Origin of the sequence: Roseovarius salincola (assembly GCF_026891095.1) — a bacterium.
In the GTDB taxonomy this organism is placed as follows: Bacteria; Pseudomonadota; Alphaproteobacteria; order Rhodobacterales; family Rhodobacteraceae; genus Roseovarius; species Roseovarius salincola.
The window spans coordinates 391,213-446,059 of record NZ_JAPTNL010000001.1; the positions used below are offsets into that span (position 1 = coordinate 391,213).

Annotated in this window: 57 protein-coding genes (2 of these 57 running past the window's edge); 41 read left to right on the top strand and 16 right to left on the bottom strand. The window is 63.6% G+C overall.

The window, feature by feature from the left end; translation table 11 throughout:
* A protein-coding gene (locus tag N5A93_RS01920) for a glutamate-5-semialdehyde dehydrogenase (RefSeq protein WP_268953356.1) crosses the window boundary here: on the top strand, positions 1-945 show its 3' portion. It extends 321 nt beyond the left edge of the window; the window shows 945 of its 1,266 coding nt (coding positions 322-1,266); the start codon falls outside the window, past its left edge; the stop codon is at positions 943-945.
* A 3-nt stretch (positions 946-948) separates the two neighbouring features.
* Here N5A93_RS01920 and N5A93_RS01925 read toward each other — a convergent pair whose 3' ends face one another.
* A complete protein-coding gene (locus N5A93_RS01925; protein ID WP_268953357.1) occupies positions 949-1,554 on the bottom strand; it encodes a histidine phosphotransferase family protein in 606 nt (201 codons plus the stop codon).
* 25 nt (positions 1,555-1,579) lie between these two features.
* Between N5A93_RS01925 and N5A93_RS01930 the strand changes: the two genes are divergently transcribed.
* From N5A93_RS01930 to olsA, 3 genes are all read left to right on the top strand, one after another.
* Positions 1,580-1,765: a DUF3553 domain-containing protein gene (locus N5A93_RS01930; RefSeq protein ID WP_268953358.1), complete on the top strand. Its 186-nt coding sequence runs from the start codon at positions 1,580-1,582 to the stop codon at positions 1,763-1,765.
* Between the two features lie 115 nt (positions 1,766-1,880).
* Positions 1,881-2,651 (top strand): L-ornithine N(alpha)-acyltransferase, encoded by a 771-nt coding sequence (gene olsB / locus N5A93_RS01935; protein WP_268953359.1) that lies wholly within the window; start codon positions 1,881-1,883, stop codon positions 2,649-2,651.
* Entirely contained in the window at positions 2,648-3,484 is an 837-nt protein-coding gene (olsA, locus tag N5A93_RS01940) for a lyso-ornithine lipid O-acyltransferase (RefSeq protein WP_502263976.1), read from the top strand. The genes olsB and olsA overlap by 4 nt, the downstream gene beginning before the upstream one ends.
* A 4-nt stretch (positions 3,485-3,488) precedes the next feature.
* Here the strand turns inward: olsA and N5A93_RS01945 are convergent, their stop codons facing one another.
* The gene (locus tag N5A93_RS01945) at positions 3,489-4,109 is read right to left on the bottom strand and encodes a thiamine phosphate synthase (protein ID WP_268953360.1); all 621 of its coding nucleotides are present in this window, start codon (positions 4,107-4,109) and stop codon (positions 3,489-3,491) included.
* Between the two features lie 272 nt (positions 4,110-4,381).
* Between N5A93_RS01945 and guaB the strand changes: the two genes are divergently transcribed.
* From guaB to N5A93_RS01960, 3 genes are all read left to right on the top strand, one after another.
* Complete coding sequence (guaB, locus tag N5A93_RS01950; RefSeq protein WP_268953361.1) at positions 4,382-5,830, top strand: IMP dehydrogenase; 1,449 nt, start codon at positions 4,382-4,384, stop codon at positions 5,828-5,830.
* A gap of 18 nt (positions 5,831-5,848) precedes the next feature.
* Positions 5,849-7,009 (top strand): RsmB/NOP family class I SAM-dependent RNA methyltransferase, encoded by a 1,161-nt coding sequence (locus N5A93_RS01955; RefSeq protein ID WP_268953362.1) that lies wholly within the window; start codon positions 5,849-5,851, stop codon positions 7,007-7,009.
* A gap of 130 nt (positions 7,010-7,139) precedes the next feature.
* Positions 7,140-9,413 (top strand): ATP-binding protein, encoded by a 2,274-nt coding sequence (locus tag N5A93_RS01960; RefSeq protein WP_268953502.1) that lies wholly within the window; start codon positions 7,140-7,142, stop codon positions 9,411-9,413.
* A gap of 14 nt (positions 9,414-9,427) precedes the next feature.
* On the opposite strand, the gene N5A93_RS01965 is transcribed toward N5A93_RS01960, so the two are convergent.
* The gene (locus tag N5A93_RS01965; protein WP_268953363.1) at positions 9,428-10,054 is read right to left on the bottom strand and encodes a gamma-glutamyl kinase; all 627 of its coding nucleotides are present in this window, start codon (positions 10,052-10,054) and stop codon (positions 9,428-9,430) included.
* A gap of 194 nt (positions 10,055-10,248) precedes the next feature.
* Here N5A93_RS01965 and recA point away from each other — a divergent pair, with 194 nt between their 5' ends.
* From recA to N5A93_RS02000, 7 genes are all read left to right on the top strand, one after another.
* Positions 10,249-11,340 (top strand): recombinase RecA, encoded by a 1,092-nt coding sequence (recA, locus tag N5A93_RS01970; protein ID WP_268953364.1) that lies wholly within the window; start codon positions 10,249-10,251, stop codon positions 11,338-11,340.
* Positions 11,341-11,483: 143 nt separating this feature from the next.
* Positions 11,484-14,162 (top strand): alanine--tRNA ligase, encoded by a 2,679-nt coding sequence (gene alaS / locus N5A93_RS01975; protein WP_268953365.1) that lies wholly within the window; start codon positions 11,484-11,486, stop codon positions 14,160-14,162.
* Positions 14,159-14,443 (top strand): DUF1330 domain-containing protein, encoded by a 285-nt coding sequence (locus N5A93_RS01980; RefSeq protein ID WP_268953366.1) that lies wholly within the window; start codon positions 14,159-14,161, stop codon positions 14,441-14,443. The genes alaS and N5A93_RS01980 overlap by 4 nt, the downstream gene beginning before the upstream one ends.
* A 2-nt stretch (positions 14,444-14,445) precedes the next feature.
* On the top strand, positions 14,446-14,733 hold the full coding sequence (locus tag N5A93_RS01985; RefSeq protein ID WP_268953367.1) for a DUF1330 domain-containing protein: 288 nt from the start codon (positions 14,446-14,448) through the stop codon (positions 14,731-14,733).
* Positions 14,734-15,011: 278 nt separating this feature from the next.
* A complete protein-coding gene (locus N5A93_RS01990) occupies positions 15,012-15,299 on the top strand; it encodes a hypothetical protein (RefSeq protein WP_268953368.1) in 288 nt (95 codons plus the stop codon).
* 181 nt (positions 15,300-15,480) lie between these two features.
* Positions 15,481-15,744 (top strand): hypothetical protein, encoded by a 264-nt coding sequence (locus N5A93_RS01995; RefSeq protein ID WP_268953369.1) that lies wholly within the window; start codon positions 15,481-15,483, stop codon positions 15,742-15,744.
* Between the two features lie 83 nt (positions 15,745-15,827).
* Positions 15,828-16,376 carry a histidine phosphatase family protein gene (locus tag N5A93_RS02000; protein WP_268953370.1) on the top strand — a complete coding sequence of 183 codons (549 nt, stop codon included), beginning with the start codon at positions 15,828-15,830 and terminating at the stop codon, positions 16,374-16,376.
* Here N5A93_RS02000 and typA read toward each other — a convergent pair.
* Both typA and N5A93_RS02010 read right to left on the bottom strand, forming a co-directional pair.
* On the bottom strand, positions 16,373-18,193 hold the full coding sequence (typA, locus tag N5A93_RS02005) for a translational GTPase TypA (RefSeq protein WP_268953371.1): 1,821 nt from the start codon (positions 18,191-18,193) through the stop codon (positions 16,373-16,375). The two genes, N5A93_RS02000 and typA, sit on opposite strands and share 4 nt — an antisense overlap.
* A 33-nt stretch (positions 18,194-18,226) precedes the next feature.
* Positions 18,227-19,192: a lipid II:glycine glycyltransferase FemX gene (locus tag N5A93_RS02010; RefSeq protein WP_268953372.1), complete on the bottom strand. Its 966-nt coding sequence runs from the start codon at positions 19,190-19,192 to the stop codon at positions 18,227-18,229.
* A 45-nt stretch (positions 19,193-19,237) separates the two neighbouring features.
* Between N5A93_RS02010 and N5A93_RS02015 the strand changes: the two genes are divergently transcribed.
* Entirely contained in the window at positions 19,238-19,378 is a 141-nt protein-coding gene (locus N5A93_RS02015) for a hypothetical protein (protein ID WP_268953373.1), read from the top strand.
* A 52-nt stretch (positions 19,379-19,430) separates the two neighbouring features.
* Here the strand turns inward: N5A93_RS02015 and ssb are convergent, their stop codons facing one another.
* Positions 19,431-19,925, bottom strand: a complete 495-nt coding sequence (gene ssb, locus N5A93_RS02020) for a single-stranded DNA-binding protein (RefSeq protein ID WP_268953374.1) — start codon at positions 19,923-19,925, stop codon at positions 19,431-19,433.
* 216 nt (positions 19,926-20,141) lie between these two features.
* Between ssb and N5A93_RS02025 the strand changes: the two genes are divergently transcribed.
* Entirely contained in the window at positions 20,142-20,735 is a 594-nt protein-coding gene (locus N5A93_RS02025) for a lytic transglycosylase domain-containing protein (RefSeq protein ID WP_268953375.1), read from the top strand.
* Between the two features lie 31 nt (positions 20,736-20,766).
* Here N5A93_RS02025 and N5A93_RS02030 read toward each other — a convergent pair whose 3' ends face one another.
* From N5A93_RS02030 to miaA, 3 genes are all read right to left on the bottom strand, one after another.
* Positions 20,767-22,416 (bottom strand): ABC transporter substrate-binding protein, encoded by a 1,650-nt coding sequence (locus N5A93_RS02030; RefSeq protein ID WP_268953376.1) that lies wholly within the window; start codon positions 22,414-22,416, stop codon positions 20,767-20,769.
* 78 nt (positions 22,417-22,494) lie between these two features.
* Positions 22,495-23,310, bottom strand: coding sequence for an AraC family transcriptional regulator (locus tag N5A93_RS02035; protein ID WP_268953377.1), 816 nt, complete (start codon positions 23,308-23,310; stop codon positions 22,495-22,497).
* A 105-nt stretch (positions 23,311-23,415) separates the two neighbouring features.
* Positions 23,416-24,297 (bottom strand): tRNA (adenosine(37)-N6)-dimethylallyltransferase MiaA, encoded by an 882-nt coding sequence (gene miaA, locus N5A93_RS02040; protein ID WP_268953378.1) that lies wholly within the window; start codon positions 24,295-24,297, stop codon positions 23,416-23,418.
* Positions 24,298-24,438: 141 nt separating this feature from the next.
* Between miaA and pyrH the strand changes: the two genes are divergently transcribed.
* The 14 genes from pyrH to N5A93_RS02110 all read left to right on the top strand — a co-directional run bounded on the left by pyrH (position 24,439) and on the right by N5A93_RS02110 (position 37,500).
* A complete protein-coding gene (gene pyrH / locus N5A93_RS02045) occupies positions 24,439-25,170 on the top strand; it encodes a UMP kinase (protein WP_268953379.1) in 732 nt (243 codons plus the stop codon).
* Positions 25,171-25,219: 49 nt separating this feature from the next.
* Entirely contained in the window at positions 25,220-25,783 is a 564-nt protein-coding gene (frr, locus tag N5A93_RS02050; protein WP_268953380.1) for a ribosome recycling factor, read from the top strand.
* 17 nt (positions 25,784-25,800) lie between these two features.
* Positions 25,801-26,526, top strand: a complete 726-nt coding sequence (gene uppS, locus N5A93_RS02055) for an undecaprenyl pyrophosphate synthase (protein WP_268953381.1) — start codon at positions 25,801-25,803, stop codon at positions 26,524-26,526.
* Positions 26,523-27,302, top strand: coding sequence for a phosphatidate cytidylyltransferase (locus N5A93_RS02060; protein ID WP_268953382.1), 780 nt, complete (start codon positions 26,523-26,525; stop codon positions 27,300-27,302). The genes uppS and N5A93_RS02060 overlap by 4 nt, the downstream gene beginning before the upstream one ends.
* Complete coding sequence (gene dxr, locus N5A93_RS02065) at positions 27,299-28,471, top strand: 1-deoxy-D-xylulose-5-phosphate reductoisomerase (protein ID WP_268953383.1); 1,173 nt, start codon at positions 27,299-27,301, stop codon at positions 28,469-28,471. The genes N5A93_RS02060 and dxr overlap by 4 nt, the downstream gene beginning before the upstream one ends.
* A 10-nt stretch (positions 28,472-28,481) precedes the next feature.
* Positions 28,482-29,828 carry an RIP metalloprotease RseP gene (gene rseP, locus N5A93_RS02070; protein WP_268953384.1) on the top strand — a complete coding sequence of 449 codons (1,347 nt, stop codon included), beginning with the start codon at positions 28,482-28,484 and terminating at the stop codon, positions 29,826-29,828.
* 160 nt (positions 29,829-29,988) lie between these two features.
* Entirely contained in the window at positions 29,989-30,114 is a 126-nt protein-coding gene (locus N5A93_RS02075; protein WP_268953385.1) for a hypothetical protein, read from the top strand.
* A gap of 127 nt (positions 30,115-30,241) precedes the next feature.
* Positions 30,242-32,569: an outer membrane protein assembly factor BamA gene (gene bamA, locus N5A93_RS02080; RefSeq protein ID WP_268953386.1), complete on the top strand. Its 2,328-nt coding sequence runs from the start codon at positions 30,242-30,244 to the stop codon at positions 32,567-32,569.
* Positions 32,570-32,609: 40 nt separating this feature from the next.
* Entirely contained in the window at positions 32,610-33,188 is a 579-nt protein-coding gene (locus tag N5A93_RS02085) for an OmpH/Skp family outer membrane protein (protein WP_268953387.1), read from the top strand.
* Between the two features lie 69 nt (positions 33,189-33,257).
* Positions 33,258-33,722: a 3-hydroxyacyl-ACP dehydratase FabZ gene (gene fabZ / locus N5A93_RS02090; RefSeq protein WP_268953388.1), complete on the top strand. Its 465-nt coding sequence runs from the start codon at positions 33,258-33,260 to the stop codon at positions 33,720-33,722.
* A gap of 5 nt (positions 33,723-33,727) precedes the next feature.
* Positions 33,728-34,531 (top strand): acyl-ACP--UDP-N-acetylglucosamine O-acyltransferase, encoded by an 804-nt coding sequence (gene lpxA, locus N5A93_RS02095; protein ID WP_268953389.1) that lies wholly within the window; start codon positions 33,728-33,730, stop codon positions 34,529-34,531.
* A 2-nt stretch (positions 34,532-34,533) separates the two neighbouring features.
* Positions 34,534-35,340 (top strand): LpxI family protein, encoded by an 807-nt coding sequence (locus N5A93_RS02100; RefSeq protein ID WP_268953390.1) that lies wholly within the window; start codon positions 34,534-34,536, stop codon positions 35,338-35,340.
* Positions 35,340-36,500, top strand: coding sequence for a lipid-A-disaccharide synthase (gene lpxB / locus N5A93_RS02105; RefSeq protein WP_268953391.1), 1,161 nt, complete (start codon positions 35,340-35,342; stop codon positions 36,498-36,500). Before N5A93_RS02100 ends, lpxB begins: the two co-directional genes overlap by 1 nt.
* A gap of 193 nt (positions 36,501-36,693) precedes the next feature.
* A complete protein-coding gene (locus N5A93_RS02110; RefSeq protein WP_268953392.1) occupies positions 36,694-37,500 on the top strand; it encodes a sulfite exporter TauE/SafE family protein in 807 nt (268 codons plus the stop codon).
* 73 nt (positions 37,501-37,573) lie between these two features.
* Here N5A93_RS02110 and mnmA read toward each other — a convergent pair whose 3' ends face one another.
* The gene (gene mnmA / locus N5A93_RS02115; protein WP_268953393.1) at positions 37,574-38,713 is read right to left on the bottom strand and encodes a tRNA 2-thiouridine(34) synthase MnmA; all 1,140 of its coding nucleotides are present in this window, start codon (positions 38,711-38,713) and stop codon (positions 37,574-37,576) included.
* A gap of 123 nt (positions 38,714-38,836) precedes the next feature.
* Here mnmA and N5A93_RS02120 point away from each other — a divergent pair, with 123 nt between their 5' ends.
* The 6 genes from N5A93_RS02120 to N5A93_RS02145 all read left to right on the top strand — a co-directional run bounded on the left by N5A93_RS02120 (position 38,837) and on the right by N5A93_RS02145 (position 45,788).
* Entirely contained in the window at positions 38,837-39,121 is a 285-nt protein-coding gene (locus N5A93_RS02120; RefSeq protein ID WP_268953394.1) for a DUF1153 domain-containing protein, read from the top strand.
* A 92-nt stretch (positions 39,122-39,213) separates the two neighbouring features.
* A complete protein-coding gene (ctrA, locus tag N5A93_RS02125; RefSeq protein WP_268953395.1) occupies positions 39,214-39,930 on the top strand; it encodes a response regulator transcription factor CtrA in 717 nt (238 codons plus the stop codon).
* Positions 39,931-40,079: 149 nt separating this feature from the next.
* Positions 40,080-42,635 (top strand): NAD-dependent DNA ligase LigA, encoded by a 2,556-nt coding sequence (ligA, locus tag N5A93_RS02130; protein WP_268953396.1) that lies wholly within the window; start codon positions 40,080-40,082, stop codon positions 42,633-42,635.
* A complete protein-coding gene (gene recG, locus N5A93_RS02135; RefSeq protein WP_268953397.1) occupies positions 42,632-44,722 on the top strand; it encodes an ATP-dependent DNA helicase RecG in 2,091 nt (696 codons plus the stop codon). Before ligA ends, recG begins: the two co-directional genes overlap by 4 nt.
* A gap of 144 nt (positions 44,723-44,866) precedes the next feature.
* The gene (locus N5A93_RS02140) at positions 44,867-44,989 is read left to right on the top strand and encodes a hypothetical protein (protein WP_268953398.1); all 123 of its coding nucleotides are present in this window, start codon (positions 44,867-44,869) and stop codon (positions 44,987-44,989) included.
* Between the two features lie 367 nt (positions 44,990-45,356).
* Entirely contained in the window at positions 45,357-45,788 is a 432-nt protein-coding gene (locus N5A93_RS02145; RefSeq protein ID WP_268953399.1) for a hypothetical protein, read from the top strand.
* Between the two features lie 6 nt (positions 45,789-45,794).
* Here the strand turns inward: N5A93_RS02145 and N5A93_RS02150 are convergent, their stop codons facing one another.
* Complete coding sequence (locus N5A93_RS02150) at positions 45,795-46,250, bottom strand: iron-sulfur cluster assembly scaffold protein (protein ID WP_268953400.1); 456 nt, start codon at positions 46,248-46,250, stop codon at positions 45,795-45,797.
* A 67-nt stretch (positions 46,251-46,317) separates the two neighbouring features.
* Here N5A93_RS02150 and hisI point away from each other — a divergent pair, with 67 nt between their 5' ends.
* Positions 46,318-46,680: a phosphoribosyl-AMP cyclohydrolase gene (gene hisI, locus N5A93_RS02155; RefSeq protein ID WP_268953401.1), complete on the top strand. Its 363-nt coding sequence runs from the start codon at positions 46,318-46,320 to the stop codon at positions 46,678-46,680.
* Positions 46,681-46,742: 62 nt separating this feature from the next.
* Here hisI and gluQRS read toward each other — a convergent pair whose 3' ends face one another.
* The 3 genes from gluQRS to N5A93_RS02170 all read right to left on the bottom strand — a co-directional run bounded on the left by gluQRS (position 46,743) and on the right by N5A93_RS02170 (position 50,191).
* Positions 46,743-47,597 (bottom strand): tRNA glutamyl-Q(34) synthetase GluQRS, encoded by an 855-nt coding sequence (gene gluQRS, locus N5A93_RS02160; RefSeq protein ID WP_268953402.1) that lies wholly within the window; start codon positions 47,595-47,597, stop codon positions 46,743-46,745.
* Positions 47,594-48,952: a methylenetetrahydrofolate--tRNA-(uracil(54)-C(5))-methyltransferase (FADH(2)-oxidizing) TrmFO gene (trmFO, locus tag N5A93_RS02165; protein ID WP_268953403.1), complete on the bottom strand. Its 1,359-nt coding sequence runs from the start codon at positions 48,950-48,952 to the stop codon at positions 47,594-47,596. Before trmFO ends, gluQRS begins: the two co-directional genes overlap by 4 nt.
* Before the next feature lie 450 nt (positions 48,953-49,402).
* The gene (locus N5A93_RS02170) at positions 49,403-50,191 is read right to left on the bottom strand and encodes an enoyl-CoA hydratase (RefSeq protein WP_268953404.1); all 789 of its coding nucleotides are present in this window, start codon (positions 50,189-50,191) and stop codon (positions 49,403-49,405) included.
* Between the two features lie 60 nt (positions 50,192-50,251).
* Between N5A93_RS02170 and N5A93_RS02175 the strand changes: the two genes are divergently transcribed.
* From N5A93_RS02175 to N5A93_RS02190, 4 genes are all read left to right on the top strand, one after another.
* A complete protein-coding gene (locus tag N5A93_RS02175) occupies positions 50,252-50,677 on the top strand; it encodes a PaaI family thioesterase (protein ID WP_268953405.1) in 426 nt (141 codons plus the stop codon).
* A gap of 470 nt (positions 50,678-51,147) precedes the next feature.
* Positions 51,148-51,612, top strand: coding sequence for a 50S ribosomal protein L13 (gene rplM, locus N5A93_RS02180; RefSeq protein ID WP_268953406.1), 465 nt, complete (start codon positions 51,148-51,150; stop codon positions 51,610-51,612).
* The gene (rpsI, locus tag N5A93_RS02185) at positions 51,612-52,100 is read left to right on the top strand and encodes a 30S ribosomal protein S9 (protein WP_268953407.1); all 489 of its coding nucleotides are present in this window, start codon (positions 51,612-51,614) and stop codon (positions 52,098-52,100) included. The genes rplM and rpsI overlap by 1 nt, the downstream gene beginning before the upstream one ends.
* 117 nt (positions 52,101-52,217) lie before the next feature.
* Positions 52,218-54,215 carry an acyltransferase family protein gene (locus N5A93_RS02190; RefSeq protein WP_268953408.1) on the top strand — a complete coding sequence of 666 codons (1,998 nt, stop codon included), beginning with the start codon at positions 52,218-52,220 and terminating at the stop codon, positions 54,213-54,215.
* A gap of 7 nt (positions 54,216-54,222) precedes the next feature.
* On the opposite strand, the gene N5A93_RS02195 is transcribed toward N5A93_RS02190, so the two are convergent.
* A complete protein-coding gene (locus tag N5A93_RS02195; protein WP_268953409.1) occupies positions 54,223-54,840 on the bottom strand; it encodes a TetR/AcrR family transcriptional regulator in 618 nt (205 codons plus the stop codon).
* Positions 54,833-54,847, bottom strand: partial view of a polyphosphate kinase 2 gene (gene ppk2 / locus N5A93_RS02200; protein WP_268953410.1) — the 3' end only. Its footprint extends 855 nt past the window's final position; only the last 15 of its 870 coding nucleotides appear in the window; the start codon falls outside the window, past its right edge; its stop codon occupies positions 54,833-54,835. Before ppk2 ends, N5A93_RS02195 begins: the two co-directional genes overlap by 8 nt.

A 54,847-nucleotide genomic window follows, 5' to 3' on the forward strand; every position in this document is an offset into this window, starting at 1 on the left:
ATGGAGTCGGGTCTGCATATCCGCCGGGTGCGCACCCCCATCGGCGTGATCGGCGTGATCTACGAAAGCCGCCCCAACGTGACCGCTGATGCCGGTGCGCTGTGCCTCAAGGCGGGGAATGCGGTGATCCTTCGGGGTGGATCCGAGAGCTTCCATTCATCCGCCGCGATCCACACCTGTCTTGTCGAGGGACTGCGCGGTGCCGGGCTGCCCGAGGACGCGATTCAACTCGTGCCGACACGCGACCGCGCCGCCGTGCAGGCGATGCTGACCATGGTCGACGATATCGATGTGATCGTGCCCCGCGGCGGCAAGGGGCTTGTCGCACTGGTGCAAAGCGAGGCGCGGGTGCCGGTCTTTGCGCATCTCGAAGGCATCGTGCATATCTTCATCGACCGCGAGGCCGACCCGGAGAAGGCCCTGAAAGTGGTGCTGAACGCCAAGACCCGGCGCACCGGGATATGCGGCGCGCTGGAATGTCTGCTCATTCATCGCGACGTGCTGGACACGATCGGGCAGGGCGTGGTGCGCGCGCTGATGGATGCCGGTGTCGAAGTGCGCGCCGATGAGACGTTACAGGCCATTCCGGGCACCGAAGCCGCCAATGAGACGGATTGGGGGCGCGAATACCTCGACAGTATCGTGGCCGCGCGCGTGGTCGATGATCTGGACGCGGCAATCGCGCATATCCGCCGCTATGGCTCGCAGCATACCGATTGCATCATCACCGAAGATGATGCCGCCGCCACCGCGTTCTTCGAGCGGCTCGACTCCGCGATCCTGATGCGCAACGCCTCGACCCAGTTCGCAGATGGCGGCGAGTTCGGCATGGGTGCCGAGATCGGCATCGCGACGGGCAAGCTACATGCGCGCGGGCCGGTGGGGGCCGCGCAGCTGACCAGTTTCAAATACCTCGTCGAAGGTGATGGCGCGACGCGCCGCTAGGGATCAGGACCCGATGGTGATTTCAACACTGTCGGGGCCGGCTTCAAACGAACAGCGGCGATCCATCGACGCCATATGGAGCGGCAAGAGCAGGAACTGGACCGCCGCCGGGGGCACGTCCTCATGCTGTGGTTCGCCGCGCAACAGCCCCCATAAGCCCGGATCGACCCGCAGCCGCTTGCCCGTCGCGCGGATACGGAATGCACTATCGCAATCCCGGATCGAGATCGCACCCCCATAGGGCAGGGCATGTTCGCAACAGAGCGTTGCCAGCAAGACCAGCTGCGCCATGCGCCGGGCCATATGGGCCTCCGGGTTCCAGTCGAGGGTGATGCGGCCGCCGTCATGGATCGCAGCAAGGATGCGGCGGATTTCGTCAGCGCTGACCGCCTGCGCATCCGAGGCGATGCCGAAAGCCAGCCGGAACAGGCGGATCCGGGCATTGGCATGGGCGGCGCTGTCACTGACCAGCGCCATTTCGGGGCGTTCCTCGGCACCGGAAAGCTGCAACAGTTCGAGCCCGTTGGCGACGGCCCCGATGGGGCTGATCAGGTCATGGCAGATCCGCGACCCTATCAGCGCGGCCAGTGTTTCGTTATGGTGAGGCATGTCAATCTCCGAAAGGCACGCGCATATGTCGGACCTCAATTCACTTCTTGAACCCGGCATGCTGGTGCAGCATCCGGACCAGCCCGATTGGGGCGTCGGGCAGGTGCAATCCAATATCGGCGGGCGCATCACGGTAAATTTCCGCGAGGCCGGAAAGATCGTGATCGACGCGAACCGCGTGGCGTTGCTGCCTGTCATAGAGGACCGATAGAGTTACCAAATGATTAACGTGGAGGCGGGCGCGTGGAGATGGTGCGCAGGCGTTGCCTTTGTGCAGCGCCTTCACTACAAACCTCGCCACATGCCGCCATGCATCCTGAGGCACGATGGATTCAGCACATGCTCCGCAGTTTCGCGTCAAGCTGGCCAGCAGCGAGGATGACCTGCGCGCGGCGCAGCGTCTGCGTTATCGTGTCTTTGTCGAGGAACTGGGTGGCGACGGGCCGCTGGTGGATCATGACGCGCGCCTTGAGCGGGACCGCTTCGATCAATGGTTCGATCACCTCATCCTGATTGACGATGCCAGGGGTGGCGATGTCGTGGGCGTGTACCGGGTGTTGCGCGACGACCAGGCGCAGCGCGCAGGGCAATTCTATTCCGAGGATGAATACGATATCGATATCCTCAAGCGTTCAGGGAGACGGCTGTTGGAGCTGGGGCGTTCCTGCCTCGACATGGATTATCGCGGCGGTGCTGCGATGTACCATCTCTGGACCGCATTGGCCGACTATGTCAGCCGGCACGGGATCGAGATCCTGTTCGGCGTCGCCAGCTTTCACGGCACCGATACGCAGGAACTTGCACAGCCCCTGTCGCTTCTTCATCACCGTCATCTGGCGCCGCCACCGCTACGGGTGCGCGCCCAGCCCGCGCATTTCGCGTCTATGGACCTGGTTCCCGAGGCCGATCTCGACCGGCGCGCGGCGATGTTGAAGGTGCCCGCATTGATCAAGGCCTATCTGCGCCTTGGTGGTCATGTCGGCGAGGGCGCCTTTGTCGACCATGATTTCAACACCACCGATATCTGCCTGGTGATGGATGCCGAACGCATGAGTGAAAGAAAGAAAAGCATATACACAAAGGGTGTTACGGGGTGAACTTCACCTGGGACCCGGGCGACACCGCGCCGATGCCCCCAATCGGCGTCGCGGGCTGGGTGCGGGTCCTGCTACGCGGTGGCGCCTTGGTCGTGCTGCTGCTCGGAGGGCTGATCGTGCTTCTTGCGCTGCGCGGTGTCGAGCGCCCCCTGCACGGGCTGCACCGTCCCTGGACCGCGCATGTGCCGCAATGGGTCAGCCGGGCGGTGTTCGCAATCCTGGGAATGCGCCTCGAGGCCAAGGGCGCGCCGATGCGCGCGCATGGTGCCGTGGTCGCAAACCACTCATCTTGGCTCGATATCTTCGCGCTCAACGCCCGCAAACGCATCTATTTCGTCTCGAAATCCGAAGTCGCCGGCTGGGCCGGTATCGGCGTCCTGGCGCGCAGTGCGGGGACCGTATTCATCAACCGGAACCCCAGGGAGGCGCGCGCCCAGACCGAGATGTTCGAGCGGCGGCTGCTGATGGGGCACAAGCTGCTGTTCTTTCCCGAGGGCACATCCACCGACGGATTCCGGGTGTTGCCCTTCAAGACGACGCTGTTTCAGGCGTTCTTCGCACCCCATCTGCTGCATGATGCGCATATCCAGCCGGTCAGCGTGATCTACAACGCCCCGGAGGGCGAGGATCCGCGGTTCTACGGCTGGTGGGGCGAGATGGATTTCGCGCCGCATCTGCTCAAGATGCTGGCGGCGCGGCGTCATGGCACGGTCAGAGTCGTCTATCACGCCCCGCTCCGGGTCGGGGAGTTTGAACACCGCAAGGCTCTGGCCGCCAGGCTCGAGCAAATCGTGCGTGACGGCATGCCGCCCGAACGCCGGGGTGCGGGCTGACCGTTCAGCCCATCGCCGCAATCAGCTTGCCGAGTTCCGCTGCGGGATCGTCGCAGGTCCAGATCTCGTCGCCGATCGCGAAAAAATCCGTGACCGGCGCAAGGCTCTGCATCAGCGTCGCATCAAGCGCGCCTTCGGCGACCACCGGCAATTCGATCATCTGCGACCACCATTCGAACAGATCGCGCCCGGCCAGCGACCCATCGCCAAGCGCCGTCGCGCCAACCGGGCCGAAGCCGACATAATCCGCGCCCGCTTCGCCGGCATTCATGCCCTCGTGCCGCGAGGCGGCGCAATAGGCCCCCACAATGGCGTCATTGCCAAGCGCCTTGCGCGCCTTGCGCACCGAACGCGCACCATCGCTCAGATGCACACCGTCCAGACCCAGCCGCTCGGCCAGGATCAGGTGACTGTCGATGACCAGCGCGATGTCACGCGCATGGGTGATCTCGCGGCAGGCATCGGCGGCGCGTGACAGCCGGTCCTCGTTCTGCGTGGCCAGCGCCAGACGCACACAGGCGACCTCATGCGCATCGATCACCGCGCCCAGCCGGTCGCAGAAATCCGAAAGCTCGAATTCGCGCGGCGTGACGAGGTAGATCTGGGGTTGCTCGGTTTCGGCCATGATTTGCGTCCTGACTTTGATTTGCGCCCCTATAGCGCGAAAGCCGGGCCAAGGCCAAGCATCCGATGCGCCCGTGCTTCATCTGGCGAGAAATACCTCGGGGGAGTCGCGCCCGCGGCGCGACGGGGGCAGCGCCCCCGAAATCCGCGATCAGCCCGGGGGCGGACCGCATGAAGCGATTCGATGCGTCCGACAAGGTCAGAATGGCCTTTCACCCGGTAGCGATCCATGCAATAGGGAAGCGCCAAACGATCTGTCCATGGAGAAACGCGATGGAGATTCGTGAGGCGCTGACCTTCGATGATGTCCTGCTTGTTCCCGCAAAGTCCAGCGTGCTGCCCAGCACGGCGGACACGCGCACGCGGGTCACCCGATCGATCGACCTCAACATACCCTTGCTCAGCTCGGCCATGGATACCGTGACCGAAAGCAGCATGGCGATCTGCATGGCGCAGACGGGCGGCATGGGCGTCATTCACCGCAACCTGACCGTCGATGAACAGGCCCGAGAAGTACGCCGGGTGAAGCGTTTCGAATCCGGTATCGTCTACAATCCGATCACCCTGACCCCCGACCAGACACTGGCCGATGCCAAGGCCCTGCAGGAGCGATACAACGTCACCGGCTTTCCGGTGGTTGATGAGGCCGGCCGCGTCGTCGGGATCGTGACCAATCGCGACATGCGCTTTGCCGACCGGGACGACACGCCCGTGCGCGTCATGATGACCTCGGACCGGCTGGCGATCCTGCAGGAGCCCGCCGACCGAGAGGAAGCCAAATCCCTCATGAAGGCACGCCGCATCGAGAAGCTGCTGGTCACCGACGGGCAGGGCAAGCTGACCGGCCTGCTGACTTTGAAAGATACCGAACAGGCGGTGCTGAACCCGACCGCCTGCAAGGACGAGTTGGGCCGGTTACGGGTCGCGGCCGCCTCGACCGTGGGCGATGCCGGGTTCGAGCGCGCGCAGGCGTTGGTCGATGCGGGTGTGGACATGATCGTGATCGACACGGCGCATGGTCATTCCGAGGGCGTCGCCCATGCCGTTGAGCGCGCCAAGGCGCTGTCGAGCGAGGTGCAGGTCGTGGCCGGCAATGTCGCCACCGCCGAGGCGGTCCGCGCGCTGATCGGTTCGGGCGCGGATGCGGTCAAGGTCGGCATCGGCCCGGGCAGCATCTGCACGACCCGGATGGTGGCGGGCGTCGGCGTGCCGCAGCTCACCGCTGTCATGGATTGCGCGCAGGCTGCGGGCGACGTGCCGGTGATCGCGGACGGGGGCATCAAGTTCTCGGGCGATTTCGCCAAGGCGATCGCGGCGGGCGCGTCCTGTGCGATGGTCGGCTCGATGCTTGCAGGCACCGATGAAAGCCCCGGCGAGACGATCCTTTACCAGGGCCGCAGCTTCAAGGCCTATCGCGGCATGGGCAGCCTTGGCGCGATGGCGCGCGGTTCGGCCGATCGCTATTTCCAGAAGGATGCCGCCAGCGACAAGCTGGTGCCCGAGGGCATCGAAGGGCAGGTGCCCTACAAGGGCGCGGCGGGCAACGTGCTGCATCAGCTGGTCGGCGGTTTGCGCGCGGCGATGGGGTATACGGGCTGCGCCACGGTCGAAGAGATGCGCCGCGACTGCAAATTCGTGCGTATCACCGGTGCCGGTCTGAAGGAAAGCCATGTGCATGACGTGCAGATCACCCGCGAAAGCCCGAACTACCGCATCGGTTAAGCCCGTCGGGGCCATGCCATGACGCCCGGCGCGCGCGTTGCCGCCGCGATCGGGGTTCTTGATGTGATCCTCGCAGGCGAGGCGGCGGAAAAGGCGCTGACAGGCTGGGCGCGCGGCGCGCGCTATGCCGGATCGAAGGACCGCGCCGCCGTGCGCGACCATGTGTTCCAGGCACTGCGTTGCAAACGCTCCTATGCCTGCCTTGGTGGCGCGATGACGGGCCGGGGGTTGATGCTGGGCGCATTGCGAGATGCGGGTGAGTCCGTGTTGCCACTGTTCTCGGGAGACGGTCATGCGCCTGCGCCCTTGAGCGTGGATGAAGCCACCGGCGGTCGTGCGCCCGAAACCGACGGCGAGCGGCTCGACCTGCCCGACTGGTTGCTGCCGCTTTTCAGGGACACGCTTGGAAAGCGGGCCGAGGCGGCAGCGCTTGCATTGCGTGGGCGCGCACCTCTCATGTTGCGGGTGAACGTGCGGCGCGCAACGCGCGACGAGGCCATCGCGCTTCTGGCCGAAGACGGGCTTGCTGCCGATCCGGTTTCAATCGCCCCGATGGCGTTGCGTCTGGATGAGGGTGCGCGCGGGGTCGCGAATTCACGCGCATTCCGCGAGGGGGTCGTCGAATTGCAGGACGGCTCGAGCCAGGCCGCGATGGCGGCGCTTGATCTGACGGGCGCGGGGCGGGTCCTGGATTACTGCGCAGGCGGTGGCGGGAAGGTGCTGGCGCTGGCTGCGCGCGCCGATGCCGCCTTTTTCGCCCATGACGCCGCGCCGCGCCGGATGGCCGATCTGCCCGCCCGCGCCGCCCGCGCCGGTGTCAGGGTCCAGCTGCTTGAGAACGCACGAGAGGCCGCACCCTATGACCTGGTGCTGTGCGACGCGCCCTGTTCGGGCAGCGGCACATGGCGCCGCAACCCGGATGCGAAATGGCGCCTGAGCGCCGAGCGCCTTGCGGAACTGGGGCGGACCCAGGGCGATATCCTTGATCAGGCGCAGGCGATGGTCGCGTCGCACGGGCGGCTGGCCTATGCGACCTGCTCGGTGTTTCACGCCGAGAACGAAGCGCAGAGCGATCATTTCATGGCCCGTCATCCCGGTTGGCGCGAGATCCTGCGACGGCGCTGGCCGATTGGCGCACAGGGCGACGGGTTCTATCTCTGGGTCGCCGAGCGGCGATGATGCGCGGCATGCAGCCTTGACGTGTGCTTCGGGCCTGCTTTAACCTTCGATAAAGGCTTTTCGGTCAAAAGGATCTGAACCGAATCGCCGACCGGGGGGCCAACAGGTGACAAAAACCGCTCAATTCCCGATGCCGCTGCGGCGGGCTGCTTCTGACATTCGGCCAAGGATCGGTGCGATCCTCGCGGCGGCGCTGATCTTTGCGGCCACTGGTGGTATTGTCGGGGCAGGACTCGCGCAAATGGTGATATGGCTGGTGGCCGGGACGCTCGCAATGACGGCGGGATGGATCGTGCTGCTTTCGCTGATCCATTCGCGCGCCGATCACATACAGCAAGCCCGGATCGCGCAACTTCTGGAACATGATCCCACACCCAGCCTTGTGGCGGCTGCGGATGGTGCGCTTGCCCATTTCAACCCCGCCGCAAAGCGGCAGCTCGACACGGGCGGCGCAAGCACGCTGGCCGGGGCGTTTCAGGGCACGCTCGCCAATCCGGGCGCCATTCTTTTCAGGCTGGAAAGCCGCGCGCGGGTGCGCGGCGCGGCGCGCGAAGCGGTGATCACGCGACAGGGGCATATGCATGTCTCGGTTCATCGCGTCGGACCGGAGACCTATCTTTGGCGGATCGAGAAGCCGCTTGGCGGGGTGCAGATTCATGCCGACCCGATGCCGTTGCCGCTGATGACGGTGGGGCGCAATGACACGATCCTGTTCATGAACGCCGCCGCGCGAAACCTGGTTGGTGAAAGGGTGCGCACTCTGGACGAGATATTCTCGCGCTTGCAGCCACGCCCCGGCCAGGTGAATGACATCATAAGCCGCACCGGGCCGATGCCCTGCCTTCTTGTCGAACTTGAAGCGTCCGCCGGGCGGCGCGAGCTTTTCCTCTTGCCGGGTATCGCCACGCCTGAGCGCCAGCCCGATGGATGGGCCTTTTTCGATGAACTGCCTGTGCCGCTCCTGAAGCTGGCACCCAGCGGCGAGATCGAACTGTCGAACCGCCCGGCGCGTGATCTGCTGGGCGTTGCCGCATGTCAGGACCGCCGCCTTGGCGACCTGCTCGAAGGTTTGGGCCGCTCGATCACCGACTGGCTCGAGGATGCCGCCGCCGGGCGCGGTGGTGGTCATTCGGAATTCATGCGGGTGCGGCGCGACGACAAGGAAGTGTTCGCGCAGGTGACGCTGAACCGCGTAAGCGAGGCGGGCAAGACCGTCCTGATCGCGGTCCTGAGCGATGCGACGAAACTCAAGTCGCTTGAGGCGCAGTTTGTCCAGAGCCAGAAAATGCAGGCGATAGGCCAGCTTGCCGGCGGCGTGGCGCATGATTTCAACAACCTGTTGACGGCGATCACGGGGCATTGCGATCTGGCGCTGCTGCGCCACGATCAGGGCGATGCAGATTATGCGGACCTCGTGCAGATCAGCCAGAATGCCAACCGGGCCGCGGCGCTGGTCAGTCAGTTGCTGGCCTATTCGCGCAAACAGACCCTGCGCCCCGAGATGATGGACATGCGCGACATGCTGGCCGATCTGACCCACCTGCTGAATCGCCTCGTGGGCGAAAAGGTGATGCTGGCACTGAGCCACGATCCGATGCTGTTCAAGATCCGCGCCGACAAGCGTCAGCTTGAACAGGTCCTGATGAATCTGGTCGTCAACGCCCGCGATGCCATGCCCGAGGGCGGCGATATCCGTATCGTCACGGAAAACCTTGATCTGGCGCAGCCCATGCGGCGCGGGCGCGCGGTGGTGCCCGTGGGGCGCTACGTGTCGGTTCGCGTGATCGACGAGGGGGTCGGCATCCCCGCCGACAAACTGCAAAAGGTGTTCGAACCGTTCGTGACCACCAAACGTCCGGGCGAGGGCACGGGACTGGGTCTCTCGACGGCCTATGGAATCATCAAGCAGACAGGTGGCTTCATCTTTGTCGACAGCGTGGTGGGCGCGGGCACGACCTTTCAATTGCTGCTGCCCGCCAATGACGCCCCCGAGGAACCGCTGGAGGTGCCCGAGACCAGCGTGGCGGGCAAGACGCGCGCCGATGGCGTCGTGCTGCTGGTCGAGGATGAAGCCCCGGTGCGCGCCTTTGCCAGCCGCGCGCTGCAACTGCGCGGCTACACCGTGCTCGAGGCGGAGTCGGGCGAGGATGCGCTCAAAATGCTGAAAGACCCCGAACTGAAGGTCGATGTCTTCGTCAGCGACGTGGTCATGCCGGGACTAGATGGCCCTGGCTGGGTTTCGCAGGCGCTCAAGCACCGCCCGGATGTGCATGTGGTCTTTGTTTCGGGTTATGCCGAAGAGACATTCGGGGATGCACAGAAGGCGATCCCGAATTCGGTTTTCCTGCCAAAGCCCTTCTCGTTGACGGAACTGACCGAGACCGTTCAGCGCCAGATGGGTTGAACAGGCCGACGGCGTCAGTCCTGTGGCAATGGGCGATAGGTCCCGCCCGCGCCGATCCCTTCCCAAAGGGCGAATTCACCCGCGCATTTGCGGCGCATCTTGTCGGCGGTCGCTTCCGAGAGTTCCAGCACCATCGCGGGCGAGGCATTCTCTTGGGGCGTTTCGAAGTCAAGTTCCAGCCGCTCGTGCAGAAACGCCTTGAGACCAGCCTGATCCTCATAGCGGAAAAGATGGGTGACCGCGGTGCCGTTCTTTTGCGGCTCGAGAAATTTCGCCTGCGAGCCAACATTGGCGAAAGAGGGTTTTTCGCCCTTGGTATAGGCATCCACGAACCCGTCGAAATCGACATCATGGGTCGCGTTGCGCTGTCCCTTCATGAAGGGCCTGCGGCGATAGCGATACCAGCTTCCCAGCCAGTCGATGGGCTCACGCATGACCGCCACCACATCGAGCGGCGCGCCGATGAACTTTTCGAGAGCGGGGCGAAAGAAGCGGTTATAGCGAAATACCGGCGCATGCTTGAGCTCGGGCGGATCGCTCACCACCATCGCCGCATGCGGCGCAAGTGCGGCCTGATAGGCGGTCGTGCCGGTCTTTGGCACCGAGAGGAACACCAGCCTGGCCTTTGAAAACACGAGCATTTGCGCACCTTTCCCAGAGCAACCGAACCAATCCGCCGTGCGTTAACGACATCTTCATCTCTGCGCGAAAAACTGGGGCGTGTGAACAATTATCTTGAAATGTTCTCCTTTTGTCTTCATACGTCAGGGAACAAGAGGTGAACACAGGCAGTGATTGCCGCCCGAAACAGGGTGTGAAATAAGGGACCGGAACAATGGCAACGGCAGATCTTTTGACCATGGACAGCAAGAAGAACGCGGACAAGCAGAAAGCGCTCGACAGCGCGCTTGCGCAGATCGAACGTCAGTTCGGCAAGGGCTCGATCATGAAGATGGGATCGGACAACCCGGTCGCCGATATCGAGGCCACGTCGACCGGCTCCCTGGGGCTGGATATCGCACTTGGGATCGGTGGCCTGCCCAATGGCCGCATCGTCGAGATTTACGGCCCCGAAAGCTCGGGCAAGACCACCCTCACGCTGCATTGCGTCGCCGAGCAGCAGAAGAAGGGGGGGGTTTGCGCCTTTGTCGATGCCGAGCATGCGCTGGATCCGATCTATGCCAGAAAACTGGGTGTGGACCTTGATGAACTGCTGATTTCTCAGCCCGACACGGGCGAACAATCGCTGGAAATCGTGGACACGCTGGTGCGCTCGGGCGCAGTCAGCATGGTGGTGGTCGACTCGGTCGCTGCCCTGACCCCGAAATCCGAACTTGAAGGCGAGATGGGTGATTCCAGCGTCGGCGTGCAGGCCCGGCTGATGAGCCAGGCGATGCGCAAGCTGACCGGTTCGATCAGCCGCAGCAAATGCACCGTGATCTTCATCAACCAGATCCGCATGAAGATCGGCGTGATGTTCGGCAGCCCCGAAACCACCACCGGCGGCAATGCGCTCAAATTCTACAGCTCGGTGCGTCTGGACATCCGCCGCATCGGTGCGGTCAAGGACCGGGACGAGGTTGTCGGCAATGCCACTCGCGTCAAGGTCGTGAAGAACAAGGTCGCGCCGCCCTTCAAGCAGGTGGAATTCGACATCATGTATGGCGAGGGTATCTCCAAGACCGGCGAATTGCTGGATCTGGGCGTCAAGGCCGGTGTGGTCGAGAAATCGGGCAGCTGGTTCAGCTATGGTGACGAGCGGATCGGCCAGGGCCGCGAGAACGTGAAACAGTTCCTCAAGGACAACACGCAGATCGCGCTCGAGATCGAGGACAAGATCCGCGCCGCGCATGGGCTGGAATTCGACATGCCCGAAGACAAGTCAGGCGACAAAGGCGAAGGCGGCGACGATATCCTGGAGGCATGAACGCTTTCGGCTGAAGGTATTGGGTGCAATCAGGCCCGGGCGCAGAGAGCGCCCGGGCCTTTTCTTGCTGTGGACACCGGCGCTGGCCGTGGATAAAGCTGCACAACGCAAGGTCAGATGCCCCGGAAAAGAACGAGACCCAGATGCCCACGCTGAACGAAATCCGCTCAACCTTTCTGAATTTCTTCGACAGGAACGGCCATCAGATCGTCGAAAGCTCGCCGCTGGTGCCGCGCAACGACCCGACGCTGATGTTCACCAATTCGGGCATGGTGCAGTTCAAGAACCTCTTCACCGGGGTCGAGCATCGCGACTACACGCGCGCCGCCACCAGCCAGAAATGCGTGCGTGCCGGTGGCAAGCATAACGATCTGGACAATGTCGGCTACACCGCGCGCCATCACACTTTCTTCGAGATGCTGGGCAATTTCAGCTTTGGCGATTACTTCAAGGAACAGGCGATCCCCTATGCTTGGGACCTGCTGACCAAGGATTTCGGGATCGACAAGTCCAAGCTGCTGGTCACGGTCTATCATACCGATGACGAGGCCGCCGATATCTGGAAGAAATACGCCGGCCTGCCCGAAGAACGTATCATCCGCATCGCCACGGATGACAATTTCTGGTCGATGGGCGCAACCGGCCCCTGCGGCCCCTGCACCGAGATCTTCTATGATCACGGGCCCCATATCTGGGGTGGCCCGCCGGGCAGTCCGGAGGAAGATGGCGATCGCTTTATCGAGATATGGAACCTCGTTTTCATGCAGAACGAGCGTTTCGAGGACGGCACGCAGCGCGATCTTGACATGCAGTCGATCGACACCGGCATGGGGCTGGAGCGGATCGGCGCGCTGCTTCAAGGCAAGCATGACAATTACGACACCGACCTGCTGCGCGCCCTGATCGAGGCCAGTGCCAACATTACCGATGGCGAACCCGACGGGCCGGGCAACGTGCATCATCGTGTGATCGCCGACCACTTGCGCTCGACCTCGTTCCTGATCGCCGACGGGGTGATGCCCTCGAACGAGGGGCGCGGCTATGTGCTGCGCCGGATCATGCGCCGCGCGATGCGCCACGCTCATCTATTGGGCGCGCAGGATCCGGTGATGTATCGCCTTGTGCCCAGCCTCGTGACCCAGATGGGGCAGGCCTTTCCGGAACTTGGCCGCGCACAGGCCCTGATCGAAGAGACGCTGAATCTGGAGGAGACGCGCTTTCGCCAGACGTTGGAGCGGGGCTTGCGGCTGCTGGATGATGAGCTTGACAAGCTGTCGGATGGGGCACCTTTGCCCGGTGAAGCTGCGTTCAAGCTATATGACACCTTCGGCTTTCCGCTGGACCTGACACAGGATGCGCTGCGCGAAATGGGTCGTGCGGTGGATGTTGCAGGCTTTGATGCGGCCATGGCCGAGCAGAAAGCCAAGGCGCGCGCCGCCTGGAGCGGATCCGGCGAGGCGGCCGACGCCACGATCTGGTATGACATCGCCGACAAGACCGGCGCGACCGATTTTCTGGGCTATGACACCGAGATCGCCGAAGGGCAGATCACCGCCTTGGTGCGCGGCGGCAAGCCTGTTGAAAAGGCAGACAGCGGCGACGAGGTTCAGATCGTGCTGAACCAGACGCCGTTCTATGCCGAATCCGGCGGCCAGGTCGGCGATACCGGCACGCTCAGGACGGATGCCGGCAGTGCGCGCATCACTGACACCAAGAAAGTGGCTGGCGTGTTCATCCATGTCGCCGAAGTGACCAGCGGGACGATCTCCACGGGCGAAGCCGCGCAGCTTGAGGTGGATCACACCCGTCGCAGCGCCATTCGCGCCAACCATTCGGCCACGCACCTGCTGCACGAGGCGCTGCGCCAGACACTTGGCGATCATGTCGCACAGCGCGGCAGCCTGAACGCACCCGACCGGCTGCGGTTCGACTTCAGCCATGCCAAGCCGCTGAGCGATGACGAACTGGCGCAGGTGGAAGGCGACGTGAACGCCTTCATTCGTCAGAACGCGCCGGTCGAAACCCGGATCATGACGCCAGACGACGCGCGTGAACTGGGCGCGCAGGCCCTGTTCGGCGAGAAATACGGCGATGAGGTGCGCGTCGTGTCGATGGGCACACAGGATGGGTCAGGCAAGGGCATGGATGGGCGGACCTATTCGATCGAACTTTGCGGCGGCACCCATGTGCGTCAGACCGGCGATATCGGGCTTTGCGTCGTGACCGGCGATCAGGCCTCGAGCGCGGGCGTACGCCGGATCGAGGCCCTGACCGGGCAGGCGGCGCTGGATCACCTGAGCGCGCAGGCCAAGCGCGTGGATGCGCTGGCCGGCGAATTGAAGACCCGGCCCGAGGATCTGGTTTCCCGCGTGAAGTCGCTGATGGACGAGCGCCGCCAACTTGCCAACGAAGTGGCGCAGCTGCGCCGCGAACTGGCGATGGCTGGGGGTGCGGGGCAGGGCGGTGGCACCGAGCCGCACGAAATTGGCGGGGTGAAGTTTCTCGCACAAGTGCTCAGGGGCGTATCGGGCAAGGATCTTCCCGCGCTCATCGACGAGCACAAGACACGGATCGGATCCGGCGCGGTCCTTTTGATTGCCGAGGCCGATGGCAAGGCGGCCGTCGCGGCGGGCGTCACCGACGACCTGAGCGACCGGATCTCGGCAGTTGACCTGGTGCGCGCGGCGACGCCCGAACTTGGCGGCAAGGGTGGGGGCGGGCGCCCCGACATGGCCCAGGGCGGCGGGCGCGACGCGAGCAATGCCGATTCCGCGATCAAGGCCGCCGAGGCGGTCCTGGAAGCCCAGGAGGGTGTGGAATGACCGTATATCTGATCGCCCGGATCGACGTGACCGACCCGGAAGATTACCAGACATATGCCAGCAAGACAGTCGAGCTGGCGGAAAAGGCGGGCGGTGAATTCCTGGTGAAGGGTGGCGCGCAGAGCTTTGTCGAGGGCGACGGGCCGGATCGCCATGTGATCATCGCCTTTCCGAGCCGGGAACAGGCGCTTGCCTGGTATGAATCACCGGAATATCAGGAGATTTTGCCTATCGCGCTGCGCAGCTCGCGGCGTGACATCGTCATCGTGGAAGGAATTTGACCATGCCAGCACTCTGGATCGCCCATGTCACCGTCACCGACGAGGAGGCCTATGGCCGCTACGCCGCGCTGGCCGGGCCTGCCATCGCCAAGCATGGCGGGCAGTTCATCGCCCGGGGCGGGCGCTATGTGCAACTTGAGGGCAAGGAACGCGCGCGTAACGTGGTGGCGCGCTTTCCAAGCGTCGAGGCCGCCGAGACATGTTATCACAGCCCCGAATACCAGGAGGCGCTGAGCCATGCGCGCGGCGCCTCGGAGCGTGAGTTGCTGATCGTCGAAACCAGCGAGTAGGCGCGGCATTTCCTTGCGTGATTCGAACCGGAAGAATTTCCAAATAAGAAACGATGGCGCCTTGTCCCAACGACTGTTTCTCATGACCCGATAGACGTCGTTGCGGCCGACTCCGGAATAGTGGCAAAACTGTGGCGAACAGGACACGAAACGCGCGGTTTTGCGATTTTTCTAATGTTTATCAGCCGTGGCGACTAAAAAATTTCGACGGTCGATGTGCGATTTTCCGCCGATGTGAGTTAACCTTATACGTGTTAATGTAACGAGTGGAGTTAACTATGAAGAGAACGCTTTTTGCTGCCGCTGCTTTCTCCGTCGCAAGCATGTTCAGTGTCCCTGCACTGGCTTGGGAGGGTCGGGTCGTGGAATGCTATGGCAAAGTCTGGAGCCCTGCCAAGTACAAGGTTACCGAAGTTGAGGTGAAGTCTTCACGCACAGCGTGGGAGCACCGGAATGGGCAGATGGTGAAGATGTACTATCCGCCGGTCTACAAGGAAGTGAAGACCAAGACGCATGATGGCCACTGGATCATGCGCAAGGAAGCGTGCGTCGCACCGACGAACTGAGACGGCGGCCTGTCCACCGTGATCAAGGAGAAGGCTCCGGATTTTCCGGGGCCTTCTTCATTTCTGCAGACTCAAGATTTTCGTCGTCACTCTTTGGGCCAAGCTGCGCCCTATTTGAGTCGAATCGTAATGCCATGGTTCTTCGCAGCACATCCTGTGACGTAACAAGTGGAGTAACGAGATGAAAAGAGTATTGTTTTTGACCTGCGCCCTGATGGCGGCGGGCACGGCCCATGCCCAGGACCCCAAGCTGATCGGATGCTTTCAGAAGGTTCACGTCCCGGCCCAGTACGATGTCAAGAAAATCAAGATCAAGGACGCCGAGCGCAAATACGTGAAACGCAACGGCCGGATCGAGCTGATCGAATACGCCCCGGTGTTCCGCGAGGAAAAGACGCTGCTCAAGGAAGCATATGAGGTGATGCAGGAGATCCCCTGCGATTGAGGGGGAGACTCTGATTTTGTGGCGCATCCGATGCCTGGACGCGGCTTGTCTCTGCACTAGGCTTTGATCCGGAAGGAGCGCCCATGCGACTGTTCTTGTTGATCCTTGTGCTTTCGCTGCCCCTCGAGACAAGGGCGCAGGACATGTCAACGCTCAACCAGCCTGGTGTGGTGGCGCTGATGCGTCATGCGCTGGCGCCGGGCACCGGCGATCCGCAGGACTTCGATCTGGATGAATGTTCAACGCAGCGCAATCTCGATGCGCGTGGCCGCGATCAGGCGCGCCGCGTCGGGCAGGCTCTACGCGAGGCCGGCGTCACCTTCGATGCGCTCTGGTCCAGTCAGTGGTGCCGCGCGCGCGATACGGCGAAACTGCTTGACCTCGCCGAAGTGACGGAGCAGCCCGCGCTCAACTCGTTCTTCGCGGGGCGCGGAGATCGCGCGACGCAGACAGCTGAAACTCTGGACTTGATCGGCGCACAATCACCAGACGCCCGGCTTCTGCTGGTATCTCATCAGGTCAATATCAGTGCGCTGACCGGCAGTTTCGCCGGATCGGGAGAGATCATCGTCGCCCGCCGCAGGGATGGCGGCGGGCTTGAGGTGATCGACCGGATCAAGATCGCGCCCTAGACGGTTTTCGCCGCGCGCTTGCGCTCGTGCGGATCAAGATGGCGTTTGCGCAGGCGGATGGCATTCGGGGTGACCTCGACCAGTTCATCGTCGTCGATATAGGCGATGGCCTCTTCAAGGCTCATGGTGACCGGCGTGGTCAGGCGGACCGCATCATCGGTGCCCGAGGCGCGCACGTTGGTCAGTTTCTTGCCCTTGAGCGGATTCACTTCGAGATCGTTTTCGCGGCTGTGCTCGCCGATGATCATGCCCTGATAGACCTTGGCCTGCGCGCCGATGAACATGCGCCCGCGCTCTTCGAGGTTCCAGAGCGCGTAGGCCACGGATTCCCCGTCCTCCATCGAAATCAACACGCCTGCGCGACGACCGGGGATCGGCCCCTTGTGTGGCGCCCAGCCATGGAAAACCCGGTTCAGGACACCGGTGCCGCGCGTATCGGTGAGGAATTCACCCTGATAGCCGATCAGACCGCGCGACGGCACAAGGGCGATGATCCGGGTTTTGCCCGCACCGGCGGGTTTCATCTCGGCCAGTTCGCCCTTGCGCGTGCCTGTGATCTTTTCGATCACCGCGCCGGAATATTCGTCATCCACGTCGATGGTGACTTCCTCGATCGGTTCCAGCCGCTTGCCGTCGGCATCCTCACGCATCAGCACCTGCGGGCGCGAAATGCTGAGCTCGAAACCTTCGCGGCGCATGTTCTCGATCAGAACGCCCATCTGGAGTTCGCCGCGGCCAGCGACCTCGAATGCCTCGCCGCCCGGCGTGTCACTCACGCGGATGGCGACATTCGATTCGGCCTCTTTCATCAGCCGGTCGCGAATGACGCGCGATTGCACCTTCTTGCCGTCGCGCCCGGCCAGCGGGCTGTCATTGATGCCGAAGGTCACAGAGATGGTGGGCGGGTCGATCGGCTGCGCCTCAAGAGGCTGGTCGACCGCGAGCGCACAGATTGTGTCGGCGACGTTGGCTTTCTGCATGCCGGCGATGCTGACGATATCGCCGGCGACGGCCTCGTCGATTTCCTGCTGGCCAAGGCCGCGGAAGGCGCGGATCTTGGTGACGCGGAACTGTTCGATCTTCTGGCCGATCCGGCTGATGGACTGCACGGTCTGGCCCACCTTGAGGCGGCCGGTTTCAACCCGTCCGGTCAGGATACGCCCGACGAACGGATCGGCGCTGAGCGTGGTGGCGAGCATACGGAAATCATCATCTGCGCGGGCCTGCTGGCGCGGCGCAGGAACATGGTTGACGATCAGTTCAAACAGCGCGGACAGGTCCTTGCGGGGGCCGTCAAGTTCCGCATCGGCCCAGCCCGAGCGCCCGGATGCGTACATATGCGGGAAGTCGAGCTGGTCTTCGCTGGCGTCGAGATTGGCGAAGAGATCGAAACACTCGTTCAGCGCGCGGTCGGGTTCGGCATCGGGCTTGTCGACCTTGTTGAGCACGACGATCGGGCGCAAGCCAAGCGCCAGCGCCTTGGATGTCACGAATTTGGTCTGCGGCATCGGACCTTCTGCGGCATCCACCAGAAGGACGACTCCGTCAACCATGCTAAGGATGCGCTCGACCTCGCCGCCGAAATCGGCGTGGCCGGGGGTGTCGACGATATTGATGCGGGTGCCCTTCCACTCGACGCTGGTAGCCTTGGCAAGAATGGTGATGCCGCGCTCGCGTTCCAGATCGTTGGAATCCATGGCGCGCTCGTCCACGGCCTGATTGGCGCGGAAGGCGCCGGATTGCTTGAGAAGTTCGTCGACCAGCGTGGTTTTGCCGTGGTCGACGTGAGCGATGATCGCGATGTTGCGCAGGTCCATGTTCGTCCGTTCCCGGGAAAGTTTCACAGCGCCCTATAGGCAGAGCGACCGAAAGGCCAGAGGCAAATCGCCAGCAGCCCAAGAGCGGCGGGGAATGCGGCGCATCGGTCCCGCAAACCTTAGCATGGCAGGGCCGAGCGGGCGAGGATTCGCCCCGCTGCCGAGCTTGAACCGGGCCAGGCCGGGGGCGGCGGATGTATCGACGAGCCCCAGGTCAAGCCGCGTGTGGCCCCGCGCCGCCAGCCAGTTGGCCGCCTCCCACAGCAACAGGTGATGGGCCGAGAGCGCGCGCCCTGCGGATCCCGTCCAGCCGATGTGATAGGTCGCGACCGGAGGGTGCAGCAGGAACAGCATGAACGCAACGGTTTGGCCGTCGCGCCGCGCAATAAACAGCCTTGTGGCATCTTGCGAGCAGGCGGCCCAGGACAGCGCGAATTCCGGCGGCAGGGCGGCGTACCCGCGCGCGCGACGCTGCGCGGCCTCGCGCTGCAACAAAGCCATGTCGCGGATTGGGTCAAGCTGGCGCGAGAGAATGTCGAGCCCGCCGGCTTGCGCGCGTCGCAGGCGATTGCGCCATTTGCCGTGCTGATGGCTCAGCCTTTGGGCTTGGGGGTAGGTCAGATCCAGCTCGGCCATGTGTTGCGGCGTCATGACTGCGCGAAAACCCGCCGAGCGATAAGGGTCTTTGTCCCGCATGGTTTCCGGCGTGGCGATCCAGAGCGCCGGGGGAAGGGCGCGGAGCAATGCATGCAGGACCAGCGCGCGGGATCTGTCGCCGGTTTCCGGCGCCCATACAGGACCGCGCGGAAGGTAACAGACCCGGAAAGGCCCGAAGCGGCGCTGCAGGATCTGAGCGCTTGCCTGAACGCGTCCTTCATCGCTGGCGTGAAAGGCGACGATCTGTGCCGCATGGCCCGCCAGAGCGCGCCCGTAGAAGGGATGCTGTTGCAAGGCGCAGGGGCCGGGGGGCTGCGGCTGGGACCCAAGGGTGAAATCCATCCTGTGATTAACGCAATCAGAACCTAAAGCCGCGTTAATCGGCGCATGAAACAGAAGCGAAAGACCGTGCTGGGGCATTTCGCACCCGGCGCGCGGCTGACCTTGTTAGGTGTGATACTCGTGTCGGGGGCCGCGTCGTTGCCGTTGCTGGCAGTGATGGCGCTGCTGTCTCTGGTCCTGAAATGAAAAGGCCGCCCCCCGTGGAGCGGCCTGACATCGCCATGCGCGTCGGATGAGATCAGAACGGAATCTCGTCGTCGATATCGCGCGAGGGCCCGCCCGAGGGTCCTTCCTGCGAGGGTCCGCCGCCGTAGTCGCCACCATAGTCGCTGCCATAGCCGCCACCCTGGCCGGAGCCGCCGCCACTACCACCGCCGTCACCGCGACCGTCAAGGAAGGTCATTTCACCCGCATAGGGACGCAGCACGACTTCGGTGCTGTAGCGATCCTGACCTGACTGGTCCTGCCATTTGCGGGTTTCAAGCTTGCCTTCGAGATAGACCTTGGACCCCTTGCGCAGATATTGCTCGGCCAGGCGCACGAGCGCCTCGTTGAAGATCGCGACACTGTGCCACTCGGTGCGTTCGCGACGTTCGCCGGTGTTGCGGTCCTTCCAGTTTTCGGATGTGGCGACGCGCAGGTTGCACACCTTGCCGCCGTTCTGGAATGTCCGGACCTCGGGGTCACGGCCAAGATTGCCGATAAGAATTACCTTGTTCACTGAGCCGGCCATCGTGACCTCCTTGCAGATGTGTTTTCGCGTTGCTGCCAGCGTTACACCATCACGGGCGGATGAAGGAAAGTTTAAAATTCTCCGAAAAGACGTTGCTTTCCCGCGAAACCACCGGCGCGCGCGCCGAGCGGGTCCGAATTTCCGTTGAATCTGGAAATCGGAATCGATTCAGGTATAGTGGACCACAACGAAAACGCTGCGGGGGACGAGGGGCGAATGCGATATTTCACGATAGCGCTTGTCGCGTCGGCACTGGTCATGCCTTTGGGCACGTCTGCCGATGTGCTATCGACCAAGAACCGAAACACGTTGTTCAAATCCCAGACCGGCGTTCTGGATAACCGTGCCAAACAGCAATACAACAACTCGGTGCGCCTGCAGCCGCAGAAAGTGCACACCCCGACCAAATGGGGCGACGGTCCTTCGCGCGGCTATACTGGCGAGTATCGCGGGCATTACCTTGAAATGGCCAAGGACGCCGCCAGCCGCCATGGCGTTCCGCAGGACCTGTTCCTGAAACTCGTGCAGCAGGAATCTGGCTGGAACGACAAGGCCCTTTCGCACAAGGGGGCAATCGGGCTGGCACAACTCATGCCGGGCACGGCGCGGCTGTTGCGGGTCAATCCGCATGATCCTTACGAAAATCTTGACGGGGGTGCGCGCTACCTGGCCGAGCAATACCGGACGTTCCGTTCCTGGCGGCTGGCTCTGGCGGCCTATAACGCGGGCCCCAAAGCCGTCGAAAAATATGGCGGCGTGCCACCATTCGAGGAGACGCGCAATTATGTGCGCATCATCTGGGGAAGCTGACCGGACCCACCACCGCGCACGGGGTTCAGCATCAGGCCGCGAATCCGATCCGATAGAGATGAATTTCATTGGCAGGGTGGCGCTCGGCATTCACCAACCGTCCATTGTGGTGATTGAAAAGCGCGCGCCAGAACGGCTGGATGATGATGCCCTCGTCACGCAGGATGGTTTCGATCCGCGCGATCACCGGACGGCGGGCCTCGGGATCGGCCAGCGCCATTGCCTGATCAAGAAGAGCATCGAATTCCGCATTCGCAAAGCCGGTTTCGTTCCAGGGCGCGCCCGAACGGTAGGCAAGGTTCAGCACCTGCACGTCCAGCGGGCGGTGATTCCACTCGGTCAGTGAGAAGGGGAAGTCCTTCCAGTTTTTCCAGAAGCTCGCTCCGGGCAGGATGGCGCGGCGCACGGACAGCCCCGCATCGCTCAGCTGCGCGGCGACCACATCGCCGGTGTTGCGTTGCCATTCGTCGTCGAGCGTGATCAGCTCCAGTTCGAAGCCATCCATTCCAAGTTCGCGGATGTCGGATATAGCCTGCGCGGGGTCAAAGGGCGCGGGGCCGATATCGGCATAGGCGGGGTGGATCGGGCTTACATGGTGATTGGCGGCAACGCTGCCCCCGGCCACATAGCCCAGTTCGAGGCAGATCTCGTTATTCACCGCCAGCGCCAGCGCGCGGCGAAACCGGGCGTCTCCATAGGGCGTCTCGCCGTTCACTTGGGCACGCACATTGGTGCGGATCACGGCGGTGGCGGCGCTTCGCGTGCGGGTACCGGTCCAGCCAATATCGTCCATCACCTCGATGAAATCGCCGACGGTTTCATAAAGCAGGTCGACTGAATCCGCCTCGGCCGCAGCCACCCAACTGGCAGGGTCGGTGCCGAAATCCATGAACTCGACCCGGTCGAGATAGGGACCGCCGAACACCTCGGTTCCCCACCAGTTGTGCTCTGGGTCGCGTTCGAGCACGCATCGCTCGCCCGGAACAAGGCTGACCGGACGAAAGGGGCCGGTGCCGATACCGTACTCGAACGGGTCGCCGCCCGTGTAGCCCGCATGCATCACCGCGGCCGGATAATCAGACATGTTGGCGATGAGCGCAATATCTGGCTGTGAGAGTTCCAGCATAACGGTCAGATCGTCGGGCGTCTCGAGCGCGCCGTCGCGCAGCTGTCCGGTATCTGGGTCACTGAGGCCGAGAAACCGGCCCGCCATGGAGTTTCCGGGCACAGAGGAGTCGCACCAGCGCGCGATATTGCGGGCGACATCGTCCGAAGTGAAGGCATCACCGTTGTTCCACTGGATACCGGGACGCAGATTGAGAACGTATCGGGTCGCGTCCTCATTCGCGGACCAGGACGACAGCAGCATGCCCCTGAATGCACCGTCCCTGCCATATTCGACGAGGTTTTCAAGGAATCCGCGTGTCAGGTTGCCCATCTCGCTCCAGTCATAGGCGCGCGGATCGTCCAGCGCCTTGACGTTCTGCTGGATGCGCAATGTGCCGCCCTGTGCAATCCGCGTCTGCGCGAGAGCAGGGGCAGGCAGCGCCCCGAGCGTCGATGCCGCCGCGACGCTCATCCCGAGGCTGGTGGCGCGCGCCATGAATTCGCGCCGATCCATGCGCCCCGCCTTGAGGGCACGGGCAAGTCCGGGAGCTGCGGGATGCAGGGCAGATGACATGTTCTGGGCTCACTTTCGGGCTGGCGGAGGTGAAAGGAAAAGGTGGCGCAGTCATTACACATAGAGCCCGACCAGAGATCAACCCACACCGCGAAAGGTTGATGTGTGCGAGGCTGGTGTCGGGGGCGCGGTCGCGCTGGCCTTGCGGCGCAGTTGCGTCGGGGTCTCCCCGGTGTGATGAAGCACGAAACGCGAGAAATAGGCGGCGCTGCGGAACCCCAGCATGGCGGCGACCAGATTGAACGGACGGTCGGATTGCTCAAGCAACATGCGTGCCGCGTGAACGATGCGCTGCGTCAGAAGCTGCGCTGCACTCATGCCTGCCGCTGCGCGGCAGGTGCGGGTCAGATGCGTCGGCGTAACCCCGAGCGCAGCGGCGTAATCGGCCATCGGCTTACCGCTGGCGTGGTCGCGCTCGATCAGGGCGGCGTAGGCGCGCACCAGCCGTTCCGATGCAGGGGGGCGGGGCGGTGTTGGCGCGTCGATCATTGTGCGCCGCAACCAGACCCCGAGAAGCGCCGCAAATGCGCTCATCGCCTCGTCGTGGAAATGGCGCCGCGCGTTGTCCTCGCGCTGCATCGACTCAAGGATCGTGGCCAGCTCCGCCTGAGGTTGCGCATCACGCACGCGCAATTGCTGTGCGGTATCGGGCATCGGGACCGCCGTGTTTGGCGGGATGGTGCAGACAAGGCCGAACCCCTGCTTGCCCAGATCGGTTGCGAAAAGCGTGCCGGCCGGAATCACCAGCGCGTTGTGAACGCCCACCCCTCGGCGCAGCCCTTCGAGCAGGCATCGCCCCTGGCCGCGTGTGATCCAGACGAAAGCGTGGTTTTCACGACTGTGGGGCAGTTCCGACTGCCAGCGCGCGGGCCCGGACCATTGGGCCAAGGTCATGATTCCGGGATAGTCTTGCACGATACACCAATACCTTGAAAACACATTATTTCTGACAGTATAGGCGAAACATTTAATTTATAACAGGCATAATTGTTGAGAATGTCAAAGCGTTTCTGCACTGATCTTTTGCCATTCCCGCATCCGCGCGCGGAACCAGGTGCGTTGGCGCTTGGCAAATTGGCGGGTGGCGATGGTGGCCGCGTCGCGGGCCTCGTCCAGCGTCATGCGACCTTGGAGATGCGCGATCAGCTCCGGCGCGCCGATCGCCTTGGAGGAAGGGCGGGCCGGGTCCCAGTCGGCCAGGTTGGCGCGCGCCTCTTCGAGCGCGCCCTCGGCCAGCATCGCATCGAACCGGCGGGCGATACGGGCAGTGAGCCAGTCCTTGTCGGCATCGACCAGCAGCGCGCTGCAATGCCGTAGCGGCAAAGCGGGGGCTGGTGTCTCGTCCTGCCACGCCGCAAGGCCGCGCCCGGTCGCGCGCTGCACCTCCCAGGCGCGCTGCACCCGCATCGGGTTGCGCGTGTCGATCCGGGCGATGGTGTCGGGGTCGAGATCCATGAGTAACGCGGGCGATCCGCCTTCACGGCGCAAGGCGTCGGCAGCGTCACGGATGTCGGGCGGTGTGGGCGGGATCGGGGCAAGCCCCTCGGTCAGGGCGGTGAAGTAAAGCCCGGTGCCGCCGATGATGATCGGGCGCGCAGGGCCTTGAAGCAGTGATACAACCTCGCGCAGCCAATGGCCTGCGGAATAGTCGCCGTACCGCGGCACATGGCCATAAAGGAGATGATCCGCCACGGCCTCGTCCTGCGGCGATGGGCGGGCGGTGAGGATGCGCCAGTTCTCATAGACCTGAATCGCATCGGCATTGACGATCACGCCGCCATCCCGCCGCGCCAGGCGCAATGCGAGGGCGGATTTGCCGGACGCGGTCGGCCCGGCGATAAGGACCGGGCGGTCGCAAGGGATATCGGGCAGGGTGCTCATCGCCCTGTGAGATAGGCGGATTCGGGCACCGATGCGAGAGGCAGGCATGCAAATCGCCCGCGCGGCTGGTTTCGGTGATTGAACACCGCCGAGTTTTACTACATTTTGCGCGCGACCCGGAACCTGCATGGAGCCCCGCCGATGTCCGACACCCCCGCCCCCGAAACCAGGTTCAATCGCGTCCTTCTGAAGATATCCGGCGAGGCGTTGATGGGGGACCAGGGCTATGGCTTGCATCCGCCGACGGTCGAACGCATCGCGCGAGAGGTGAAATCAGTGCATGATCTCGGTGTCGAGATATGCATGGTGATCGGTGGCGGCAATGTTTTCCGGGGCCTCGCGGGCAGCGCCCAGGGGATGGAGCGCACCACGGCCGATTACATGGGAATGCTGGCCACGGTGATGAATGCGCTGGCGATGCAGAGCGCGCTCGAGAAGCTGGGCGTCTTCACCCGTGTGATCAGCGCGATCCGCATGGACGAGGTAGCCGAGCCCTATATCCGCCGCCGTGCGGTGCGCCACCTTGAGAAGAAGCGTGTCTGCATCTTCGCGGCTGGCACCGGCAACCCGTATTTCACCACCGATACCGCCGCCACGCTGCGCGCCAACGAGATGGCCTGCGAAGCGATCTTCAAGGGCACCAAGGTGGATGGCGTCTATGACAAGGACCCGCTGACCAACCCCGACGCCAAGCGTTTCGAGCGCGTCACCTATGACGAGGTTCTGGCCCAGCATCTCAAGGTGATGGATGCCAGCGCCATCGCGCTTGCCCGCGACAACAACCTGCCGATCATCGTCTTCAGCCTGGATGAACCGGGGGGCTTCAAGGGGATCCTTGCCGGGAACGGTACCTATACAACCGTGCATGGCTGAGGCAAAAGAGAACGACAGAACGCAAGACCCGCGAGAAGGAAGACGGAACATGGCTGAAGAGTTCGAACTTGACGTGGCCGACCTCGAACGGCGAATGGAAGGCGCGATGAGCGCGTTGCGGACAGAATTTGCTTCGTTGCGTACCGGACGGGCCTCGGCGTCGATGCTGGAGCCGGTGATGGTCGAGGCCTATGGCCAGAAAACCCCGATCAATCAGGTGGGCACGGTGAATGTGCCCGAGCCCCGGATGGTGACGATCAATGTCTGGGACAAATCGCTGGTGAACGCCACCGAGAAGGCGATCCGCGACAGCGGCCTCGGGATCAACCCGCAGCTCAATGGCACGATCATCATGCTGCCGATCCCCGAGTTGAACGAGGAACGCCGCAAGGAATTGACCAAGGTCGCCGCGCAATATGCCGAACATGCGCGTGTCTCGGTGCGCAATGTGCGCCGCGACGGCATGGACCGGATCAAGAAGGCCAAGGCCGATGGCATGTCCGAGGATGACCAGAAGTTCTGGGAAACCGAGGTGCAGGAACTGACCGACAAGTTCATTCACCAAGTGGACGAAGCCCTGGAGGGCAAGCAGGCCGAGATCATGCAGGTCTGAAGCGCGAGGACGGAGACATGGCAAGGAACAGCCCAGACACGAGCGGACCACGCCATGTTGCGATCATCATGGACGGCAATGGCCGGTGGGCGCAGGCGCGCGGACGCCCGCGCCTGTTCGGCCACCACGCAGGCGCGCGCCGCGTGCGCGAGATCGTGAGCGCCTGTCCGGATCTCGGTGTCGACTACCTGACCATCTTCGCGTTCTCGACCGAGAACTGGAAACGCACCCAGACCGAAGTCTCTGGTTTGATGGCGCTGTTCCGGCGCTACATCGTCAAGGAAATGCGGGAATTCGTGAAAGAAAACGTGCGCGTGCGCTTCATTGGCGATCGCACCCGTCTCGACAAGCCCTTGCAGGACCTGATGGATGAAGCCGAGGCGATGACCAGCCATTGCACCCGTCTCAACCTGACGATCGCGCTGAATTACGGCGGTCGCGACGAAGTTGCCCGCGCCACAAGGCGGCTGGCGCAGGATGTGGCTGACGGCGCCCTCGACCCTGCAAAGGTCGATCAGGAAACACTGCCGCGCTATCTTGATACCTGCGTGCTGCCCGATCCCGATCTGGTCATCCGCACCAGCGGCGAGGCGCGGATTTCGAATTTCCTGCTGTGGCAGTCCGCCTATTCCGAATACGAATTCATCGATACGCTCTGGCCGGATTTCACCCGCGCTATCTTTACGGATGTGCTGCGCAGTTACGGCGCGCGCGAACGGCGGTTCGGGGCCGCATCCGCATGAGCGAGCAGGCCCGATGGTCCGATCTTGCGCCGCGCGTGCTTTCGGGGCTTGCGATGGCCGGGGTCGGCGCTGGTGCGATCTGGGTCGGGGGCTGGCCGTTCAATGGGCTGATCTGCACCCTGGCGGGGCTGATGATCTGGGAAGCCGCCCGCATGTCCGAGGCACCGAGCCCGGTGCCAGCGGGCATTCTCGGCGCCATTGCGCTTGCGCTCACACTTGTGTTGCCGGGCATCTTGGTTCTGCCCTTGCTGGCCGCTGCAGCCCTTGTTGGCGCCGGACAGGCGCCGCGCGAAAAGGGACTGCATGTGCTTTTTGCGCTGTGGATCCTGCTGGGCTGCTATGTCACGGCGCAATTGCGACAGGAGGCCGGGTTCGGCTGGATGGTCTGGCTTGTGCTGGTGGTGGTTGTCTCGGATGTGGCGGGCTATTTTGCAGGCCGCATGATGGGGGGGCCGAAATTCTGGCCGCGCGTCAGCCCCAAGAAAACATGGTCAGGCACGCTGGCGGGTTGGGTCGGTGCCGGCCTCGTGGGCATGCTCATGTCTGAACCGCTGGCGGCGGGTGCGGGGCTTGTGGTTGTATCAATGCTGGTGGGCTTTGCCGGGCAGTTGGGAGATATCGCCGAAAGCGCGATAAAGCGGCGTTGCGGGGTCAAGGACAGCTCGGACCTCATTCCCGGGCATGGCGGCGTGCTGGATCGCTTTGATGCCATGCTGGGCGCGTCCGCGATGGTGATGGTGTTGTGGCTGGCCTCGTTGATGCCGGGGCTGTCATGAGGCGGATCACGATTCTCGGTGCCACGGGATCGATCGGGCAGAGCACGCTCGACCTGATCGCAAGAGAAGCCGACCGCTTCGATGTGGTCGCGCTGACCGGCGGACGCAATATCGCGCAGCTAGCAATGGATGCGCGCGCCAGCGGTGCGCAGCTCGCCGTCACAGCCCATGACGATCTGCTGGACGATCTTCGCGCGGCGCTTGAAGGCTCGGGCGTCGAGGCCGCAGCCGGCGCGCAAGCGATCACCGAGGCCGCGGCGCGGCCTGCCGATTGGATCATGTCGGCCATCGTCGGGGCTGCGGGCCTGCCGCCAGGGCTGAAGGCACTCGAACAGGGCGCGACCCTGGCGTTGGCCAACAAGGAATCACTGGTCGCGGCGGGTCCGCTACTGATGGCGAGCGCCGCGCGCCACGGCGGACGCATCCTGCCTGTGGACAGTGAACATTCGGCGGTGTTCCAGGCCCTTGTCGGCGAGAACATGGATTCCGTGCGCCGGGTGATCATCACCGCCAGCGGCGGCGCCTTCAGAGACTGGCCGCACGACCGGCTGGCGACGGTCACGGTGGACCAGGCCTCGACCCATCCGAACTGGGCCATGGGTCAGCGGATTACCATCGATAGCGCCTCGATGTTCAACAAGGCGCTCGAGATGATTGAGGCGCGCGAGTTCTTCGGCATCGATCCAGAACGGATCGAGGTTCTGATTCACCCGGAATCCCTGGTCCATGCCCTGGTCGGCTTCTGCGACGGGGCGCTGATGGCCCATGTCGGCCCGCCGGACATGCGCCACGCGATCGGTTATGCGCTGAACTGGCCCGAGCGCCGGGCGCTCCCGGTAGCGGCGCTCGACCTTGCCGCCATCGGCTCGCTCAGCTTCAGCGCCCCCGATCCCGGTCGCTACCCGGCCCTGCGGCTGGCACGCGAGGTCATGGCAGAGCGTGGGCTTGCGGGCGCCGTTTTCAATGCCGCCAAGGAGCGCGCACTTGATCATTTCATTGCCGGACGCATCGGATTTCTGGCGATGAGCGAGGTGGTCGAAGAGGTTCTGAACCGGCTTCTCGCCGAGAAAGGCCTGACTGATGCCGGGATCAGCCTTGATAGTGTGACCCATCTTGACCATCTGTCACGGGTATGTGCCGACAGGGTCGTCAACGAGCAGGACAGATAGGACAACAGGCGTGGATACAATAGCGTTTCTGCCGCAATTCGGCAGCATTTTCATGACTTTGCTGGCCTTCGTGGTCGCTCTTTCCGCTATCGTGGCGGTGCATGAATACGGCCATTACATCGTCGGACGCTGGTCCGGGATCAAGGCAGAGGTATTCTCGCTCGGGTTCGGGCCGGTTCTGTGGTCCCGCCGGGATCGCCATGGCACGCAATGGCAGGTGGCGCTGCTGCCATTTGGCGGATACGTGAAATTCAAGGGCGATGCCGATGCCGCCAGCGCGCAACACGCAGATTCCGTGCGCGCGATGTCGCCCGAAGAACGACGCCAGACCATGTCCGGAGCGCCGCTTTGGGCACGTACGGCGACTGTCGCGGCGGGACCTGTCTTCAATTTTGTCCTGTCGATCCTGGTTTTCACCGCCGTGATGATGACCCAGGGTAAGATCGCCGAACCACTGGCCGTCGGAAGCCTGAACCCTTTGCCGGTTGAGGGCATCACACTTCAACAAGGTGATGAGTTGATCGCCATCGCCGGTGTCGAAGTGCCCGAGTTCGGCGAATCGGATCAGTTTGACCCGTTCATCGAAAAGCTTCCCGCCGACCCTCTGCTGGAGTACCGCGTCCTGCGCGATGGACGTGAAGTCTCCGCACGGGGGCCGTATCCCATGCCGCCCCTTGTGGCACAGCTGGCGCCGCAATCGGCGGCTTTCGATATCAACATGCGCGCGGGCGATGTCATCACCGCCGTGGACGGCACCCCGATTCACAGCTTCGCCGAACTCAGGGAGATCGTCGAAAGCTCGGAGGGCAGGGCGCTTGCACTCGAGGTTTGGCGCGACGGTGACATACTTGATTTCGCCCTGGTGCCACGCCGGATGGACGAACCGCAAACCGAAGGCGGCTTTAGAAGTCAGTGGCGTATCGGGATCGCGGGCGGACTGGCCTTTGAACCCGCCACCGAACGTCTTGGTCCGCTCGAGGCCATGTCACGCGGCACGGTGCAGGTGTGGCGCATCATCGAAGGGTCTATTTCGGGCCTTTACCACATGATCACGGGCGCGATCAGCAGCTGCAACATGTCAGGCCCAATCGGGATTGCCGAAGTTTCGGGCGCGATGGCCAGCCAGGGTGCGCAAAGCTTCATTTGGTTCATCGCGGTTCTCTCGACGGCGGTCGGATTGCTGAACCTGTTTCCGATCCCGGTGCTCGATGGGGGGCACCTGGCTTTCTACGCTTACGAGGCCGTGAGCGGAAAACCTCCGAGCGAGGCAGCGCTCAGGATCATGATGACTGTTGGGCTGGTTCTGGTTCTCAGCCTGATGGGGTTCGCGCTATTCAACGATATTTTCTGCCCCTGACGGGCGGGGAAACAGCGCCAGACTGGCGCGTGTCAGCGCCCGGGCCAAGGGAACAGGCGCAGGCGGGGCGTGCACGCCGCGATTTTGCCACATTTCTGCACCGAATGTTGCCACGTTGCGCCTGCATCTTTTCATAGGACAGAACCGTCAGGGACTTGTTATGCAACATATCGTAAGCGGATACCGTGGGCTCAGCCTGCTGGTTAACCTCAATTGGGACCGGATTCTCTACCTGGCCACGATTCTGGTTGCGCTTCTGGCCGGTGGCTTCATCGGGTCTTTATGATTGGTCCGATGCCTCGTCGCATCGACGCGAATTTTGTCTGAAAATCTTGCTCCCCGCGTTTTGACAAGCCTCAACATACCGGATACTGACATCTGTAACAGGGATGTTTGACTGGGGTATTTGAGACATGGGAAATGAGCAGCACCGTCGCGTCCTGCGCGCGGGTTCCTCGCAAAGCGTATTGTTCGCTGTCCGGGCGTTCTGCCTCGCTCTTCTGACGGTGGCCATCATGGGCCTTCCGGGCAATGCCAATGCCCAGTCCTATCGCTTCAACAACGTCGTCGTCGAAGGCAACCAGCGCATCGAAACGGGTACCATCCTCAATTACGCCGACATCGCCCGCGGCGAGACGGTTTCCGCCGCAAAGCTGAACGAAGCCTACCAGAGCATCCTGGGCAGCGGCCTTTTCGAAAGCGTCACCATCGAGCCGCGTGGCGGGCAGTTGTATATCCAGGTGGCAGAATATCCCACGATCAACCGCATCGCCTTCGAGGGTAACCGGCGGATGAAAGACGAAGACATGCGGGGGTTCATCGACAGCGAGCCGCGCCAGGTCTTCAGCCCGTCCAAAGCCGAACGTGACGCTGCCACCCTGACCGAGGCCCTTGCTCAAAACGGGCGAATCGCGGCGCGTGTCACCCCGAAGATCATCCGCCGCAGCGACAACCGAGTCGACCTCATCTTCGAGATTTTCGAAGGCCGAAAGATTGAGGTGAAGCGTATCGGTTTCGTCGGCAATCGCGCCTATTCGGACCGGCGTCTGCGCCGGGTGATCGACAGCAAGCAGGCCGGGCTTCTGCGCGCGATCATCGAGCGCGACACCTTCGTCGAGGACCGTATCCAGTTCGACCGCCAGCTTCTGACCGATTTCTACAACGCGCGCGGCTATGTCGATTTCCGTGTCACCGGCACCAATGCCGAACTGGCGCGCGGGCGCGACGGTTACTTCGTGACCTTCAACATCCAGGAAGGCCAACAGTTCCGCTTTGGTGAGATCACCACCGTCAGCGACCGAAACGATGTCGAGCCCGAGCCGTATCACGACGTTCTCAAGGTGCGTGAGGGCGTGGTCTATTCGCCCACGCTGGTCGAAGACTCGATCACGCGGATGGAGCGTCTCGCGATCAAGAATGGCGTCGACTTCCTGCGTGTTGAGCCACGGATCACGCGCAACGACCGTGACCTGACGCTTGACGTTGAATTCGCGCTGGTGCGTGGCCCCCGTGTCTTTGTCGAGCGGATCGATATCGAGGGCAACACGACGACACTTGACCGCGTGATCCGCCGTCAGTTCGATCTGGTCGAGGGTGACCCCTTCAACCCGCGCCAGATCCGCGAAGCGGCTGAACGGATCCGTCTTCTGCGGTATTTCTCGGACGTCGATGTGGACGCGCGCGAAGGGTCGCGGCCGGATCAGGTTGTCGTCGATGTGAATGTCGAGGAGACTACCACGGGTTCACTGTCCTTCGGCGCCAGCTATTCGACCAATTCGGGCGTGGGCGTAAGTGTGGGCTTCAGCGAACGCAACTTCATGGGACGCGGCCAGCAACTCACGGCGCAGGTCTCCGCATCTGAATCCACTGCCCAGTATAACCTCAGCTTCGTGGAACCCGCCTTTCTGAGCCGCAATGTCGAGTTCGGGCTGGATTTCTCGCTGATCGAAACGGATAGCGATTTCAGCCTTTACGACACGACGATTGGTGTCTTTCGCCCAAGTCTGACCTTCCCAGTGAGCGAGAACGGGCGTTTTGGCATTTACTACGATGCCAGCTACAAGGACATGAAGGACTACAGAGGCAATACCGGTATCCTGAGCGCAGAGGTCGCGCAGGGCGAAACCTGGGCCAGCGCAATTGGCTATCGCTACACATTCGACTCGCGCCGCACAGGGCTTGATCCGAACTCCGGGGTCCTGGTCTCGTTCGGGCAGGAATATGCCGGACTGGGCGGCGACAGCGAGTACCTCAAGACAAGCGCCCGCGCCGTCGCGCAGACCACCGTTCTGAACGAGGAAGTCACGCTGCGTGCAACGCTGGAAGGTGGCGCTCTCGAGTTCATGGGCAGCAATGAAAGCCGCGCCGTGGACCGCTATACATCCCGGATCATGCGCGGATTCGAACCCAACGGCCTCGGTCCGATCGAGGGCACTGAACATCTGGGTGGCAATTACTTCGCGGTGGCCAAATTCGAAGCGGAGTTTCCGCTGGGTTTGCCGGAAGAATACGGCATCTCCGGCGGCGCATTCTACGATGTCGGCGCGATCTGGGGCGTCGACACCACCAATGCCCGCTTCCGTGTCCGCTCTGAAAGCTTCGAACCACGCCATGTCATCGGTGTTTCGCTGTTCTGGGAATCCCCCTTCGGCCCGTTGCGGCTCAACTGGTCCACGGCGCTCGAAAAGGAGCCGGGCGATCTTGAACAGAACTTCGACCTGACTGTCAGAACCGAATTCTGAGGTCCTGATGCCGACCCGGGCGCTTCTTCGCAGATCACTCATGGCGCTCTGCCTGTGTCTTCTTGGCGCGGGCACTGCCACCGCTCAGGGTGTCGGGGTCGTTCAAAGCGATGTGCTGGTGATCAATCCCGACAGGTTGTTCGCGGAAACCCAGTTGGGCGAGACCATGAACGAAGAGCTTCAAGCCAAGCGGGACGCGCTGATCGCGCATAACCGCAAGCTCGAGGCCGAGCTCGAGGCCGAAGAGAAGGCGCTGAGTGAATTGCGCGCCGAGACCAGCCCCGAAGAGTTCCGCGACCTCGCCGACGCTTTCGATGCGAAAGTCCGTAATATCCGACAGGACAGTGATCGACGTGCGCGCGATCTTGATCGGATCCGTTCGCAGGCGCCAGTGACCTTCATGCGACTGGTGGAACCGGTTCTGGTTGATATCATGCGCGATGCCGACGCGGCGGTCATCATGGACAGCCGCAGTGTTCTGCTGCGCGCCGAAGTGGTCGATATCACAGATGTTGCCGTTTCGCGGATCGACGAGGAAATCGGCAGCGAGCTGCCCGGCAGCATGGGCGGTGGTACGCCCGCCAGCGATGGCCCCGATGACCAGAGCGACGCAGACTGACCCGCGCGCTTGCCCATCCCTGGGCAAGTTGCTAGGGACATCCCAGCAATCAGTGCGAAGGACCACGCCATGACAGATCCGCTGAAAGCCGCGGATATTCACTTGATCCAACGGCTTATCCCGCATCGCTACCCGTTCCTTCTTGTGGATAAGGTGGTCGATATCAATGGCTATTCCACGGCACGCGGGATCAAGAATGTCACCATGAACGAACCCCACTTCCAGGGGCATTTTCCCGGCAAGCCGATCATGCCGGGCGTGACCATCGTCGAGGCGATGGCGCAGACGGCGGCGGTCATGGTGGGCACGGCACTTGGCATGGAGGACCGCAACATGCTGGTCTATTTCATGTCGATCGACAAATGCAAGTTTCGGCGCATGGTGGTGCCGGGCGATGTGCTTGAAATGAAACTGGAAACACTGCGCGGCAAACCTGGTGGCAAAGTGTGGAAGTTTGGCGGCATTGCCGAGGTCGAGGGTGATATGGCCGCCGAGGCCGAGTTCACTGCGATGATGGATTTGCCCAAGGAGTAAGGTCTATGTCAGACGGGGTGGAGAGCTTCGTTCATCCGACCGCGCTGGTCGAAGAGGGCGCCCGGCTTGGACCCGGCTGCCATGTCGGCCCATTCTGTCACGTTGGCCCTGACGCACGCCTTGGCGACGGGGTGGTCCTGAAATCGCATGTGGTGATTGCGGGCGACACCAGTATCGGCGACGAGACCGTGATCTTTCCCTTCGCCTGCATCGGCGAAGTGCCGCAGGATCTCAAGTTCAAGGGTGAGCGCACGCGGCTGATGATCGGCGCGCGCAACCGCATTCGTGAGCATGTTACCATGAACACGGGCACCGCCGGGGGCGGTGGTGTGACCCGAGTCGGTGACGATGGGCTGTTCATGGCCGGATGTCATGTGGCTCATGACGTGCAGGTGGGCAACCGCGTGATCATTGTCAATAACGCTGCATTGGCAGGGCATTGCGTGCTTGAGGATGACGTAATCATCGGCGGATTGTCGGGGGTGCATCAGTGGGTGCGAATCGGGCAAGGTGCGATCATCGGGGCGGTAACAATGGTTACCAACGATGTGATTCCCTATGGCCTTGTGCAGGCGCCGCGCGGCGGGCTGGACGGGCTGAACCTTGTCGGGCTCAAGCGCCGGGGCGTGCCACGGGCGGATATCACCGCGCTCAGGGCGGCGTTTCAGATGCTGGCGCAGGGCGAGGGCGCCTTTCAGGATCGCGCACGGCGGCTGGGAGACGAGGCCGAGAGCGCCTATGTGCGCCAGATCGTCGAATTCGTTACCAGCGCGAGCGATCGCTCATTCCTGACGCCGGGAGAAGGCTGAACATGGCCGGCAAACTGGCGATACTGGCCTGTTCGGGCGGGCTTCCGGTGCGGATCGCGGCGGCACAGCCGGATGCCATAAAGATCGGATTTCACGGCATTCCCAATGACCTGGACGGCGATGTTGATGTTCATCGCTTCGAGAAGATGGGCACGCTCTTTGACTCGCTGAAGGACCGGGGTGTGGACCGCGTGGTCTTTGCCGGATCGCTCGCGCGGCCGCCGTTGGATCCTTCGGCTTTCGATGCGACGATGCTGTCGCTCGCGCCGCGGTTAATGGTTGCGATGCAGGGCGGCGATGACGCGCTTCTGAGCCAGGTGATCGAGATTTTCGAGGAACAGGGCTTTGCCGTGATGGGCGCGCATGAACTGGTTCCGGGGCTGACCGCGGAAGATGGCCTGCTGGTCGGCGCGCCGCCGTCGGACGCGGATTTAAACGATGTTTCAAGGGCTTGGGACATTCTGATGGCGCTGTCTCCGCTGGATGTGGGACAGGGTTGCGTGGTCGCGGGTGGCCAGTGTCTGGGAATCGAAACGGTGCAGGGCACCGATGCGCTGTTGCGGTTCGTGGCCCAGACGCCAAAAAATTTACGTCGTGATTTCAAGGGTGTATACGTCAAAGCCGCGAAGCGGGGGCAGGATCTGCGCATCGACATGCCGGTGATCGGCCCCGACACGATCGCGGCGGTGGCCGAGGCCGGGTTGGCCGGACTGGTGATCGAAGCCGGGCGGGTCATGATCATAGATCGCGAAAGAACGTTGGATGCCATTGAAAAGGCAGGACTTTTCCTGACCGCACGGGTGCTGTGATGAAGGTGTTCCTGATCGCCGGGGAAGCCTCGGGCGACAGGCTGGGCGCGGCGCTGATGGCGGGTCTGAAATCCCTGGAAAGTGTTGAGTTTCAAGGCGTTGGCGGCCCGCTGATGGAAGCCGAGGGGATGCAGAGCCTGTTCCCGATGGATGAGCTGAGCGTCATGGGGCTGGCGGAAATTCTGCCGAAATATCCACAGCTCAGACGGCGCTTGCACCAGACCGCCGATGCGGTGCTGGCGGCGCGCCCCGATGTGCTGATCACCATCGACAGCCCCGATTTCTGCCTGCGCGCCGCAAAGCTTGTGAAGGCGAAAAGTAACATAAGAACAGTGCATTACGTGGCGCCATCGGTCTGGGCCTGGCGCGCGAAGCGGGCGAAAAAGATGGCCGGGGTGGTCGATCACGTGCTGGCGCTTTTGCCGTTCGAGCCGCCCTATATGGAAGCCGAGGGGATGGAATGCGACTTTGTCGGCCATCCGGTGGTCAGTGAGCGGCAGGCAAATACCCAAGAAATTCAAGACTTTAAGGAACGTCATGCCATCAAGGCGCCGCTCTGGATGATTCTTCCGGGGTCGCGACGGGGTGAGATCGAAGGCCTCGGCGCGCGGTTCTCGGAGGTTGTGAGGCGGGTTCTGGCGGATAAACCATTGCTATCATTGGTGATTCCGACCACGGCCAATGTCGCGCCATTGGTGCGCGAGATGGTCCGGGACTGGCCGGTGAAGCCGCTGATCCTGAGCCCCGAGGGCATGGCAGCCGAGACCTTTCAGGCCGAGAAACGCGCGGCCTTCGGTGCGGCCGATTGGGCGCTGGCGGCATCGGGCACGGTGTCATTGGAACTGGCTGCGGCGGGCACGCCGATGGTGATCGCTTATGATCTCAAGCCATTGAGTCGTATCATTATTTCGCGGATGCTGAAGGTCGATACACTGACCTTGGTAAACCTCGTATCAGAGACGCGGGCGATCCCGGAATTCATCGGCAAACGCTGTCGCCCGGAGCTGATCGCGCCCGCGATGCTGGCGCTGATGGAGGCGTCGGGCGCGCAGCGCGCGGCGATGGAACTGACCATGGAGCGGTTGGGGCGGGATGGCGAGGCCCCCGGACTGCGCGCCGCAAAGGCGGTTCTGACCCGTATGAATGCCGCCAAAGGTTAACGCGGCGCAGCTGTACAAATCGTCCGTTTTGTACGCGGGTTTTGTACCGGAAACGGAGGTGCCGCGTTCCGGTCTGTACAAAATGTCCCGTCACCCGTGATTTGACCGCTCTTCGATCCCGTCGCGACGTGGCAGGAGCGTGCGGCATTCCGGGCTGTGGTCAGCGCGATATGTTTTGGCGTATATAACGGTCATGAGTAAACAACAGAACATGGATGCGCAACGCAGCCTGCCGGGCGCTTTCGGTGGTGGCGCCATCATCGGAGCACTTGGCGGCTTGATCGGGCTGGGTGGCGCCGAGTTCCGCCTGCCGCTTCTGATCGGGGTGTTCCGCTTCGCCGCGCTGGAGGCGGTGATCCTGAACAAGGCCATCAGCCTCGTGGTCGTGGCGGCGGCCCTGCCGTTTCGCGCCGGGGCGGTCCCCTTTGCCGAGATCGCATCCCACTGGCCGATCATCCTGAACCTTCTGACAGGAAGCCTGATCGGGGCATGGGTGGGGGCGGGATGGGCCACGCGGCTGAGCACCGAGACGCTTCACAAGATACTGGGCGTCCTGATGATCGGCATCGCGGCGGTGCTTCTGCTGGGTCATGACGCGACCGCGCCCGCCGGTCTTTTCTCGGGGGCGGGGCAGGTGATCGCGGGGGTCGGGCTTGGCTTCGGGATCGGCGTTGTCGCCTCGCTCATGGGGGTCGCGGGGGGCGAGTTGCTGATTCCCACGCTCGTTCTTGTGTTCGGGGCCGATATCAAGCTGGCGGGGTCGCTTGCGCTGGCGGTGAGTCTGCCGACCATGCTGGTCGGCTTCGCGCGATACAGCCAGGACCGGAGTTTCGAGACGCTGGCGCGCAACAAGGCCTTTCTTGTGATGATGGCGGCGGGATCCGTCATCGGCGCCTTCATCGGGGGGATGTTGCTGGGGATCGTGCCGGACGCGATCCTGATCCCGGCGCTGTCGGCCATCCTGGTGATTTCAGCGATCCGGGTCTGGCGGCACGGATAACGGCCGGGTTGCGCCGGGGGGCCAGCCCCCGGACCCCCCGAGGTATTTGAAGCCAGATGAAGGGGGGCCGCGTTCAGTCGCCGCGCCAGATCCAGCCGCCGCCCAGAATGCGGGAGCCGCCGGTTTCATAGACCACGCAGGCCTGGCCCGGGCTCACGCCTTCCTCGGGGGTCAGCAATTCGACCTTGGCCTCGGTTTCGGAGAGCGGGCGGATGATCGCCTCTTGCGGGGGGCGGGTCGAGCGCAGCTTGACCGAGACATGCCATTCGGGACGCGCGGTGAAGGCGGTGTCGCCGAGCCAGTTGATTTCGCGCACGGGCACCGTGCGGGTGGCGAGCATCTCCTTTGGGCCGACGATGACGCGGCGGGCGTCCACATCGAGGCGCACCACGTAGAGCGGTTCACTGAGCCCGCCGATCCCGAGGCCGCGGCGCTGGCCGATCGTGTAGTGGATGACGCCGTCATGGGTGCCCAGCACGCGGCCATCGGCATGGACGATCTCGCCGGGTTCGGCGGCGCCGGGGCGCAGTTTCTCGATCACGCCGGCATAATTGCCGTCGGGCACGAAGCAGATGTCCTGGCTGTCGGGCTTGTCGGCCACTTGCAGCCCATAGCGCGCCGCCAGCGCGCGGGTGGCGTGTTTGGAAGGCAGGTGGCCCAGCGGAAAGCGCAGGAATGCGAGCTGCTCGGGGGTGGTCGAAAAGAGGAAATAGCTTTGATCGCGATTTGCGTCGGCGGCGCTGTGGAGTTCGGGGCCATGCGCGCCCATCTTGCGCTGGATGTAATGGCCGGTGGCCATGCAGTCGGCATCGAGGTCGCGGGCGGTTTCCAGCAGGTCCTTGAACTTCACGCGCTCGTTGCAGCGGATGCAGGGCACCGGGGTGGCCCCGGCGAGGTAGCTGTCGGCGAATTCGTCGATCACCGCGTCGCGGAAGATGTTTTCGTAATCCAGCACGTAATGGGGAAAGCCCATATCCTCGGCGACGCGGCGGGCGTCGTGGATATCGATCCCCGCGCAGCAGGCGCCTTTCTTGGCCAACGCCGCGCCGTGATCATAAAGCTGAAGGGTGACGCCGACCACGTCATAGCCTTCCTCGGCCAGTTGCGCGGCCACGACCGAGCTGTCGACGCCGCCGGACATGGCGACGACGACACGGGTGTCGGCGGGGGCCTTGGCGAAGCCAAGCGAGTTGAGCGTGGTGTCGAGGGGCATGATCTGTCTCCTTGATGCAGCGGAATATAGGAAAATGCCACCTAGTCTCAAGTGGCGGTTTCACCGGTCGTTAAGGGACAGGCGGCAGTTTGGCCGCGGGATCTAGCGAGAAGGGGTGAGACCATGTTCCTCAAGAAGACAAATGGGAAGCGGACGGTGAAGCTGCCCGATGGCAGCGTGATGAGCTGCGTCGATCTGCCGGCGCCCGATACCGCGCGCTGGACGGCGGCGCGCAAGCTGGCGGTGGTGCGCGGTGTGGCGCATGGGCTGATCGAAAAGGACGCGGCGCTGGAGCGTTACGGACTGAGCGAGGCGGAGTTCCTGGAATGGGTGAAGGGTGCCGGGGAGGGCGGCTTGAGCGGCTTGAGGGCGACCCTGCGCAAGAAAAGATATACAACCCTTGATTGAATAATTAGTTTGCGTCAACCGGGTAACTTGTGGTTAACCATAAAGAGGCAATGTAACGACTGACCATCTGGAGTTACAGCGGAGTTGAGTTAATGCGCGTGTTATTGGTTGAAGACGATCCCACCACCGCGAAAAGCATCGAGATGATGCTGAACCATGCCAATCTGAACGTCTATACAACGGATCTGGGCGAGGAGGGCATCGACCTTGCCAAGCTCTATGACTACGATCTGATCCTTCTGGATCTGGGGCTGCCGGACATGAACGGCCATGAGGTGCTGCGCCAGCTGCGCCTGGCAAGGATCGAGACGCCGATCCTGATCCTGAGCGGTGCGGATGACACCGACAACAAGATCAAGGGATTCGGCTTTGGCGCGGATGATTACCTGACGAAGCCGTTCCACCGCGAGGAGCTGGTGGCGCGTATCCACGCGATCATCCGCCGCTCCAAGGGGCATTCGCAATCGGTGATCCGCACCGGGCGGATCAATGTGAACCTCGATGCCAAGACGGTGGATGTGGACGGGCGGGCGGTGCATCTGACCGGCAAGGAATACCAGATGCTGGAACTTCTGAGCCTGCGCAAGGGGACCACCCTGACCAAGGAAATGTTCCTCAACCATCTTTATGGGGGCATGGACGAGCCGGAACTCAAGATCATCGATGTGTTCATCTGCAAGCTGCGCAAGAAGCTGGGCGAGGCGACGGGCGGGCAGAACCATATCGAAACGGTCTGGGGGCGGGGCTATGTGCTGCGCGACCCGGAACCTGAACAATCGAGCGCCGACCGCTTTGCCATTGGCGCCTGAAGCCGCATGCCGGTCCGCGCCGCGGGCCGCGCGCGCGTGGCGAGGTTGCCACCACTCACGACTGGACCTTGCAACGCGCGCAGCCTATCACTTTGACCGACGGAAGCGGGGCCGCGCGGCCCCGGCGCGGATCAAGGCGGAGGGCCGCAATGGGCAGGAAACGCGGGCAAGAGAGCTTGGAGCACGGCGCGGGCGCTGCGCAACAGGCGGGCGAGGGCGCCGCGGCTGCGCGGGCGTCGGACGAAGGTGCGGAGTCTGAACCCGAGGTTGAGGCCGGGGACGAGGCCGAGGAAGAGGCTGGAGCTGCGGTTGAGGTTGCTACCGGAGAAGACACCGGGGCAGAGGCTGAGACTGGGGCAGAGGCTGAGACTGGGGCTGAGGAAGATACAGAGGCTGAGGCCGGGGGCGCAGCGGGCGGTGCCGAGGAGCGCGATCCACGGGCCGTGCAGGTGCCGGATTTTGCCGATATCGCACCCGAAGAGCTGAGCCGCGAGGACGCCGAAGCCGAACTGGCGCGGTTGGCGGATCTGGTGGCGCGGGCCGACCGGGCCTATCACGCCGATGACGCGCCGATCATGGCGGATGCCGATTACGATGCGCTTGTCGCACGCAACCGCGAGATCGAGGCGCGCTTTCCCGATCTGAAACGCGCCGACAGCCCCAGTGAGCGGGTAGGCTTCACCCCGTCCGAAAGCTTTGCCAAGGTCACCCATGCGGTGCGGATGCTGAGCCTTGGCAATGCCTTTGACGACGACGAGATCGCGGAATTTGACAACCGCATCCGTCGCTATCTCGGGATGGGGGCGGATGATGCGCTGACCTATACGAGCGAGCCCAAGATCGACGGGCTGAGCCTGAGCCTGCGCTATGAGAACGGTGCGCTGGTACAGGCGGCGACGCGCGGTGACGGGGCGGTGGGCGAGAATGTCACCGCCAATGCCCGCACCATCAGCGATGTCCCCGAGCGCCTTCAGGATGCGCCCGACGTGCTGGAGGTGCGCGGCGAGGTCTACATGGCGCATGAGGATTTCGCCGCACTCAATGCGCGTCAGGCCGAACGGTCTGACAAGCTCTTCGCCAATCCGCGCAACGCCGCCGCCGGCAGCCTGCGCCAGCTTGACCCGAAGATCACCGCCCGCCGCCCGCTCAGGTTCTTCGCCTATGCCTGGGGTGCGCATAGCGAACCGCTGGGCGAGACGCAGATGGACTGCATCGCGCGCCTTGACTCGCTTGGCTTTGTCACCAACCCGCTGACCACGCGCTGCGACGGGCCTGACGAGATGCTGGCGCAATACCGGCGCATCGAACAGATGCGCGCGGAACTGGGCTATGACATCGACGGGGTGGTCTACAAGGTGGATGACATCGCCCTGCAACACCGGCTGGGCTATCGCAGCACCACGCCGCGTTGGGCGATTGCCCACAAGTTCCCCGCCGAGCTGGCCTGGACGCGGCTGGAGGCGATCGACATTCAGGTCGGGCGCACCGGCGCGCTGAGCCCGGTGGCGCGGCTGCATCCCGTCACCGTGGGCGGCGTGGTGGTCAGCAATGCGACGCTGCATAACGAGGATTACATCGAGGGGCGCGATGCGCGCGGCAACGAGATCCGCGGCGGCAAGGATATCCGCGTCGGCGACTGGGTGCAGGTCTATCGCGCAGGCGACGTGATCCCCAAGATCAATGATGTCGACCTGGAAAAGCGCCCCGAGGGCGCGCAGCCTTATGATTTCCCCAGGACATGCCCCGAATGCGGCAGCCCCGCCATCCGTGAGGAGGGCGACGCCGTGCGCCGCTGCACCGGCGGGCTGACCTGCCCGGCGCAGGCGGTGGAGAAGTTGAAGCATTTCGTGTCGCGCGCGGCCTTCGATATCGAGGGGCTCGGGGCCAGGCAGGTCGAGCAGTTCTATCGCGATGGCTGGATCCGCGAGCCGGCCGATATCTTCACCCTCAAGGAGCGCTATGGGCCGGGCTGCCCCAAACAACTGAAAAACCGCGAGGGCTGGGGCGAGACTTCGGCGGGCAATCTGTTTGAGGCGATCGACGACAAGCGCCGCATTCCGCTGGCGCGGCTGATCTTTGGCCTTGGTATCCGCCATGTGGGCGAGGTGGCGGCGCGCGATCTGGCGCTGCATTACCGCGACTGGGATGCGATGGCGCGCGCACTCGATCTGGCGCGCCCTGCGGCGCTGGCGCACCGGGCCGCAGACGAGGCCGAGGAGCGCGAACGCATCGCCGCTGCCGAGGAGGGGCGGCGCGCCCGCATCAAGGAAACCCGCGATGCGGCCTTCGCGGACATGGATGTGCCCGAGGAGGCGCGCGCGGCCTGGGACGACCTGATCGGGATCGACGGGATCGGCGCGACCCTTGGCCTGTCGCTGAGCGATGCCTTTGCCAATGACCACGAGCGCGCGGCCTTTGACGCGCTCTGCGCGCATCTGACCATCCTGCCGCCCGACGCGCCGGCCTCAAGCAGCCCGGTTGCGGGCAAGACGGTGGTCTTTACCGGCACGCTGGAAAAGATGACCCGCGCCGAGGCCAAGGCCCGCGCCGAGGCGCTTGGCGCCAAGGTCTCGGGCAGTGTCAGCGCCAAGACCGACCTCTTGGTGGCCGGACCGGGCGCCGGGAGCAAGGCGAAGAAGGCCGCCGATCTGGGGGTCGAGACCATCGACGAGGATGGCTGGCTGCAATTGATCGGCGGGTCATGAGCGGGCGGCCCGAAGCCCTTTTCCCGCTTTTCGCGGGGCTTGACACGCTGGAGGGCGTGGGGCCGAAAACCGTGCAGAACCTGGCCGCGCTCGAGGTGACGCGGCCGCGCGACCTGATCTTCACGCTGCCCTGGTCGGGGGTGGACCGGCGCAAGCGCGCCACCGTGCAGGGCGCCGAGATTCCCGGCGTGGTGACGGTGGAGGTGGTGGTGGGCCAGCATCGTGCGCCCGCGCGCAGGGGCGGCGCCTATCGCGTGACGGTCGAGGATGCCGCGACCAGCTTTCAGCTGGTGTTCTTTCATGCGCGCGACGATTACCTGCGCCGTATCCTGCCGACCGGCGCGCGGCGAATCGTGTCGGGCAAGGTCGAGCTTTTTGACGGGGTGGCGCAGATGGTGCATCCCGATCACGTCCTTTTGCCAGAGGAAGCGGGCGAGATCCCCGATTTCGAGCCGGTCTATCCGCTGACCGCCGGAGTCACCCAGAAAATGATGCGCAAGGCGGCGCAGGCGGCGTTGACGCGGGTGCCGGACCTTGGCGAATGGATCGACCCCGCGCAAAAGGCGCAGGCCGGTTGGCCCGACTGGGCCGAGGCGGTACGGCGCGCCCATGATCCGCAGGAACAGCGCGACCTGAGCCCGGCCGATCCGGCGCGCGAGCGCCTCGCCTATGACGAGTTCATGGCCCATCAGATGACGCTCGCCCTGGCGCGCGCAAGGCTGCGCCGTGCCAAGGGGCGGGCCACGTTGGGCACGGGCAGCTTGCAGGCGAAGGTGCTCGATGCGCTGCCCTATGAGCTGACCGGCGCGCAGAAACGGGCCATTTCCGAGATCGCGGGAGACATGGCGCAGGAGACCCGGATGAACCGCCTGCTTCAGGGCGATGTGGGGGCGGGCAAGACGCTGGTCGCCTTGAAGGCGCTGCTGATCGCCGTCGAGGCGGGCGGGCAGGGCGTGATGATGGCCCCGACCGAGATCCTTGCGCGCCAGCATTTGCAGGGCCTGCGCCCGCTGGCCGAAGCGGCGGGCGTGGTGATCGAGATCCTGACCGGGCGCGACAAGGGGGCCGAGCGGCGCGCCAAGCTAAAGGCGCTGGCGAAGGGCGATATCCAGATATTGGTGGGCACGCATGCGGTGTTTCAGAAGGACGTGGTGTTTCACGACCTGCGCCTTGCCATTGTCGATGAGCAGCACCGGTTCGGCGTGCGCCAGCGGCTGGAACTGGGCGCCAAGGGCGAGCGCGCGGATGTGCTGGTGATGACCGCAACGCCGATCCCGCGTTCCTTGTCGCTGGCGCAATATGGCGACATGGATGTCAGCGTGCTGGATGAAAAGCCGCCCGGCCGCAAGCCGATCAAGACGGCGCTGGTGAACATGTCGCGGATGGACGAGGTGGTGGACCACCTGCGCCGCGCCATTGCCGAGGGGCGGCAGGCCTATTGGGTCTGCCCGCTGGTCGAGGAAAGCGAGGCGGTGGACCTGTCGAGCGCGGTCGACCGGTTCAGGCGGCTGCGCGCCGCCCTTGGCGAAGGGGTGGTGGGGCTGGTGCATGGCCAGATGCCGCCCGATGAAAAGGATGCCGCGATGGCCGCGTTTCAGTGCGGGGACACGGCGGTTCTGGTCTCGACCACGGTGATCGAAGTGGGGGTTGATGTGCCCAATGCCTCGATCATGGTGATCGAGCGGGCCGAGCATTTCGGGTTGGCGCAGCTCCATCAGCTGCGTGGGCGCGTCGGGCGGGGCGAGGCGGAATCGACCTGCCTCTTGATGTATCAAGGCCCGCTGAGCGAGGGCGGCGAGCGGCGCCTGACCACGATGCGCGACACCGAGGACGGGTTTCGAATCGCCGAGGTGGATCTTGAGATGCGCGGCGCGGGCGATCTGATCGGCACGGCGCAATCGGGCCTGCCGAAGTTTCGGATCGCCGACATGGAGGCGCAGGCCGCGCTGATGGCGGTGGCGCAGAGCGATGCGCGCAAATTGCTGGCCGATGACCCGCTGCTGGAAAGCGAAAGGGGCCGTGCGGCGCGGGTTCTGTTGTGGCTGATGGAACAGGATCAGGCGATCAGGCTGATTTCGGTCGGCTGACCAGCGCGAAAAACTTTGACGTAAAATCAGTAGCTTGGCACCGTAAGTTCCGGAATGTTCGCATATGTTCTCATAAAGTTCTTTACAGGTGGCCCCTGAAATGAGAACAAAGAGGCAACACAGTTAACCGGAAAGGAGCCACAGATGCTTCGCCAGATCAGAACCGCCGCCGAACGCTCTTCGGACACCCTTGTGGGGGATTTCCTGGGGGCTGCCGCCTTGATGGTGATGCTGGTTGCGGGGCTTTACCTGCCCGGTCTCGTTTGAGTTTCTGCCTGCGACGTTCCGCGCCCGTCATGAAAATCGGTATCGCCTGTCCCCTTGTGCCGCTGCCGATCTGATTGACCCTCTGTCCCGAGGTCCTGGCCGGGTGATCTGCCTCTTCACCCGATTAGCCCATGACGGCAACCTGCGGAGCCCGCTTTTCCTGCCGCCGCCACCCTAGATGGGTGCGCGGCGGTTTTTTTGTCTGCGGGGGGGGGGTGGGGGCTGGTCTGCAAGCGCAAAGTTGACGTAAGGGCGCCATTTTGAGGCCGAAGTTGAGTTCTATTCGAAAAGTGCCCGCAAAAGATGCACGGAAGGTGAGATGTTCAGTTGGCACAGTTTGGTTCTTGTCGTCGTGATGGTATTGACGATGCTGGGGGTCGATATTCACCTTCAGGCGCAGAAGTCAGGCGTTGCGATCCGCGAGCTTGGGATCGCGGGTTACCGCGAAACGATCCGGGCGCGCATCGATGGGCCCGGCGAGGGGCGTGTGGCACGCCAGGCGCGCGAGGCAAGAGAGGCCGAGCGCCGACCGCAGGGCGGGTGGCCTGTGATGGATATGATCGCGCATGCAATCAACAATGCCACGCCAGAGGGCCGGGCGGATCCGGTGCAGCCTGTTTCACAACCGCCTGAAAGCCCGCGTGCCGGGCACGGGACGACACCGGCAAGGACGCCGGAGACGACACCGCAGGTAAAAGCGGACGGCACCACGGATGCAAATACGCCCAAGTGGTTCAAGGCGGGCGTTGCCGTCTGCACCACGCGTGGTGGCATCAAGCGGTGTCGTATCGGGGGCTGACGGGGTTCAGCCGCAGGAATGCACAGCGCGGGCCTGTTCCATCGCCTCGACGGTGGCGTCAAGCGTCAACATGATCGAGGCGTGGCGGTTCTTGTATTCGCGCGCGGGGCGCAGAACCTCGAGCCCGTCAAAGGGCGCGGGCGGGGTCGGTCCGTCCTGTTTGAGCATGGCCTTGAGCGTATCGCGCGCCGCGAAGACCTGATCGTAGCTGCAGCCGATCACATGCGCGCCCACCACGCTGGCGGCGGCCTGACCAAGGGCGCAGGCCTTCACCTCGGCGGCGTAATCGGTGATCGTCTCGCCATCGGTGGCGATATCGACCGTCACCGTCGAGCCGCAGAGCGGTGCGCGTTTTTTGACGCTGGCATCGGGCGCATCGAGCCGCCCGTGATGAGGAATATCGGCGGCCAGTTCCAGAATCCGGGCCGAATAGAGCTTGATAAGGTCGGTCTCGCCGCTCATGGCTTTCCCTTTGCTGCTTGATTCAATAGATAGAAGTCCTGACGCGAGATGCAAAAGGTTTTAGGACATGGCCTTCGATCCGGGCACATTGAAATACGATGATCGCGGGTTGATCCCCGTCATTGCACAGGCCGCCGAGGGGGGCGAGGTGCTGATGATGGCGTGGATGAATGCCGAGGCGGTGGCGCGCACTCTGGACAGCGGGCGGGTGACCTATTGGAGCCGCTCGCGCCAGGCGTTCTGGGTGAAGGGCGAAAGCTCGGGCCATGTGCAGAATCTGGTCGAGATGCGGGTGGATTGCGACCGCGATTGCCTGTTGGTGCTGGTCGAGCAGGTCGGACCGGCCTGTCACACCAACCGACGGAGCTGTTTTTACACGGCGTTGCGCGATGGCGGCGAAACGGAGATCATGGCGCCCTTGGGCGAGTGATGCGCGGGGGGGTTTTGCACCCCCACACCCCCGCAGAGTATTTTCCGCAAGATGAAGCCCGATCAGAGCCCGAGGCTGGCGCGCAGGGAATCCGGGCTTTCGCCCTGGGCGCGGCAGGTGGCAATGGCGCGCGCGTCGTCGCGTTTTGCAAGGCGTTTGCCGCTGGAATCGCGGATCAGGCGGTGGTGGTGATAGAGCGGCACCGCCAGCCCGAGAAGATGTTGCAGGAGGACATGGATCTGCGTGGCCGCGAAGAGGTCCTGGCCGCGGATCACATGGGTGATGTCCTGCGCCGCGTCATCGACCACGACGGACAGGTGATAGGAGGCGCCAAGGCCGGGGCGCGCGAGCGCCACGTCGCCGACGCTGTTGATCATGTCCTGCGATGTGATGCGCCCGGTTTCGCCCGCGGGGCCGGCGCCGGTTTCGGTGAAGACGAGGGGTGCGTCGAGGCGGGCGAGGGCGTGCGCCATGTCGAGGCGCAGCGGCAGGTCCGGCATCGCACCCGAAGGGGGTGAAGCGGGGCGGCAGGTGCCGGGATAGATCAGCCCGTCGGGGCCATGGGCAGGCGCGCCTTCCTGCGGGGCGGACGCGGCGGCGCGGATATCGGCGCGCGAACAGGTGCAGGGATAAAGCAGGCCCATATCCCAGAGGCGCTGGAGCGCGGCGCGGTAGCTGGGCAGGCGTTCGGACTGGCGCAGCACGGGGCGGGGCCAGTCGAGCCCGAGCCAGGCGAGATCGTCGAATATCTGCGCCTCGTATTCGGGGCGGCAGCGGGACGTGTCGAGATCGTCGATGCGCAGCAGGAAGCGCCCGCCCGCCGCGCGCGCCCTGTCATGCGCCAGAATAGCCGAATAGGCATGGCCCAGATGCAGCGGGCCGGTGGGGGATGGGGCGAAGCGTGTGGTGAAGCTCATGAAGGGATGAGATCGGCCGTGTCGCTAAGCCAGTCGCCCCAGGCCGATTTGGCGCGGTCGGTATAGGCCTTGTAGCGGTCGCGCCGCCCGCGCCGCCCGCCCTTGAGCCCCTCAACAGGGCGAAAAAGGCCGAAATTCACGTTCATCGGCTGGAAGGTCCTGGCCTCGGCGCCGCCGGTGATGTGATGGATCAGCGCGCCCATGGCCGAATCCTGGGGTGGCGGGGGCAGGTCGCGCCCGAGGAGTTCGGCGGCGGCGAGGCGGCCCGCCAGCAGGCCCATCGCGGCGGATTCCACGTAACCTTCGACGCCGGTGATCTGCCCGGCAAAGCGGATATGGGGACGAGCGCGCAGGCGCATCTGTTCATCAAGCAGGCGCGGCGAATTGATGAAGGTGTTGCGGTGAATGCCGCCGAGCCGTGCGAAACGGGCGTTTTCGAGGCCCGGAATCATCCGCAGCACCTCGGTCTGGGCGCCGTATTTCATCTTGGTCTGGAAGCCGACGATATTGTAGAGCGTGCCGAGCGCGTTGTCGCGGCGCAGCTGCACGATGGCGTGAGCCTTGGTTTCGGGCTGGTGGGGATTGGTGAGGCCCACCGGTTTCATCGGCCCGTGGCGAAGGGTTTCGCGGCCGCGTTCGGCCATGACCTCGATCGGCAGGCAGCCGTCGAAATAACCGGCGGTCTCGCCCTCGTGGAAGGTGGTCTTGTCGGCGGCTAGCAGCGCGTCGATGAAGGCTTCGTAAGTGTCGCGATCCATCGGGCAGTTGAGATAGGCGGTGCGTTCGGCCTCGGTCTCGCCCTTGTCGTAGCGCGATTGCATCCAGGCCTTGGACATGTCGATCGAGTCGAAATAGACGATCGGCGCGATCGCGTCGAAAAAGGCCAGCGCCTCGCGCCCGGTTTCGCGCGCGATGGCCTGGCCCAGCCCTTCGCTGGTGAGAGGGCCGGTGGCGATGATCCAATGGCCCTCGGCGGGCAGGTCGTTGATTTCGCCGGGTTCGATGGTGACCAGCGGGTGCGTGCGCAAGGCAGCGGTCACGTCACGCGCGAAGGCATCACGGTCGACGGCGAGGGCGCCGCCCGCGGGCAGGCGGTGGCGGTCGGCCATGGCCATGATCAGCCCGTCGGCGGCGCGCATTTCCCAATGCAGGAGGCCGACGGCGTTTTGTTCGTCGTCATCCGAGCGCAGGGAGTTGGAGCACACCATCTCGGCCAGATCGCCGGTGCGATGGGCGAAGGTGCCGGTTTTGGGGCGCATTTCGTGGATCACCACGGGCACGCCCATGTTGGCGGCCTGCCATGCGGCCTCGGATCCGGCCATGCCGCCGCCGACGATATGAAGTGTCTTGTTCATGCGCCGCGATGTAGGCGATCGCGGGGCGTTTGGAAAGGGCGCGGAAAATGGGGCGGAAATGGGGCAGAGCCCGCAGACGGGCCGAAGCCGGGACGAAGCCCCCGGCGCAACGTTGAATATCACTCTGTAAGAGTTTGATTTCGTGATGATTCGTGGGGCTGATGCAAGCCGTAATGCTTTGCTATCAAAAAACCCTTATTCGAACCCATCGAATGTTACCTGCACCAACCCCGCAGCAAAAATGGCAGAAATGTGCCGCTCTAAAAAACCAGCGTAATGGAAACGATTTGTTTCCATTCTGGCAACATACTTGGTAAATCCCTGTCACAGATCGAAAAATACGCTGCGTGGGCCCGGGCGTAACTGTCGGAAATTCGACGTTATGCCCGCCGATCGTTCTCATTGCACAGACAATGAGCGCCTTCGCGATGGATTATACCGCACGCGGCGTCAGTCCTGCTGCCAGTCGGGGGCGCGCTTTTCGAGAAAAGCGCTGATTCCCTCGGCGGTGTCCTCGACCATCATGTTCTCGACCATCACCGCGCCGGTATGGGCATAGGCCTGATCGAGCGTCATTTCGATCTGGTCATAGAAGGCGCGCTTGCCGATGCGCACGGCCGTGCCGAGCTTGGCCGCGATCTGGCGCGCGAGCGCGTCGGTTTCGGCGGCGAGGTCTTCATGCGGGACGGCGCGGTTGATGAGACCGAGGGAGGCGGCGCGGTCGGTGTCGATGAAGTCGCCGGTGGTCAGCATCTCGAACGCCTGTTTGCGCGGGATGTTGCGGCTGAGCGCGACCATGGGCGTCGAGCAGAAGAGGCCGATATTGACGCCGTTGACGCCAAAACGCGTACCCGTGGCCGCCACGGCGAGGTCGCATGAGGCGACGAACTGGCAGCCGGCGGCGGTGGCGATGCCGTGGGGCTGGGCGATGACCGGCTGGGGCAGGGCGCGGATTGCCGTCATCACGCGGGCGCAGCGGGTGAAGAGATCGGCGAAATAGGCGCGCCCGCCATCCTCGGCCTGGCGCCCGGCGGTCATTTCCTTGAGATCGTGCCCCGCGCAGAAGGCCTTGCCCGCGCCGTCGATGATCACCACGCGGATTGCGCTGTCTTCGGCGAGCCGGTCGAACTGGTCCTGCAGGGCGGCCAGCATCGCGTCGCTGAGCGCGTTCAGTTTCTCGGGGTGGTTGAGGGTCAGCCGGGCGACGGGGCCGTTATCGCTGCGCTCGAGAATTGCCATCTTGAACCTCCGGTTTCGTTATGGGCAACCTTACGCGTGTATGGGCAGGGAGGGAAGCGGATGAGCCTGAAAATGACACGCGAGGCGCTGGCGGCGTTTCTGGAGGCGGAATTCCCGCAGGTGGCGGAGGATTTCGTGATCGAGGAACTGGGCGAGAACCGGATCCAGGTGAGGCTGGCGACGGGGGAACGGCATCTGCGCCCCGGCGGGACGGTCTCGGGACCGAGCATGTTCGCGCTGGCGGATGTGTCGGTTTACCTGGCGATCCTGGCGATGATCGGGCCGCAGGCGCTGGCGGTGACCACCAATTGCAGCATCGATTTCATGCGCAAACCCGCCGCCGGGGCGGACCTGATCGCCGAGTGCCGGATTCTGAAGCTGGGGCGGGTCCTGGCGGTAGGCGAGGTGCTGATCTTCTCGTTGGGCGTGGATGCGCCGGTGGCGCGCGCGAGCCTCACCTATTCCATTCCGCCCGCGAAGGGCTGAGCGGGAAGGGGGCTGTCTGCCCCCCGCCGCGCCGCTGGCGCGACTCCCCCCGAGGATATTTGGCAACAGAAGAAGACAGGGACGAGTCGCGCTGCGGGCGCGGTTTGTTGAGAAAATGACAGGTTTTTCCGGGCATGCGCCGTTCCGGAGCGGAGGGTGTGTTCGTATTTTACAAGTGGAGTCAGGGGGTTGGCGCGCGGTTCGGGCCGGGTTCGGGCGGCCCGGCACGCCAATGAACGCATCCCTGGACGAGTGAGAAGGCGCGGTGCGTTTGAGCGCGTCTTAGGGACGTGTGCTGTGAGGGTGAAATATGGGGTAAAATAATACCGTAATCGCAAGACATTGAATTTACAAGATTTATTGCGGTATATAGCTGTTGACCTGCGCGGCGCAGGGTTTATAACCGCGCCATCGCATGAAGGGGTTGCGCCGTTGCGCGCCCGGCACGTCAACCAAGGGATTTCCCTGCAATGAAAACATTCTCTGCAACTCCGGCAGATATCGACAAGAAATGGATCCTGATCGACGCCGAGGGTGTCGTTCTGGGCCGTCTTGCCTCGATCGTCGCCACGCGTCTGCGTGGCAAGCACAAGGCGTCGTTCACGCCCAACATGGACATGGGCGACAACGTGATCGTCATCAATGCCGACAAGGTCCAGCTGACCGGCGCCAAGCGTGACAAGCCCAACTACTGGCATACCGGCTATCCGGGCGGCATCAAGTCGCGCACCACCGGGCAGATCCTGGAAGGCGATCACCCCGAGCGGGTCGTCATGCAGGCCGTCAAGCGGATGCTGCCGGGCAACCGCCTGTCGCGCAAGCAGATGACCAATCTGCGCGTCTATGCCGGCGCCGAGCACCCCCATGAGGCGCAAGGCCCCGAGGTGCTGGACGTCAAATCCATGAACAAGAAGAACACGCGGGTGGCTTACTGATGGCTGAAGAAATCAAAACACTCGAAGGTCTGGAAGCGGTCGCCGAAGGCGTCGTGGCCGAGACCGAGGTCGAAACCCCGCGCGAGCCGGTCCGTGACGACCTGGGCCGCTCTTATGCCACGGGCAAGCGCAAGGACGCGGTCGCCCGCGTCTGGATCAAGCCGGGTTCGGGCAAGGTCAGCGTGAACGGCAAGGAGCTGAACAAGTATTTCGCCCGCCCCGTTCTGCAGATGATCCTGCGCCAGCCCTTTACCGTCGCAGGTGTCGAGGATCAGTTCGACGTGCAGGCCACCGTCAAGGGTGGCGGGCTGTCGGGCCAGGCCGGTGCGGTCAAGCACGGGATCTCGAAGGCGCTGCAGCTTTACGAGCCGTCGCTGCGCCCGGCGCTGAAGGCGGCCGGGTTCCTGACCCGCGACAGCCGCGTGGTGGAGCGCAAGAAATACGGTCGCCGCAAGGCGCGCCGGAGCTTCCAGTTCTCCAAGCGCTGAGCGTCATCGCGACAACGTATGCCGGAAAAGCGCAGCCCGTGGGTTGCGCTTTTTCATTTTGGCGCAGTATCAGGCGATGCAGGTAGTGTTGCAGTCGGCAGGGCAGTCATTGTTACCATGAAATACAGACGCGAGATTGACGGCCTGCGTGCCGTGGCCGTCGTGCCCGTGATCCTGTTCCATGCGGGGCTGAGCGTGTTTTCGGGCGGCTATGTCGGGGTGGACGTGTTCTTCGTGATCTCGGGCTACCTGATCACCACGATCATCATCACCGAGCGTGACGAGGGGCGGTTCTCGATCCTGCGATTTTATGAGCGGCGCGCACGGCGCATCCTGCCGGCACTTTTCCTGGTCATGGGGCTGTGCCTGCCTTTTGCATGGTTCTGGCTGCCGCCCGAACCGTTTGACGATTTCCTGCGCAGCCTGGCCTATGCGGCGATGTTCATCTCGAATGTACATTTCCTCGAGAACACGGGCTATTTCGCCGAAGCGGCCGAGCTGCGCCCGCTTTTGCACACCTGGAGCCTCGCCGTCGAGGAGCAGTATTACGTGGTGTTCCCGCTGCTTCTGGCGCTGCTGGGCGCGTTCGGGCGGCGCAAGCATATCGTGGTGATCGGGGTGCTGGCGGCGCTGTCGCTGGCTTTGAGCGAATGGGGCTGGCGCAACTATCCCGAGGAGAATTTCTTTTTCACGCTGTCGCGCATGTGGGAGCTTTTTGCCGGATCGATCTGTGCCTTCATCGTGTTTCGCCGCAAGCTTGAACCCAATGGCGCGCTGGCGGCGCTTGGCCTGGGGCTGATCGTCTATTCGATCTTCTTTTACGACGGGGCTGTGCCGTTCCCTTCGGTCTATGCGCTGGCGCCTGTCGTGGGCACCTCGCTGGTGCTGCTGTTCGCGACGCAAGGCACGATGGTGGCGCGGCTCTTGTCGATGAAATTGCCGGTGGCGATCGGGCTGATCAGCTATTCGGCCTATTTGTGGCACCAGCCGCTGCTGGCCTTCGCGCGCGCGCGGTCGATGCATGAGCCGGCGCTTTGGCTGTTGCTGGCGCTGGGGCTGGCGAGTTTCGGGCTGGCGGCGTTGAGCTGGCGCTTTGTCGAGCAGCCATTTCGCGCCGGGCCGAACAAGCTCTTGCGCGGGCGCATGGCGCTGTTCGGGGCGAGCGGCGCCGGGATCGCGGCATTCGCGGCCTTCGGTTTTGTGGGGATGGATCAGAACTGGGCCGAAGCGCGCTATGACAAGCGGATGCCGTCCTTCTACAAGGACATCATCGAAAGCATGAAGGGCCATAACCTGACGCGGGCCTGCTATGCGGGAATCCGGAAAGACGAGCGGATGGCCGAGCGGTTCTGCACGGTCTTTGACGGCGAAGGACCCGGCGAGACGATCGCGGTTTTCGGTGACAGCCATTCACAGGCGATCCTGCCCGCGTTTCAGGCCTATGCCGAGGAAAGCGGCGCGCGGATCGTGAAATCGGGGCTTGGCGGCTGTCCGCCACTGATCGGGGCCTATGTGGCCAGCGGCAATTACAGTGTCGGCACCTGCCATGAGCTGGCCCGGGATCAGGCCGCTTACGTGGTGCAGAACAATGTCACGACAGTGGTTCTGGTGGCGCGCTGGTCGCTTTATACACAGGGTGGGTATGAGAATGACGGGCGCAGTTTCCTGCTGAATTCCCAGCCCGCCCCGCAGCTGGGAGGGCGGGCGGCGTCCTTCGAGGTCTTGACCGAGGCCTTGCCCGCCACGGTCGATTTCTACCGCAGGCTGGGAGTGCGGGTGATCGTGGTCGAGCAACTGCCCGAAATGCAGGTGCATCCGCGGCGCGGGGTCTATGCGGCGGTCTCGCGCGGGGATACCCCCGAGGAGGCGACGGGCATTTTCGCAGCATCGGCCCTGCCGGTGGCCGAACATGACGCGTTGCAGGCAGGGGTGCGGTCGGTCTTTGCAGGGCTCGAAGGGGCCGAGATGGTGGATCTGGCCGGGGCGCTGCGCAAGGGCGATGCCTATCACTGGTTCATTGACGGGCGCGCCGCCTATACCGATCTGGATCACGTGTCGGCTTATGGCGCGTCGCTTTTGCAGGCGCGCATGGCCGAGAGCCTGTCGCGGGAGTGAACCGGGGTCAGTCGTCGGGCGCGATAAGGCCAAGGCCGCGCAGGTAGATGCCTATGCCGCTTTCAAGCAGGTCCTCGGGCGCGAAGGGTGAGGCGGTGCCGGGTGAATTGCGCGCGAACAATTCCACCACGCCATGCGACATCGCCCAGATATGGGCGCTGAACATCGCGGCGGGCGGGCGTTTTTCGGGCGCAATGTGCTGGCTCAGTTCGTGGGCGGCGCGTTCGATCACGGCGCGGGCGCGCGACGCTTCATGCGCCAGTTCGGGGGTGCGGTTGACCGAGATGCCGCTTTCGAACATCGCGATATAATGACCGGGATACTGACGCGCGAAGGCAAGGTAGGCCCGCCCCGTGGCCGAGAAGCTGGCCAGCGCCGAGGGCTGGCCCTTTTCATAGGCGTAGCGCATCACATCCGCGAAGATCGCGTAGCCCTGGCGCGCGGCCTCGGCGATGAGATCCTCGCGTCCGGCGAAATGGCGATAGACGGCGGCCGGAGTCACGCCGGCCTGCTTGGCGGCCTCCGAGAGGGTGAAACCGGCGGGCCCGCGGGTTTCGATCAGGCCGAGCGCGGCCTCGACCAGGGCCTGGCGCAGATTACCGTGATGATAGCCGCGCTTAGACATTCCATAT

What these genes read in the sequence shown, in the direction of transcription:
- N5A93_RS01925 (WP_268953357.1), bottom strand. Translation starts at nt 1,554, where the DNA reads ATGCCTCACCATAACGAAACACTGGCCGCGCTGATAGGGTCGCGGATC.
- N5A93_RS01930 (WP_268953358.1), top strand. Translation starts at nt 1,580, where the DNA reads ATGTCGGACCTCAATTCACTTCTTGAACCCGGCATGCTGGTGCAGCAT.
- olsB (WP_268953359.1), top strand. Translation starts at nt 1,881, where the DNA reads ATGGATTCAGCACATGCTCCGCAGTTTCGCGTCAAGCTGGCCAGCAGC.
- N5A93_RS01945 (WP_268953360.1), bottom strand. Translation starts at nt 4,109, where the DNA reads ATGGCCGAAACCGAGCAACCCCAGATCTACCTCGTCACGCCGCGCGAA.
- guaB (WP_268953361.1), top strand. Translation starts at nt 4,382, where the DNA reads ATGGAGATTCGTGAGGCGCTGACCTTCGATGATGTCCTGCTTGTTCCC.
- N5A93_RS01955 (WP_268953362.1), top strand. Translation starts at nt 5,849, where the DNA reads ATGACGCCCGGCGCGCGCGTTGCCGCCGCGATCGGGGTTCTTGATGTG.
- N5A93_RS01960 (WP_268953502.1), top strand. Translation starts at nt 7,140, where the DNA reads ATGCCGCTGCGGCGGGCTGCTTCTGACATTCGGCCAAGGATCGGTGCG.
- N5A93_RS01965 (WP_268953363.1), bottom strand. Translation starts at nt 10,054, where the DNA reads ATGCTCGTGTTTTCAAAGGCCAGGCTGGTGTTCCTCTCGGTGCCAAAG.
- recA (WP_268953364.1), top strand. Translation starts at nt 10,249, where the DNA reads ATGGCAACGGCAGATCTTTTGACCATGGACAGCAAGAAGAACGCGGAC.
- alaS (WP_268953365.1), top strand. Translation starts at nt 11,484, where the DNA reads ATGCCCACGCTGAACGAAATCCGCTCAACCTTTCTGAATTTCTTCGAC.
- N5A93_RS01980 (WP_268953366.1), top strand. Translation starts at nt 14,159, where the DNA reads ATGACCGTATATCTGATCGCCCGGATCGACGTGACCGACCCGGAAGAT.
- N5A93_RS01985 (WP_268953367.1), top strand. Translation starts at nt 14,446, where the DNA reads ATGCCAGCACTCTGGATCGCCCATGTCACCGTCACCGACGAGGAGGCC.
- N5A93_RS01990 (WP_268953368.1), top strand. Translation starts at nt 15,012, where the DNA reads ATGAAGAGAACGCTTTTTGCTGCCGCTGCTTTCTCCGTCGCAAGCATG.
- N5A93_RS01995 (WP_268953369.1), top strand. Translation starts at nt 15,481, where the DNA reads ATGAAAAGAGTATTGTTTTTGACCTGCGCCCTGATGGCGGCGGGCACG.
- N5A93_RS02000 (WP_268953370.1), top strand. Translation starts at nt 15,828, where the DNA reads ATGCGACTGTTCTTGTTGATCCTTGTGCTTTCGCTGCCCCTCGAGACA.
- typA (WP_268953371.1), bottom strand. Translation starts at nt 18,193, where the DNA reads ATGGACCTGCGCAACATCGCGATCATCGCTCACGTCGACCACGGCAAA.
- N5A93_RS02010 (WP_268953372.1), bottom strand. Translation starts at nt 19,192, where the DNA reads ATGGATTTCACCCTTGGGTCCCAGCCGCAGCCCCCCGGCCCCTGCGCC.
- N5A93_RS02015 (WP_268953373.1), top strand. Translation starts at nt 19,238, where the DNA reads ATGAAACAGAAGCGAAAGACCGTGCTGGGGCATTTCGCACCCGGCGCG.
- ssb (WP_268953374.1), bottom strand. Translation starts at nt 19,925, where the DNA reads ATGGCCGGCTCAGTGAACAAGGTAATTCTTATCGGCAATCTTGGCCGT.
- N5A93_RS02025 (WP_268953375.1), top strand. Translation starts at nt 20,142, where the DNA reads ATGCGATATTTCACGATAGCGCTTGTCGCGTCGGCACTGGTCATGCCT.
- N5A93_RS02030 (WP_268953376.1), bottom strand. Translation starts at nt 22,416, where the DNA reads ATGTCATCTGCCCTGCATCCCGCAGCTCCCGGACTTGCCCGTGCCCTC.
- N5A93_RS02035 (WP_268953377.1), bottom strand. Translation starts at nt 23,310, where the DNA reads ATGACCTTGGCCCAATGGTCCGGGCCCGCGCGCTGGCAGTCGGAACTG.
- miaA (WP_268953378.1), bottom strand. Translation starts at nt 24,297, where the DNA reads ATGAGCACCCTGCCCGATATCCCTTGCGACCGCCCGGTCCTTATCGCC.
- pyrH (WP_268953379.1), top strand. Translation starts at nt 24,439, where the DNA reads ATGTCCGACACCCCCGCCCCCGAAACCAGGTTCAATCGCGTCCTTCTG.
- frr (WP_268953380.1), top strand. Translation starts at nt 25,220, where the DNA reads ATGGCTGAAGAGTTCGAACTTGACGTGGCCGACCTCGAACGGCGAATG.
- uppS (WP_268953381.1), top strand. Translation starts at nt 25,801, where the DNA reads ATGGCAAGGAACAGCCCAGACACGAGCGGACCACGCCATGTTGCGATC.
- N5A93_RS02060 (WP_268953382.1), top strand. Translation starts at nt 26,523, where the DNA reads ATGAGCGAGCAGGCCCGATGGTCCGATCTTGCGCCGCGCGTGCTTTCG.
- dxr (WP_268953383.1), top strand. Translation starts at nt 27,299, where the DNA reads ATGAGGCGGATCACGATTCTCGGTGCCACGGGATCGATCGGGCAGAGC.
- N5A93_RS02075 (WP_268953385.1), top strand. Translation starts at nt 29,989, where the DNA reads ATGCAACATATCGTAAGCGGATACCGTGGGCTCAGCCTGCTGGTTAAC.
- bamA (WP_268953386.1), top strand. Translation starts at nt 30,242, where the DNA reads ATGGGAAATGAGCAGCACCGTCGCGTCCTGCGCGCGGGTTCCTCGCAA.
- N5A93_RS02085 (WP_268953387.1), top strand. Translation starts at nt 32,610, where the DNA reads ATGGCGCTCTGCCTGTGTCTTCTTGGCGCGGGCACTGCCACCGCTCAG.
- fabZ (WP_268953388.1), top strand. Translation starts at nt 33,258, where the DNA reads ATGACAGATCCGCTGAAAGCCGCGGATATTCACTTGATCCAACGGCTT.
- lpxA (WP_268953389.1), top strand. Translation starts at nt 33,728, where the DNA reads ATGTCAGACGGGGTGGAGAGCTTCGTTCATCCGACCGCGCTGGTCGAA.
- N5A93_RS02100 (WP_268953390.1), top strand. Translation starts at nt 34,534, where the DNA reads ATGGCCGGCAAACTGGCGATACTGGCCTGTTCGGGCGGGCTTCCGGTG.
- lpxB (WP_268953391.1), top strand. Translation starts at nt 35,340, where the DNA reads ATGAAGGTGTTCCTGATCGCCGGGGAAGCCTCGGGCGACAGGCTGGGC.
- N5A93_RS02110 (WP_268953392.1), top strand. Translation starts at nt 36,694, where the DNA reads ATGAGTAAACAACAGAACATGGATGCGCAACGCAGCCTGCCGGGCGCT.
- mnmA (WP_268953393.1), bottom strand. Translation starts at nt 38,713, where the DNA reads ATGCCCCTCGACACCACGCTCAACTCGCTTGGCTTCGCCAAGGCCCCC.
- N5A93_RS02120 (WP_268953394.1), top strand. Translation starts at nt 38,837, where the DNA reads ATGTTCCTCAAGAAGACAAATGGGAAGCGGACGGTGAAGCTGCCCGAT.
- ctrA (WP_268953395.1), top strand. Translation starts at nt 39,214, where the DNA reads ATGCGCGTGTTATTGGTTGAAGACGATCCCACCACCGCGAAAAGCATC.
- ligA (WP_268953396.1), top strand. Translation starts at nt 40,080, where the DNA reads ATGGGCAGGAAACGCGGGCAAGAGAGCTTGGAGCACGGCGCGGGCGCT.
- recG (WP_268953397.1), top strand. Translation starts at nt 42,632, where the DNA reads ATGAGCGGGCGGCCCGAAGCCCTTTTCCCGCTTTTCGCGGGGCTTGAC.
- N5A93_RS02140 (WP_268953398.1), top strand. Translation starts at nt 44,867, where the DNA reads ATGCTTCGCCAGATCAGAACCGCCGCCGAACGCTCTTCGGACACCCTT.
- N5A93_RS02145 (WP_268953399.1), top strand. Translation starts at nt 45,357, where the DNA reads ATGCTGGGGGTCGATATTCACCTTCAGGCGCAGAAGTCAGGCGTTGCG.
- N5A93_RS02150 (WP_268953400.1), bottom strand. Translation starts at nt 46,250, where the DNA reads ATGAGCGGCGAGACCGACCTTATCAAGCTCTATTCGGCCCGGATTCTG.
- hisI (WP_268953401.1), top strand. Translation starts at nt 46,318, where the DNA reads ATGGCCTTCGATCCGGGCACATTGAAATACGATGATCGCGGGTTGATC.
- gluQRS (WP_268953402.1), bottom strand. Translation starts at nt 47,597, where the DNA reads ATGAGCTTCACCACACGCTTCGCCCCATCCCCCACCGGCCCGCTGCAT.
- trmFO (WP_268953403.1), bottom strand. Translation starts at nt 48,952, where the DNA reads ATGAACAAGACACTTCATATCGTCGGCGGCGGCATGGCCGGATCCGAG.
- N5A93_RS02170 (WP_268953404.1), bottom strand. Translation starts at nt 50,191, where the DNA reads ATGGCAATTCTCGAGCGCAGCGATAACGGCCCCGTCGCCCGGCTGACC.
- N5A93_RS02175 (WP_268953405.1), top strand. Translation starts at nt 50,252, where the DNA reads ATGAGCCTGAAAATGACACGCGAGGCGCTGGCGGCGTTTCTGGAGGCG.
- rplM (WP_268953406.1), top strand. Translation starts at nt 51,148, where the DNA reads ATGAAAACATTCTCTGCAACTCCGGCAGATATCGACAAGAAATGGATC.
- rpsI (WP_268953407.1), top strand. Translation starts at nt 51,612, where the DNA reads ATGGCTGAAGAAATCAAAACACTCGAAGGTCTGGAAGCGGTCGCCGAA.
- N5A93_RS02190 (WP_268953408.1), top strand. Translation starts at nt 52,218, where the DNA reads ATGAAATACAGACGCGAGATTGACGGCCTGCGTGCCGTGGCCGTCGTG.
- N5A93_RS02195 (WP_268953409.1), bottom strand. Translation starts at nt 54,840, where the DNA reads ATGTCTAAGCGCGGCTATCATCACGGTAATCTGCGCCAGGCCCTGGTC.